50 protein-coding genes (1 of these 50 only partly in view) are annotated in these 56,565 nt (G+C 75.9%); 20 read left to right on the plus strand and 30 right to left on the minus strand.

Going from position 1 to position 56,565, the window contains the following annotated elements:
• The first annotated feature begins 137 nt into the window (after nucleotides 1–137).
• Nucleotides 138–983 carry a nucleotidyltransferase family protein gene (locus ACI79E_RS18500; protein ID WP_456934028.1) on the plus strand — a complete coding sequence of 282 codons (846 nt, stop codon included), beginning with the start codon at nucleotides 138–140 and terminating at the stop codon, nucleotides 981–983.
• 6 nt (nucleotides 984–989) lie between these two features.
• Here the strand turns inward: ACI79E_RS18500 and nhaA are convergent, their stop codons facing one another.
• The 4 genes from nhaA to ACI79E_RS18520 form a co-directional block, all read right to left on the minus strand.
• The gene (gene nhaA, locus ACI79E_RS18505; RefSeq protein WP_456934029.1) at nucleotides 990–3,647 is read right to left on the minus strand and encodes a Na+/H+ antiporter NhaA; all 2,658 of its coding nucleotides are present in this window, start codon (nucleotides 3,645–3,647) and stop codon (nucleotides 990–992) included.
• Between the two features lie 126 nt (nucleotides 3,648–3,773).
• Complete coding sequence (locus ACI79E_RS18510) at nucleotides 3,774–4,502, minus strand: glutamine amidotransferase (protein WP_456934030.1); 729 nt, start codon at nucleotides 4,500–4,502, stop codon at nucleotides 3,774–3,776.
• Nucleotides 4,503–4,542: 40 nt separating this feature from the next.
• Nucleotides 4,543–5,511 carry an ABC transporter substrate-binding protein gene (locus ACI79E_RS18515; protein WP_456934031.1) on the minus strand — a complete coding sequence of 323 codons (969 nt, stop codon included), beginning with the start codon at nucleotides 5,509–5,511 and terminating at the stop codon, nucleotides 4,543–4,545.
• 50 nt (nucleotides 5,512–5,561) lie between these two features.
• Nucleotides 5,562–6,293 (minus strand): class II aldolase/adducin family protein, encoded by a 732-nt coding sequence (locus ACI79E_RS18520; protein ID WP_456934032.1) that lies wholly within the window; start codon nucleotides 6,291–6,293, stop codon nucleotides 5,562–5,564.
• Nucleotides 6,294–6,419: 126 nt separating this feature from the next.
• Between ACI79E_RS18520 and ACI79E_RS18525 the strand changes: the two genes are divergently transcribed.
• Both ACI79E_RS18525 and ACI79E_RS18530 read left to right on the plus strand, forming a co-directional pair.
• The gene (locus ACI79E_RS18525) at nucleotides 6,420–7,184 is read left to right on the plus strand and encodes an IclR family transcriptional regulator (protein ID WP_456934033.1); all 765 of its coding nucleotides are present in this window, start codon (nucleotides 6,420–6,422) and stop codon (nucleotides 7,182–7,184) included.
• Nucleotides 7,185–7,270: 86 nt separating this feature from the next.
• Nucleotides 7,271–8,902 (plus strand): glycoside hydrolase family 13 protein, encoded by a 1,632-nt coding sequence (locus ACI79E_RS18530; RefSeq protein ID WP_456934034.1) that lies wholly within the window; start codon nucleotides 7,271–7,273, stop codon nucleotides 8,900–8,902.
• Nucleotides 8,903–8,990: 88 nt separating this feature from the next.
• On the opposite strand, the gene ACI79E_RS18535 is transcribed toward ACI79E_RS18530, so the two are convergent.
• Nucleotides 8,991–10,208 (minus strand): MFS transporter, encoded by a 1,218-nt coding sequence (locus ACI79E_RS18535; protein WP_456934035.1) that lies wholly within the window; start codon nucleotides 10,206–10,208, stop codon nucleotides 8,991–8,993.
• A gap of 142 nt (nucleotides 10,209–10,350) precedes the next feature.
• Between ACI79E_RS18535 and ACI79E_RS18540 the strand changes: the two genes are divergently transcribed.
• Complete coding sequence (locus ACI79E_RS18540; protein WP_456934036.1) at nucleotides 10,351–11,148, plus strand: SDR family NAD(P)-dependent oxidoreductase; 798 nt, start codon at nucleotides 10,351–10,353, stop codon at nucleotides 11,146–11,148.
• Between the two features lie 6 nt (nucleotides 11,149–11,154).
• Here ACI79E_RS18540 and ACI79E_RS18545 read toward each other — a convergent pair whose 3' ends face one another.
• The 9 genes from ACI79E_RS18545 to ACI79E_RS18585 form a co-directional block, all read right to left on the minus strand.
• Nucleotides 11,155–14,529 carry a pyruvate carboxylase gene (locus ACI79E_RS18545; RefSeq protein WP_456934037.1) on the minus strand — a complete coding sequence of 1,125 codons (3,375 nt, stop codon included), beginning with the start codon at nucleotides 14,527–14,529 and terminating at the stop codon, nucleotides 11,155–11,157.
• Nucleotides 14,530–14,679: 150 nt separating this feature from the next.
• Entirely contained in the window at nucleotides 14,680–15,441 is a 762-nt protein-coding gene (locus ACI79E_RS18550; protein WP_456934038.1) for an SDR family NAD(P)-dependent oxidoreductase, read from the minus strand.
• Between the two features lie 32 nt (nucleotides 15,442–15,473).
• On the minus strand, nucleotides 15,474–16,517 hold the full coding sequence (locus ACI79E_RS18555) for a transketolase family protein (protein WP_456934039.1): 1,044 nt from the start codon (nucleotides 16,515–16,517) through the stop codon (nucleotides 15,474–15,476).
• Nucleotides 16,514–17,389 (minus strand): transketolase, encoded by an 876-nt coding sequence (locus ACI79E_RS18560; protein ID WP_456934040.1) that lies wholly within the window; start codon nucleotides 17,387–17,389, stop codon nucleotides 16,514–16,516. Before ACI79E_RS18560 ends, ACI79E_RS18555 begins: the two co-directional genes overlap by 4 nt.
• Nucleotides 17,390–17,414: 25 nt before the next feature.
• A complete protein-coding gene (locus ACI79E_RS18565) occupies nucleotides 17,415–18,845 on the minus strand; it encodes an MFS transporter (protein WP_456934041.1) in 1,431 nt (476 codons plus the stop codon).
• A gap of 221 nt (nucleotides 18,846–19,066) precedes the next feature.
• Nucleotides 19,067–19,729, minus strand: a complete 663-nt coding sequence (locus tag ACI79E_RS18570; protein WP_456934042.1) for a GntR family transcriptional regulator — start codon at nucleotides 19,727–19,729, stop codon at nucleotides 19,067–19,069.
• Between the two features lie 138 nt (nucleotides 19,730–19,867).
• Nucleotides 19,868–20,893 carry an NAD(P)-dependent alcohol dehydrogenase gene (locus ACI79E_RS18575; RefSeq protein ID WP_456934043.1) on the minus strand — a complete coding sequence of 342 codons (1,026 nt, stop codon included), beginning with the start codon at nucleotides 20,891–20,893 and terminating at the stop codon, nucleotides 19,868–19,870.
• On the minus strand, nucleotides 20,890–21,657 hold the full coding sequence (locus tag ACI79E_RS18580; RefSeq protein WP_456934044.1) for a metal-sulfur cluster assembly factor: 768 nt from the start codon (nucleotides 21,655–21,657) through the stop codon (nucleotides 20,890–20,892). Before ACI79E_RS18580 ends, ACI79E_RS18575 begins: the two co-directional genes overlap by 4 nt.
• Nucleotides 21,654–22,712, minus strand: coding sequence for an amidohydrolase family protein (locus ACI79E_RS18585; protein ID WP_456934045.1), 1,059 nt, complete (start codon nucleotides 22,710–22,712; stop codon nucleotides 21,654–21,656). Before ACI79E_RS18585 ends, ACI79E_RS18580 begins: the two co-directional genes overlap by 4 nt.
• Before the next feature lie 176 nt (nucleotides 22,713–22,888).
• On the opposite strand from ACI79E_RS18585, the gene ACI79E_RS18590 reads away from it, so the two are divergent.
• Together ACI79E_RS18590 and ACI79E_RS18595 are read left to right on the plus strand one after the other, a co-directional pair.
• Complete coding sequence (locus ACI79E_RS18590; RefSeq protein ID WP_456934046.1) at nucleotides 22,889–24,352, plus strand: AAA-type ATPase lid domain-containing protein; 1,464 nt, start codon at nucleotides 22,889–22,891, stop codon at nucleotides 24,350–24,352.
• A gap of 109 nt (nucleotides 24,353–24,461) precedes the next feature.
• Entirely contained in the window at nucleotides 24,462–24,878 is a 417-nt protein-coding gene (locus ACI79E_RS18595) for a heme-binding protein (protein WP_456934047.1), read from the plus strand.
• Nucleotides 24,879–24,948: 70 nt separating this feature from the next.
• On the opposite strand, the gene ACI79E_RS18600 is transcribed toward ACI79E_RS18595, so the two are convergent.
• On the minus strand, nucleotides 24,949–26,001 hold the full coding sequence (locus tag ACI79E_RS18600) for an NAD(P)-dependent alcohol dehydrogenase (protein WP_456934048.1): 1,053 nt from the start codon (nucleotides 25,999–26,001) through the stop codon (nucleotides 24,949–24,951).
• Between the two features lie 65 nt (nucleotides 26,002–26,066).
• On the opposite strand from ACI79E_RS18600, the gene ACI79E_RS18605 reads away from it, so the two are divergent.
• Nucleotides 26,067–26,744 (plus strand): TetR/AcrR family transcriptional regulator C-terminal domain-containing protein, encoded by a 678-nt coding sequence (locus ACI79E_RS18605; RefSeq protein ID WP_456934049.1) that lies wholly within the window; start codon nucleotides 26,067–26,069, stop codon nucleotides 26,742–26,744.
• A gap of 10 nt (nucleotides 26,745–26,754) precedes the next feature.
• Here ACI79E_RS18605 and ACI79E_RS18610 read toward each other — a convergent pair whose 3' ends face one another.
• The 4 genes from ACI79E_RS18610 to ACI79E_RS18625 form a co-directional block, all read right to left on the minus strand.
• A complete protein-coding gene (locus tag ACI79E_RS18610; protein WP_456934050.1) occupies nucleotides 26,755–27,111 on the minus strand; it encodes a thioredoxin family protein in 357 nt (118 codons plus the stop codon).
• Nucleotides 27,112–27,160: 49 nt separating this feature from the next.
• Complete coding sequence (locus tag ACI79E_RS18615) at nucleotides 27,161–28,087, minus strand: oxygenase MpaB family protein (RefSeq protein WP_456934051.1); 927 nt, start codon at nucleotides 28,085–28,087, stop codon at nucleotides 27,161–27,163.
• A 44-nt stretch (nucleotides 28,088–28,131) separates the two neighbouring features.
• Nucleotides 28,132–29,106, minus strand: coding sequence for an intradiol ring-cleavage dioxygenase (locus ACI79E_RS18620; RefSeq protein ID WP_456934052.1), 975 nt, complete (start codon nucleotides 29,104–29,106; stop codon nucleotides 28,132–28,134).
• A 128-nt stretch (nucleotides 29,107–29,234) separates the two neighbouring features.
• Nucleotides 29,235–30,404, minus strand: a complete 1,170-nt coding sequence (locus ACI79E_RS18625; protein ID WP_456934053.1) for an LLM class flavin-dependent oxidoreductase — start codon at nucleotides 30,402–30,404, stop codon at nucleotides 29,235–29,237.
• Between the two features lie 228 nt (nucleotides 30,405–30,632).
• Between ACI79E_RS18625 and ACI79E_RS18630 the strand changes: the two genes are divergently transcribed.
• Nucleotides 30,633–31,832, plus strand: coding sequence for a serine hydrolase domain-containing protein (locus ACI79E_RS18630; RefSeq protein ID WP_456934054.1), 1,200 nt, complete (start codon nucleotides 30,633–30,635; stop codon nucleotides 31,830–31,832).
• Between the two features lie 86 nt (nucleotides 31,833–31,918).
• Entirely contained in the window at nucleotides 31,919–32,557 is a 639-nt protein-coding gene (locus tag ACI79E_RS18635; RefSeq protein ID WP_456934055.1) for a TetR/AcrR family transcriptional regulator, read from the plus strand.
• A gap of 7 nt (nucleotides 32,558–32,564) precedes the next feature.
• Here ACI79E_RS18635 and ACI79E_RS18640 read toward each other — a convergent pair whose 3' ends face one another.
• The 5 genes from ACI79E_RS18640 to ACI79E_RS18660 form a co-directional block, all read right to left on the minus strand.
• Nucleotides 32,565–34,052, minus strand: a complete 1,488-nt coding sequence (locus ACI79E_RS18640; protein ID WP_456934056.1) for a mannitol dehydrogenase family protein — start codon at nucleotides 34,050–34,052, stop codon at nucleotides 32,565–32,567.
• An 81-nt stretch (nucleotides 34,053–34,133) separates the two neighbouring features.
• Nucleotides 34,134–34,829 carry a VWA domain-containing protein gene (locus ACI79E_RS18645; RefSeq protein ID WP_456934057.1) on the minus strand — a complete coding sequence of 232 codons (696 nt, stop codon included), beginning with the start codon at nucleotides 34,827–34,829 and terminating at the stop codon, nucleotides 34,134–34,136.
• Nucleotides 34,830–35,126: 297 nt separating this feature from the next.
• A complete protein-coding gene (locus tag ACI79E_RS18650) occupies nucleotides 35,127–36,164 on the minus strand; it encodes an AAA family ATPase (RefSeq protein WP_456934058.1) in 1,038 nt (345 codons plus the stop codon).
• A complete protein-coding gene (locus tag ACI79E_RS18655; protein WP_456934059.1) occupies nucleotides 36,161–36,994 on the minus strand; it encodes a mycofactocin-coupled SDR family oxidoreductase in 834 nt (277 codons plus the stop codon). Before ACI79E_RS18655 ends, ACI79E_RS18650 begins: the two co-directional genes overlap by 4 nt.
• A gap of 139 nt (nucleotides 36,995–37,133) precedes the next feature.
• Nucleotides 37,134–38,609, minus strand: a complete 1,476-nt coding sequence (locus tag ACI79E_RS18660) for a mycofactocin-coupled SDR family oxidoreductase (protein ID WP_456934060.1) — start codon at nucleotides 38,607–38,609, stop codon at nucleotides 37,134–37,136.
• A gap of 105 nt (nucleotides 38,610–38,714) precedes the next feature.
• On the opposite strand from ACI79E_RS18660, the gene mftD reads away from it, so the two are divergent.
• From mftD to ACI79E_RS18680, 4 genes are all read left to right on the plus strand, one after another.
• A complete protein-coding gene (gene mftD, locus ACI79E_RS18665) occupies nucleotides 38,715–39,944 on the plus strand; it encodes a pre-mycofactocin synthase MftD (protein WP_456934061.1) in 1,230 nt (409 codons plus the stop codon).
• A 179-nt stretch (nucleotides 39,945–40,123) separates the two neighbouring features.
• Nucleotides 40,124–40,315: a hypothetical protein gene (locus ACI79E_RS18670; RefSeq protein ID WP_456934062.1), complete on the plus strand. Its 192-nt coding sequence runs from the start codon at nucleotides 40,124–40,126 to the stop codon at nucleotides 40,313–40,315.
• A 29-nt stretch (nucleotides 40,316–40,344) separates the two neighbouring features.
• Nucleotides 40,345–40,560 carry a hypothetical protein gene (locus ACI79E_RS18675; protein ID WP_456934063.1) on the plus strand — a complete coding sequence of 72 codons (216 nt, stop codon included), beginning with the start codon at nucleotides 40,345–40,347 and terminating at the stop codon, nucleotides 40,558–40,560.
• 64 nt (nucleotides 40,561–40,624) lie between these two features.
• Complete coding sequence (locus ACI79E_RS18680; RefSeq protein WP_456934064.1) at nucleotides 40,625–41,197, plus strand: RNA polymerase sigma factor; 573 nt, start codon at nucleotides 40,625–40,627, stop codon at nucleotides 41,195–41,197.
• An 18-nt stretch (nucleotides 41,198–41,215) separates the two neighbouring features.
• Here ACI79E_RS18680 and ACI79E_RS18685 read toward each other — a convergent pair whose 3' ends face one another.
• Nucleotides 41,216–43,882, minus strand: a complete 2,667-nt coding sequence (locus ACI79E_RS18685; protein ID WP_456934065.1) for a CHAT domain-containing protein — start codon at nucleotides 43,880–43,882, stop codon at nucleotides 41,216–41,218.
• Between the two features lie 118 nt (nucleotides 43,883–44,000).
• Here ACI79E_RS18685 and ACI79E_RS18690 point away from each other — a divergent pair, with 118 nt between their 5' ends.
• Nucleotides 44,001–45,350 carry a S8 family peptidase gene (locus tag ACI79E_RS18690; RefSeq protein ID WP_456934066.1) on the plus strand — a complete coding sequence of 450 codons (1,350 nt, stop codon included), beginning with the start codon at nucleotides 44,001–44,003 and terminating at the stop codon, nucleotides 45,348–45,350.
• On the opposite strand, the gene ACI79E_RS18695 is transcribed toward ACI79E_RS18690, so the two are convergent.
• Nucleotides 45,342–45,794: a hypothetical protein gene (locus tag ACI79E_RS18695; RefSeq protein WP_456934067.1), complete on the minus strand. Its 453-nt coding sequence runs from the start codon at nucleotides 45,792–45,794 to the stop codon at nucleotides 45,342–45,344. The genes ACI79E_RS18690 and ACI79E_RS18695 overlap by 9 nt on opposite strands.
• Before the next feature lie 232 nt (nucleotides 45,795–46,026).
• Between ACI79E_RS18695 and ACI79E_RS18700 the strand changes: the two genes are divergently transcribed.
• From ACI79E_RS18700 to ACI79E_RS18725, 6 genes are all read left to right on the plus strand, one after another.
• On the plus strand, nucleotides 46,027–47,061 hold the full coding sequence (locus ACI79E_RS18700; RefSeq protein ID WP_456934068.1) for an alpha/beta fold hydrolase: 1,035 nt from the start codon (nucleotides 46,027–46,029) through the stop codon (nucleotides 47,059–47,061).
• Between the two features lie 179 nt (nucleotides 47,062–47,240).
• Complete coding sequence (locus ACI79E_RS18705; protein ID WP_456934069.1) at nucleotides 47,241–48,866, plus strand: ABC transporter substrate-binding protein; 1,626 nt, start codon at nucleotides 47,241–47,243, stop codon at nucleotides 48,864–48,866.
• Entirely contained in the window at nucleotides 48,863–49,927 is a 1,065-nt protein-coding gene (locus ACI79E_RS18710) for an ABC transporter permease (RefSeq protein WP_456934070.1), read from the plus strand. The genes ACI79E_RS18705 and ACI79E_RS18710 overlap by 4 nt, the downstream gene beginning before the upstream one ends.
• Nucleotides 49,920–50,744 carry an ABC transporter permease gene (locus tag ACI79E_RS18715; RefSeq protein ID WP_456934071.1) on the plus strand — a complete coding sequence of 275 codons (825 nt, stop codon included), beginning with the start codon at nucleotides 49,920–49,922 and terminating at the stop codon, nucleotides 50,742–50,744. The genes ACI79E_RS18710 and ACI79E_RS18715 overlap by 8 nt, the downstream gene beginning before the upstream one ends.
• Nucleotides 50,741–51,736, plus strand: a complete 996-nt coding sequence (locus tag ACI79E_RS18720; RefSeq protein WP_456934072.1) for an ABC transporter ATP-binding protein — start codon at nucleotides 50,741–50,743, stop codon at nucleotides 51,734–51,736. Before ACI79E_RS18715 ends, ACI79E_RS18720 begins: the two co-directional genes overlap by 4 nt.
• Entirely contained in the window at nucleotides 51,730–52,416 is a 687-nt protein-coding gene (locus ACI79E_RS18725; protein ID WP_456934073.1) for an ABC transporter ATP-binding protein, read from the plus strand. The genes ACI79E_RS18720 and ACI79E_RS18725 overlap by 7 nt, the downstream gene beginning before the upstream one ends.
• Before the next feature lie 106 nt (nucleotides 52,417–52,522).
• Here the strand turns inward: ACI79E_RS18725 and ACI79E_RS18730 are convergent, their stop codons facing one another.
• The 4 genes in view from ACI79E_RS18730 to ACI79E_RS18745 are tightly spaced (at most 53 nt apart) and all read right to left on the minus strand, a layout consistent with a single transcriptional unit that may run on beyond the window.
• A complete protein-coding gene (locus tag ACI79E_RS18730; protein WP_456934074.1) occupies nucleotides 52,523–53,545 on the minus strand; it encodes a helix-turn-helix domain-containing protein in 1,023 nt (340 codons plus the stop codon).
• Nucleotides 53,545–54,561: a phosphotransferase family protein gene (locus tag ACI79E_RS18735; protein ID WP_456934075.1), complete on the minus strand. Its 1,017-nt coding sequence runs from the start codon at nucleotides 54,559–54,561 to the stop codon at nucleotides 53,545–53,547. Before ACI79E_RS18735 ends, ACI79E_RS18730 begins: the two co-directional genes overlap by 1 nt.
• Complete coding sequence (locus ACI79E_RS18740) at nucleotides 54,558–55,781, minus strand: acyl-CoA dehydrogenase family protein (protein WP_456934076.1); 1,224 nt, start codon at nucleotides 55,779–55,781, stop codon at nucleotides 54,558–54,560. Before ACI79E_RS18740 ends, ACI79E_RS18735 begins: the two co-directional genes overlap by 4 nt.
• 53 nt (nucleotides 55,782–55,834) lie before the next feature.
• A protein-coding gene (locus tag ACI79E_RS18745) for a thiolase family protein (RefSeq protein ID WP_456934077.1) crosses the window boundary here: on the minus strand, nucleotides 55,835–56,565 show its 3' portion. Its footprint extends 454 nt past the window's final position; 731 of the gene's 1,185 nt are visible here — the last part of the coding sequence; its start codon lies off the right edge, out of view; its stop codon occupies nucleotides 55,835–55,837.

A 56,565-nucleotide genomic window follows, 5' to 3' on the forward strand; every position in this document is an offset into this window, starting at 1 on the left:
GCCCGCGCGCCCCCCCCCCCCCCCCCCCCCCCCCCCCCCCCCCCCCCCCCCCCCCCCCCCCCCCCCCCCCCCCCCCCCCCCCCCCCCCCCCCCCCCCCCCCCCCCCCCCCCCCCCCGGACGTCCTAGCCTCGGCGGCGTGGGCGACCCCGTCGCGGGACTCCCCGGCGACGGCCCGGCGCGGCTGCGGACGCTGGCCGGGCGGCTGACCGCGGTGCCCGGCGTCCTGGCGGTCACCCTCGGCGGCAGCCGGGCCCGCGGCACCCACACCCCGGCCTCCGACGTCGACCTCGGCCTGTACTACCGGCCACCCCTGGACACCACCGCGCTCGGCGCCCTGGCCCGCGAGGTCTGCGGCCCGCAGGCCTGCGTGACCGAGCCCGGCGAGTGGGGCCCGTGGGTGGACGGCGGGGCGTGGCTGCGGCTGGACGACCTGGCGATGGACTGGCTCTACCGCGACGTGGACCGGGTGGTCGAGGCCTGGCGGATCGCCCGGGCGGGCCGGTCGGCCTTCCACGCCCAGGTCGGCCACCCCCTGGGCTTCCTCGACGCCGCCTACGCCGGTGAGCTGGCCCTCGGCGTGCTGCTGGCCGACCCCACCGGCGAGGTGGGTGCGCTGCGGACCGAGACGGCGGTCTACCCGCCGGAGCTGGGGACGGCGATGGTCCGCCGGCTGGTCGAGGCCCGCTTCTGCCTGCAGGTCGCGGGCAAGGCGACCGACCGCGGCGACACCGCGTTCGTCGCCGGCTGCCTGTTCCGCACGGTCGGGCTGTGCGCACACGCCCTGCACGGCGCCGCCGGGCGCTGGCTGGTCAACGAGAAGGGCGCCGTCGCGGCGGCCGCCCTGCTGCCCGGCGCACCGGCGGACTTCGCCGTCCGGGCGCACGGCGTCCTGGGGACGCTCGGGACCCGGCCGGACGAGCTGGCGACGGCGGTCGCGACCGCGGCCGCCCTGCTCACCGACGTCGAGCGCGCCTGCGCCTGAGCCGGCTCACCCGCCGGCGCCGACGGCCGCGGCGACCTCGGCATCGGTCGGGTTGCGCAGCACCTCCCCGCGCCGCCACACCACCACCGGCAGGTCGGCCTCGGACACCCCGAGCTCGCGCAGCAGCGCCGCGCCGTCGGCGCTGCTGTCGAGGTCGACGAAGACCGCGGCCAGGCGGTGGGTGCGGGCGAAGTCCTGCAGCCGGCGGCTGTCCGGTGCACCGGCCCGCCCGACGATGCGCAGGTCGGCGGCGAGCTCCAGCAGCATCGACCGGCGCAGCAGGAACGACCGCAGCACCGTCTCCTTGAGGTCGTGGTCGGCGCCGAACACCTCCCGCATCCGGTCGTCGGGCACGCACAGGACCTCGCCCGGCCGCAGCACGAGCGCGGTCAGGGACACCGGGTGGTCGCTGAACAGGTCCAGCTCGCCGAGGAACCGGCGCGGGCCGTGGACGGCGAGCACCCGCTGCCCCGGGCGGCCGAGGTCCTCCACCACCGCGACCGCGCCGGAGAGCACCACGGCGAAGTCGTAGCCCGGGTCGCCCTCGCGGAAGACGGCGTCACCGGCCTCGTACCGGCGCCGGACGCCGAACCGTTCGAGCAGCGCCACGTGCTCGTCGGTCAGCAGGGGGTCCGCGCCGTCCCGGTCGGGGGTCTCGGGCAGGTCGGCCGGCACGGGCTCGGCGAGCGCGTCGGCGGGCGGCCGCGGCTCGGCCCGGCGCGGGCCCACGGCCGGCAGGACGACGCCGGCGTGGGCGCTCCCGGCCTGGTCGTCCCCGGACGGGTCGTCGAGGGCGGTCCCCGTCCCGGCCGTGGCGAGCAGCTCGGCGGCGAGGGTGTCGGCGTCGTACGGGCCGCTGTGCCGGCGTCCGTTGACGAAGAAGGTGGGCGTGCCCTCGACGCCGCTGACCTCCGCGGACTCCACGTCCTCCTCGACGCGACGGGCGTGCCGGCCCGCGCCGAGGTCGCGGGCGAAGCGCTGCACGTCCAGGCCGACCGCCGCGGCGTGGTCGAGCAGGTCGCCGGGGGTCAGCCGGTCCTGCGCGGCGAACATCTCGTCGTGCATCTCCCAGAACCGGCCCTGGGCGGCGGCGGCCTCCGCCGCCTCGGCGGCCAGTCGCGCGTGCGGGTGCACGTCGACCAGCGGCACGTGCCGGAACACGTAGCGCAGCTGGTCCCCGAACCGCTCCCGCAGCTCCTCCACCGCGCCGGTGGCCCGGCCGCAGAAAGGGCACTCGAAGTCCCCGTACTCGACGAGGGTCAGCGGTGCGTCCACCCGGCCGCGGACGTGGTCGCGCCGGGGGTCGACCGGCAGGTCGAGCAGCACCGGCCGCCCGCCGGTGCCGGGGGGACGGCGCCGGTCGGCGAGCCGGAACAGCCCCCAGCCCAGCAGCGCGGCCAGCAGCGAGGCGGTGAGGACGCCGACCCGCGCCTGGTCGGCCAGCCGCTCGTCGTCCAGCGCCAGGTCGACGATGAACAGCGAGATGGTGAAGCCGATGCCCGACAGCGCCGCTCCCCCGGCCAGCTGCCAGCCGGTGAGCCCGGGCGCCAGCTCACCGAAGCCACCCCGCACCGCCAGCAGGGTGCCGAGCAGGATGCCGAGCAGCTTGCCGGCGACGAGCCCGCCCACCACGCCGAGGGTGACCGGCGAGGTGAGCGCCGCGCGCAGCGTCTCCCCGCTGAGCACCACCCCGGCGTTGGCGAGGGCGAACACCGGGACGATGACGAAGCTGGTCCACGGCTGCCACAGCTGCTGCAGCCGCTCGCTGGCCGACACCGACCGGTCGATGCTCAGCCGGGCGGCGCGGGCGAACTCGGGGTTGGGCGACTGCCGGTAGGCCCGCGTCAGCCGGGCGGCGTCCTCGACCTCGGCGACCCGCGCCGGGTAGGCCGGGGTGAACAGCGCGATCACCACACCGGCGAGGGTGGGGTGCACGCCCGAGGCGTACATCGCGATCCAGACCGCGACGCCGAGCACCAGGTACGCCGGCCCGCGCCAGACGTTGAGGTACCGCAGGCCCGCCATCAGGGCGAGGCCGAGCACCGCCAGGGCGAGCGGGCCGATCGCGAGGTCGTCGGTGTAGAAGAGCGCGATGACGCTGAGCGCGCCGACGTCGTCGGCGATGGCGAGGGTCAGCAGGAACAGCCGCAGCTGCGCGGGGCAGGCGGGGCCGACCAGCGCGAGCACCCCGAGCAGGAACGCCGTGTCGGTGGAGATGACCACGCCCCACGCCGACACGGCCGGGCCGCCGAGGTTGAACAGCACGTAGACCAGGGCGGGCACCGCCAGGCCGGTGACGGCGGCCAGCGCCGGGACCGCCGCCCGGCGCCGGTCGGTGAGCTCGCCCATGACCAGCTCGCGCTTGATCTCCAGCCCGACGACGAAGAAGAAGAACACCATCAGGCCGTCGTTGACCCAGTGCTGCAGGTCCAGGGCGAGCTCGGCGCCGCCCACCCGGACGGCGAACTCGGTGTGCCAGAAGGCGTCGTAGGTCTCCCCCATCGGGGAGTTGGCCCACAGCAGCGCGACCACGGTGGCCAGCAGCAGCAGACCGGCGCTGCCGGCCTCGGTGCGCAGCCGGCGGCGCAGCGGCGCGACCCGGGCCAGCAGGCCGCGACCGCCGCCCGGGGAGGACTGCGTGCCGGTCGCCGTCCCGGCGCTCATCGGGCTCCCGTCGCCGGGGTCATCCAGGTCTCCCGCCGGTGCTCCAGGGCCCGGACGGTGGGCGACCGGGCGTGCGCTGGCAGTCTGCCTCCCGCGGGCCGCCGGCAGAAAGCCGACCCCTCGGACTCAGACGTACCGGGCGACGAAGTTGGCCAGCATGCGGCCGGGCTCCGACACCACCGCGGTGCGCAGCCGCGCGATGAGCGCCTCGAGCTCCGCGGGCGGGAAGTACCCGGCGTGCTGGTAGACCCGCGCCCGCGTGACCACCCCGGGGACGTCGAGCTCGGGGTGGAACTGGGTGGCGTACACGTTGCGCCCGACGCGGAACATCTGCACCGGGCAGGCGGCGGAGGTGGCCAGCAGCACGGCCGAGGGCGGCAGGACCCGGCAGGCCTCCTTGTGCCCGACCAGCGCGTCGAACACCTCCGGTACCCCGGCGAGCACGGGGTCCTCCCGGCCGGCCGCGGTGAGCTCGATCGCGACGCAGGACACCGGCTCGCCGAAGGTGCGGTCGACCACCCCACCCTGGTGCACCCCCAGCGTGCCGATCCCGTAGCAGGCGCCGAAGAAGGGCAGGTCGCGGGCGACGACCTCGTCCAGCACCGACCGCAGCTCGGCCTCCACCCGGTGCTGGGTCGGCGACTTCTCCTCGTCCGGGTCGCTGGAGTTGAACGGCCCCCCGCCGAGGAGGACGCCGGAGAAGTCGTCGAGGTCCAGGGGTGGCAGCGGGCCGGCCTCCATGCGGATCCGGCGCAGCTGCCCCTCCCCGAGCCCGGTCAGCCGCAGGAACGCCGCGTACTCGTCGTCCGCGGCCTCGTCCTCGGCCCGCGAGGCCAGCAGCAGGAACGGGCGCACGGGCGCCGATGCTAGGCCGCGGGGGTCAGGGCCGCGGGGGTCAGGGCAGCAGCTGGTCGAGGTCCGGCTCCTGCGAGAGGGTGCCGTACTCGGCGGCCTTGGCCCCGAGCAGCGCCATGGCCTCCTCGCTGAACTCGGTGCGGAAGGTCGGGATGACGATGCGCTCGAGCACCGCCGGGTCGATCTCGGTGTAGGTGCCGGTGATCCGCCGGACCTCGTCGGGGTTGTCCTGGGAGAACTCCAGGGACCGGTTCATGGCCCGCTGGAACGCCTCGACCACCTCCGGCTGCTCCTGCAGCAGCTGCTGGGAGGCGAAGACGCAGGAGATGTCGAGCTCCGGGTGGAAGTCGGAGAAGTTGTACGACAGCACCCGCCCGCCGGCGTCGACGGCCTCGGTGAGGAACGGGTCGAGGATCCACGCGGCGTCGACCTGGCCGCTCTGCAGCGCGGCCGGGGCGTCGGGGAACGGGATCTCGACGAACCGGACCGCGGCGGGGTCGCCGCCGGCCTCCTCGACGACCGACCGGATGGTGGTGTCGCCGATGTTGTTCAGCGTGTTGACCGACACCGTGCGGCCGGCGAGGTCGGCCATCGACTGCAGCGGCGAGTCCCCCGGCACGACGACGGCTCCGAAGTCCGGGTTACCGGCGGTGGAGTTGGCGTTGGTGATGCACTGCAGGGGCAGCCCCTGGTCGACGGCGATCATGGTCGACAGGACGTTGCCGCGGCCGAACTCGAAGTCCCCGGAGACCACGCTCGGGACGACGGCGGCACCGCCGACCGCGGACTCGATGGTGAGGTCGAGCCCCTCCTCCTCGAAGAAGCCCTGGTCGACCCCGAGGTACAGGGGCGCGGAGTCCACGATGGGCTGGGTGCCGATGGTGACGGGGGTCAGGCCGCCGCCCTCCCCCGGCGACGCGCTCCCGGAGTCGTCGGATCCTCCGCACGCGGTGAGGGCGAGCAGCGTCGCGGCAGCGACGGCGGTGGCACGGGACCTGGGTCCGGTCACGGTCGAACTCCTCTGGATGGCAGGGGTGGGGTGGAGGCGCGGTGCGGCGGTCACGCCGACCGCTGCGCGCGGTCCCGCCAGAACCCCCAGGCGCGGGCGATCTGCGGGGTGTTGGTGGCCACGGTCGCGGCCGCCTCCTCGTCGGTGAGGAAGACGCACTCGCCCAGCCGCAGCGCCTCGCTCTGCACGCGGGCGTTGACCTCCGCGTAGACGGCGCGGTACACGACCTCCGGCAGCGAGGCGCCCACCGCCGTGGACCCGTGGCCGCGCATGAGGACCACCGAGGCGTCCCCGAGGGACGCGGCCAGCGCGGCCCCGGTCGCGGCGTCCCGCACGAGGAGGTCCGACGCCGCGCCGAGGGTGTCCCGGGACTCGAAGACGGGGACCCGTGGGGCGAGGAAGCCGGCCATGTGCAGGATGGGCCGCAGCGGCGTCCGGGAGACGCCGAACGGGATGACGGCCGGCGAGTGGCTGTGCACGACCGCCTGCACGTCCGGGCGGGCCCGGTAGATCTCGGCGTGGATGTACAGCTCGAGGTAGGACGGCCGGGGGTCCTCGGTGTGCCCGTCCAGGGTGATCAGCTGGACGTCGTCGGGCCGGACCAGGCCCGGCGCGAGGTTGCGCGACAGCAGGAAGGCGCCGGGGTCCTCGGCGGACCGGACGCTGACGTGCCCGAAGCCGTCCAGGATCCCCTGGTCGACGAGGACGTGGTTGGCCTCGGCCAGCTCGCTGCGCTGCGCTGCTGGGTCCGGTCGGTCGACTCCCGCGGCTCGCTCCGGCACGCCGGCCCTCCTCCGTTCGTCGCGGGCGACGGTCACCCGCCCTGGGATCGTGACCCCCCTCACGCGGAGGGCGGTGCGGCATTCTGGAGCGCAGAATCGTTCGCGTCGAGCGCAGGAGGGCCCGCGGTGAAGAACGAGCCCGTGTACCGCATCGAGTCCGTCGACCACGCCCTCCGGCTCGCCGTCCTGCTGCAGCACGAGGGGCCGCTGCGGGTGTCCGAGGCCGCCGAGCGGCTGGGGGTGGCCCGGTCCACGGCGCACCGGGTCCTGTCGATGCTGGTGTACCGGGACTTCGCCTGGCAGGACGAGGACCGCCGCTACCACGCCGGCGACGTCCTGCGCGCGATGCCCGCGGCCGAGCCGGCGAGCGTGCTGCGGCGGCTGGCGCTGCCGCACATGCGCAGCCTGGTCGACCAGTGCGCGGAGACGGTGAACCTCGTGGTCCGGACCGGCGACCGCATCCGCTTCGTGGCCACCGTGGAGTGCGACCAGCTGCTGCGGGTCGGCGACCGGGAGGGCCGGCTGCTGCCCGCGCACCTGGCCTCGGGCGGTCTCGTGCTGCTGGCCGCGCTGTCCCCGCAGGCGCTGGCCGAGGTCTACGCGGGGCCCGACGCGGGAGGAGTCGACCTGCCGGCGCTCGGCCGGACCCTGGCCCGCGTGCGCCGCCAGGGCTTCGCGGTCAACAACCAGGCCACCGAGCGGGGGGTCACCGCCATCGGTCACCCGGTCCACCGGGCGGACGGCGAGGCCGTGGCGGCCCTGACGCTGTCGATGCCCACGGTCCGGTTCAGCCGGGTCCGGCTGCCGGAGTGGGTCGCGGCGCTGAGCGCGACGGCACTCGTCCTCGAGCGCGACCTGGCCGCGACACCCGGCGGCGGCCCTCCCGGGTGAGCGCGGGCGGAACCTGCCAACCCCAGCGAGGGAGTTCGTGACCCACACCACACCAGCCGGGACGGCGGACTGCCGATGAGAGCCACATGGCACGTCGGCTCTCCCTCGCGGGGCTCTCGACCGAACCCCGGGTCGCCCCCGCGCCCGCTCCGTCGCCCTGGTGGCGCAGCGCCGTGGTCTACCAGGTGTACCTGCGCTCGTTCGCCGACAGCAACGGCGACGGGATCGGCGACCTGGCCGGCCTCCGCTCGCGCCTGCCCTACCTGGCCTGGCTCGGCGTGGACGCGCTGTGGATCAACCCCCACTACCCCTCGGGCGGGGCCGACGGCGGCTACGACGTCGTGGACTACCGCGCCGTCGACCCCGACTACGGCGACGTCGCCGACCTCGAGGCCCTGGTGGACGACGCCCGCCGCGTGGGCCTGCGGGTCGTGCTGGACGTCGTCCCCAACCACACCTCCGACCAGCACCGCTGGTTCCAGGCCGCGCTGGCCGACCCCGACTGCCCCGAGGCGGGCCGCTACCACTTCGCACCGCCGTCGGAGGAGCCGCCGAACAACTGGCAGTCCCTGTTCGGCGGCCCGGCCTGGTCGCGCACGCCGGACGGCCGCTGGTACCTGCACCTGTTCGCCCCCGAGCAGCCCGACCTGAACTGGCGCGACCCCGAGGTCGCCGCCGACTTCGAGCGGACGCTGCGGTTCTGGCTCGACCGCGGGGTCAGCGGCTTCCGCGTCGACGTGGCCTACGGGCTCCACAAGGACGCCGCCCTGCGCGACAACCCCGGCTTCTACGCACCGACCCTGTTCGGGCACGGGCCGGAGCAGGCGATGACGTGGAACCAGCCCGAGGTGCACGACGTGTGGCGCCGCTGGCGGTCGATCTGCGACGAGTACCCCGACACCATGCTGGTCGGCGAGGTCTGCCTGGCCGACCTCGACCAGGTCGCGCTGTACTCGCGACCCGACGAGCTGCACCAGTCGCTGTCGTTCCGGCTGCTGAAGTCGACGTGGGACACGGCCGCCTTCGCCGAGGCCATCTCCAGTGCCTTCGACGCGTTCGGCACCGTGGGCGCGCCGGTGTCGTGGGTGCTGGGCAACCACGACAAGGAGCGTCAGGTCACCCGCTTCGGCGGCGGCGCGCTGGGCCGCGCCCGCGCCCGGGCGGCGGCGGTCCTCATGCTCGCGCTGCCCGGCTCGGCCTACCTCTACGCCGGCGAGGAGCTGGGCCTGCCGCAGGCCGTCGTGGCCGACGAGGCCAAGCGGGACCCGATCTTCCTGCGCAGCGGCGGCGCCCGCGCCGGTCGCGACGGCTGCCGCGTCCCGATGCCGTGGAACGCCAGCCCCGGGGTGGGCTTCTCCCCTGACGGCGCCGCGGAGCCGTGGCTGCCGATCCCGGCCGACTGGGGCCGGTACGCGGTGTCCCGGCAGGCCGGGCGCAGCACGTCGACGCTGCAGCTCTACCGCCGGGCGCTGGCGCTGCGCAAGGCGCACCCCGCGTTCGCCACGGGCACCGCGACGGTGACCACGCACGGCGACGTCCTGACCGTGCGCTGCACGGGCGCGGACGAGACCGTGCGCTGCGTGGTCAACATGGGCACCGAGACCGCGCTGGTCGGCTGCTCCGGCTCGGTGCTGCTGAGCTCCTCCCCGAGGGTGCACGCCGCGGTCGGGACCGTGGCGCTGCCGCCGGACAGCGCCGTCTGGCTGCTCGAGCACTGACCGTGGGCCTCGGCCGGCCGGCCCCGGGGCCCACGTCCGGGGCCGGCCGGGGGCGACGAGCGCCCCAGCCGGCCGGGCGGCCCCCGGCTCAGCCGGGCTGCAGGGCCGTGCTGCGCCCGAGCACCAGGGCCAGGACGAGCGCGGCCAGCGTGAGGCCCCCGGTGAGCAGCACCACGGCCGGCCAGCCGCCGCCGTCCCAGGCCAGCCCGGCGAGGGTGCCGCCGACGGAGGAGCCGACGTAGTACCAGAACGAGTACAGCGAGGCGGCCTGCCCGACGGCCCGCCCACCGGAGGCCGCCCGCAGCGCCACCCACCCGCTGGCCACGCCGTGGGCGGCGAAGAAGCCGACGGTGAGCACGCACAGCCCGGTGACGAACAGGGCCAGCGGCGCGGCGAGGGTCAGCGCCACCCCGCCGGCCATCACCGCCACCGCGACCGGCACCACGGGCCGCCGGCCGAACCGCCCGGCCAGCTCCCCGCCGACCGCGGAGCTGACCGAGCCGAGCAGGTAGGCCAGGAACACCAGCCCGGCCACCGCCGGCGCCAGCCCGTACGGCGGGGACTCCAGCCGGAAGGTGGCGGCGTTGTAGACCGCGACGAAGGCCCCCATCAGCAGCGCCGCGCAGCCGTACAGCCCGAGCAGCACGGGGTCGGTGACTCCGGCGACCAGCTGCCGCAGCACCGGCACCTCCCGCGGCACCCGCACGAACCGGCGCGAGGGCGGCAGCAGCAGCCGCACCGCCACCGCGCAGGCCACGCCCAGCAGGGCGATCCCGCCGGCCGCGGTCCGCCACCCGCCGAGGTCGACGAGCACTCCGCCGAGCAGCCGGCCGGTCAGCCCGCCGATCGCGTTGCCGCTGACGAACAGGCCGATCGCCCGGGCCCCCACCGACGCGTGCAGCTCCTCGCGCAGGTAGGCCGCGGCCACGGCGGGCAGGCCGGCCAGCGCGAAGCCCTGCACGCCCCGCAGGACGAGGAGCACCGGCCAGGTCGGGGCCGCGGCGACCAGGACCGCCAGGAGCGCCGACGCGGCGAGGCTGCCGTGCAGGATGGCCGTCCGCCCCCGCCGGTCGGACACCGGGCCGAGGACCAGCAGCCCGGCGGCGAGCCCGCCCGTGGCGACCGACACCGCGAGGGTCGAGCCGGCCGGGGAGACCGCGAAGACCCGGGTGAGCTCGGGCAGCAGGACCTGTGGCAGGTAGAGCATCGCGAACACCGCCACCCCGGCCAGGAAGATCGCGAGCGTGGCCCGGCGGAACCCCGCCTCGCCGCCGCGGTGCCCCTCGTCGGCCGGGAGCGCGTCCATGCCCCGACTCTGCGCCTGTGACCGGCCGCACCGTCCGCCCGGTCCCTGTGGGCACGGCCCGCCCCCTTGCGGGACCCGCGGCTGACGCGGCGCGGCGGCGGTCCGCTCGCCGCCGGACGGCCGGCCCGGTAGGCAGGAGGGCATGGACCTCGAGCTCACCGGCAAGCGGGCGATAGTGACCGGCGCCAGCCGCGGCATCGGCCTGGAGATCGCCGACGGCCTGGCCGCGGAGGGGGCGCACGTGGCCCTGGTCGCCCGCGACGCCGCCGCCCTCGACGCCGCCGCCGACCGCGTCCGGCGGCACGGCACGACCGTCCTGCCCTGCCCCGCCGACACCCGGGACGACGCCGCGGTGCGCGCCGCGGTCGAGCGGGTGGTCGCCGGGCTCGGCGGGGTCGACGTCCTCGTCAACGCCGCCGCCCGGCCGGCGTCCTCCGGGCCCGTGCCACCGCTGGCCGAGCTGGGCGACGACGCGCTGCGCGAGGAGCTGGAGACCAAGGTGCTGGGCTACCTCCGGTTCGCCCGCGCGGTGGCGCCGCACATGGCCGCGGCCGGCTGGGGCCGGATCATCAACATCAGCGGCCTCAACGCCCGCCGCACCGGCTCCCTGGTCGGCTCGGTGCGCAACGTGGCCGTGGCGGCGATGACCGCCAACCTCGCCGACGAGCTCGGTCCGGCCGGGATCACGGTCACCGTCGTCCACCCCGGCATCACGGTGACCGAGCGCACCGCCCAGGTCCTGGCCGACCGCGCGGCCGAGCAGGGCAGCACCCCCGAGGAGGTGGCCCGGGCGATGGCCGCCGGCACCAGCATCGGCCGGCTGGTCACCGCCCGGGAGGTCGCCGACGTCGTCACCTTCCTCGCCTCACCGCGCAGCGCGGCGATCAGCGGGGACGCCGTCACCGTCGGCGGCGGGAACCGGGGGGCCATCCACTACTGACCGGCCTCAGCCGAGGACGACGAGCAGGTCACCGCCCTCCACCTGCTGGACCTGCCCGATGGCGAGCCGGGAGACGGTGCCGGCCTGCGGTGCGGTGATGGCGGCCTCCATCTTCATCGCCTCGATGGTGGCGATCGGCTGGCCGGCCTCGACGCCGTCCCCCTCCGCCACCTGCAAGGTGACCACGCCGGCGAACGGGGCGGCCACCTGCTTCGGGTCGCTGCGGTCGGCCTTCTCCGCGGCCTTGACCGCGGCCTCGACCGAGCGGTCCCGGACCGACACCGGGCGCAGCTGCCCGTTGAGCGTGCACATGACCGTCCGCATGCCGCGCTCGTCGGGGTCGGAGACGGCCTCCACGCCCATCAGCAGCGTCACGCCGGGCTCGAGGTCGACGGCGTGCTCGTCGCCCGGGCGCAGCCCGTAGAGGAACTCCTTGGTCGGCAGCACCGACACGTCGCCGTAGCACTCCGAGTGGGCCAGGAACTCCCTGGTCGGGCCGGGGAACAGCAGCCGGTTCAGGGTCTGGCGGGGCTGCTCGGCCAGCCCGGCGACGTCCTCGGGGCCGAGCTCGGCGGGCGGCTCGGCGGGACGGCGGCCCTCCAGCGCGCGGGTGCGGAAGGGCTCGGGCCAGCCGCCGGGCGGGTCACCCAGCTCGCCGCGCAGGAACCCGATCACCGAGTCGGGCAGGTCGTACTTGCCCGGCTCGGCGGCGAAGTCGTCGACCGCGACGCCGGAGCCGACCAGCTGCAGCGCGAGGTCGCCGACCACCTTGGAGCTGGGCGTGACCTTGACCAGCCGGCCCAGCAGCCGGTCGGCGGCGGCGTAGGCGTCCTCGACCTCCTCGAACCGCTGCCCCAGCCCGAGCGCGATCGCCTGCTGGCGCAGGTTGGACAGCTGCCCGCCGGGGATCTCGTGGGTGTAGACCCGCCCGGTGGGTGAGGGCAGCCCGGACTCGAACGGCGCGTAGATGCGGCGCACCGCCTCCCAGTAGGGCTCCAGGTCGTTGACGCACCGCAGGTCCAGGCCCGTGGCGCGCTCGGTGGCGTCGGTGCCGGCCACGATCGCCGACAGCGGCGGCTGCGACGTGGTGCCGGCCATCGAGGCGACCGCGCCGTCCACGGCGTCCACCCCGGCCTGCCACGCCGCCATCAGGGTGGCCAGCTGACCGCCGGCGGTGTCGTGGGTGTGCAGGTGCACGGGGAGGTCGAAGCGCTCCCGCAGCGCGGTCACCAGCGTCGCGGCGGCCGGCGGGCGGAGCAGGCCGGCCATGTCCTTGATCGCCAGCACGTGCGCGCCGGCGTCGACGATCTGCTCGGCCAGCCGCAGGAAGTAGTCCAGCGTGTAGAGGTCCTCAGCCGGGTCGGAGAGGTCGCCGGTGTAGCACAGCGCCACCTCCGCGACCGCCGTCCCGGTCTCGCGGACCGCGTCGATGGCCGGGCGCATCTGGGCGACGTCGTTGAGCGCGTCGAAGATGCGGAAGACGTCGATGCCGGTGCGCGCCGCCTCGGCGACGAACGTCGTGGTCACCTGCTCCGGGTAGGGCGTGTAGCCGACGGTGTTGCGGCCGCGCAGCAGCATCTGCAGGCAGATGTTGGGCACCGCCTCGCGCAGGGCGGCCAGCCGCTCCCACGGGTCCTCGTGCAGGAACCGCAGCGCCACGTCGTAGGTGGCCCCGCCCCACGCCTCCAGGCTGAACAGCTGCGGGGTGGTGCGGGCGACGTGCCCGGCGACGCCGAGCAGGTCCTTGGTGCGCACCCGGGTGGCCAGCAGCGACTGGTGCGCATCGCGGAAGGTGGTGTCGGTGACCGCCAGCGCGGTCTGCTCCCGCAACTGCCGGGCGAAGCCCTCGGGACCGGCGCCGAGCAGCCGCTGCCGCGAGCCGTCCGGCGGCGCCTGGCGGAGGTCGACGCGCGGCAGCTTCTCCAGCGGGTCGACCAGGTGCGGGCGCTCCCCGTGCGGCTGGTTGACCGTCACGTCGGCCAGGTAGGTGAGCAGCCGGGTGCCGCGGTCGGCCGAGGAGCGCGCGGTGAGCAGGTGCGGCCGCTGCTCGATGAACGACGTGGTCACCCGCCCGGCGCGGAAGTCCGGGTCGTCGAGCACCGCCTGCAGGAACGGGATGTTGGTGGCCACCCCGCGGATGCGGAACTCGGCCACCGCCCGCCGGGCACGCGCCACCGCGACGTCGAAGTCCCGGCCGCGGCAGGTCAGCTTCACCAGCAGCGAGTCGAAGTGCGCCTCGACCTCCGCGCCCAGCGACGCCCCGCCGTCGAGCCGGATGCCCGCCCCGCCCGGCGAGCGGTAGGCGGTGATCCGGCCGGTGTCCGGGCGGAACCCGTTGGCCGGGTCCTCGGTGGTGATCCGGCACTGCAGCGCCGCGCCCCGGAGCACGATCGTGTCCTGGGACAACCCGAGGTCGGCGAGGGTCTCCCCCGAGGCGATCCGCAGCTGGGCCTGCACCAGGTCCACGTCGGTCACCTCCTCGGTGACCGTGTGCTCCACCTGGATCCGCGGGTTCATCTCGATGAACACGTGCCGGCCCTGCGCGTCGAGCAGGAACTCCACGGTGCCGGCGTTGACGTAGCCGATCGCGCGGGCGAAGGCGACCGCGTCGGCGCAGATCCGCTCCCGCAGCGCGGGGTCCAGGTTCGGCGCCGGGGCCAGCTCGACCACCTTCTGGTGCCGGCGCTGCACCGAGCAGTCCCGCTCGAACAGGTGCACCACGTTCCCGGCGCCGTCGGCGAGCACCTGCACCTCGATGTGCCGCGGGTCGACGACCGCCTGCTCGACGAAGACGGTGGCGTCGCCGAAGGCGGCCTCGGCCTCGCGCATCGCCGCCTGCACCGCCCCGGCCAGCTCCGCGGGGTCCTCCACCCGGCGCATGCCGCGCCCGCCGCCACCGGCGACGGCCTTGACGAACACCGGGAACGGCATCTCCCGCGCGGCGGCCAGCACCGCGTCGACGTCGTCACTGGGCTCGGTCGAGGCCAGCACCGGCAGCCCGGCCTCCCGGGCGGCGGCGATCGCCCGGGCCTTGTTGCCGGTCAGCTCCAGCACCTCGGCCGACGGCCCGACGAAGGTGATGCCCTCCCGGGCACACGCCGCCGACAGCTCCGGGTTCTCCGACAGGAAGCCGTAGCCGGGGTAGACCGCGTCCGCGCCGGCCCGCCGGGCGGCCCCGACGATCTCCTCCACCGACAGGTAGGCGCGGACCGGGTGGCCCTCCTCGCCGATCTGGTAACTCTCGTCGGCCTTCAGCCGGTGCACCGAGTTGCGGTCCTCCCACGGGAACACCGCGACCGTCCCCGCGCCCAGCTCGTAGGCGGCGCGGAACGCCCGGACGGCGATCTCCCCGCGGTTGGCCACGAGCACCTTCGTGAACATCTGGCTCCCATCGGCTGTCGTCGGCCTGGTCTGCTGCGGCGGTCCGGCGACCGCGCGATCCACCGGGTACTGGACCACGACCGGCCGACGGTGTCACCCGTACCCGGTCCGGGGGCCGGGACGGCGCACCGTCGGCCGGTCGTCGGTACGTCAGTGGATGTGCGAGCCCCCGTTGACGTCGTAGGTGGCGCCCGTGACGTAACCGGTCTCCTCGCGGCACAGGTAGGTGATGAGGTCGGCCACGTCGGCGACCCGGCCGTTGCGCCCCACCGGGATGCCGGCGAGCAGCTGCTGCTTGCGCTCACCCTCCAGCGCCCCGCCGGTGATGTCGGTGTCGATGAGCCCGGGGGCGACCGCGTTGACCGTCACGCCGTGCGGGCCGAGCTCGCGGGCCAGCGCGCGGGTGAACCCGAGCTCGGCGGCCTTGGCCGCGGAGTACGCGACGCCCCCGAAGACGCCGCCGCCGCGCTCGGCCGAGACCGAGGACAGGAACACGATGCGGCCGAAGCCGCGCTCGGCCATCCCGGGCGCCAGGCGCCGGGTGACGTTGAAGGCGCCCCGCACGTTGACGGCGAAGACGCGGTCCCACTCCTCGCCGGTGACCTCGAGGAACGGGACCGGCGAGGTGATGCCGGCGTTGTTCACCAGGGCGCCGACCGGGGGCAGGGCGCCGTCCAGGACGGCCAGCGCGGCGTCCACCGACGCCTCGTCGGTGATGTCGCAGCCGATCCCGACGGCCTGCACGCCGGAGCGCTCCTCCACCTCGGAGGCGGCGTCCTTGGCGCTGGCCTCGTCCAGGTCGAGGACGGCGACGTGCCAGCCGGCGGCGGCGAGGGCGTGGGCGGTGGCGCGGCCGATGCCGCGCTTGGAGCCGGCGCCGGTGACGACGGCGGTCTTGTCGGTGACGGGCATGGGGTCCTCCAGGGTCTGCGGGTGGGTGGGGGTCAGGCGGTGGCCGGGGCGGGGTCGGCGGCCCAGGGGGCGGAGGCGCTGCCCCCCAGCTCGGCCTTGACCCGCGCGACGACGGCGTCGGTGGACAGGCCGTAGCGGTCGTGCAGGGTGGGCAGGGCGCCGGCGGCCAGGAACTCGTCGGGCAGGGCGATGGGCACGATGCGGGTGCCTGCGCCGGCGAACGCCAGCGTCGAGGCCACCGACTCGGCCAGCCCACCGACGACGGTGTGGTTCTCCAGGGTGACCACGAGCCGGTCCGTGCGGGCCGCGCGCAGGATCGCCCCGGTGTCCAGCGGCTTGATGGTCGGCACGTGCAGGACGGCGACGTCCACGTGGTCGGTCTCCAGCCGGGCGGCCGCCTGCAGCGCCCGCATCGTCATCAGCCCGGTCGAGATCAGGACGACGTCCCGCCCGGTGCGCAGCTCGGCGGCCCTGCCCAGCTCGAAGCGGTAGTCGTACTCGTCGAGCACCGTGGGCACCGCGCCGCGGAGCAGCCGCAGGTAGGTGGGGCCCGGTGCGGCCGCCAGGGCCGGCACGGCCTGCTCGATGTCCACCGAGTCGCAGGGGTCGACGATGGTCAGGTTCGGGCAGCCGCGGAGGATCGCGAGGTCCTCGGTGGCCTGGTGGCTCGGGCCGTAGCCGGTGGTCAGGCCGGGCAGGGCGCCGACGACGTTGACGTTGAGGCCGGGCTCGGCGATGTCCAGGCAGAGGAAGTCGTAGGCCCGCCGGGTCGCGAACACCGAGTAGGTGGACGCGAACGGCACCAGGCCGACCTCCGCCAGCCCGGCCGCCGCCCCGAGCATCGCCTGCTCGGCCATGCCCATCTGGAAGAAGCGGTCCGGGTGGGCGTCGCGGAAGACGTGCATGTCGGTGTACTTGGCCAGGTCGGCCGAGAGCCCGACGATCTCGGGACGCTCCTCGGCCAGGCGGTTCAGCGCGTGCCCGAACGGGGCGCTGGTGGTGCGCTGACCGGGGTCGGCGAACGACGCGATCATCGCCGAGGTGGTGAGCCTTCTGCGGGGGGTCGTGCTGGTCATCGGGCCGGTCCTTCCTGCAGCTGGTCGCGGGCGATCTGCCACTCGTGCTCCTCCACCCGCATGAAGTGGGCCTTCTCCCGGCCCTCGAGCAGCGGCACCCCGCAGCCGATGCGGGTGTCGCAGATGAGCACCGAGGGCTGTCCGCGGTGCGCCCGGATCTCGTCGAGGGCGTCGACCAGGGCGGCGACGTCGTTGCCGTCCACCCGCAGGGCGTGCCAGCCGAAGGCCCGCCACTTGTCGGTGACCGGCTCGGTGCGCAGGACGCCGACCGTGGGGCCGTCGGCCTGCAGGGCGTTGACGTCGACGATCGCGGTCACGTTGTCCAGGCCGTGGTGGGCGCAGGCCATGGCGGCCTCCCAGGTGGAGCCCTCGTCCAGCTCCCCGTCGGAGAGCAGGTTGAACACCCGGGCGGGGTTGCCGAGGTGCCGCAGCCCCAGGGCCATCCCGGTGGCCACGGTCAGCCCGTGGCCGAGGGAGCCGCCGGAGATCTCCATGCCGGGGGTGTAGGAGGCCATCCCCGACATCGGCAGCCGGGAGTCGTCGGAGCCGTAGGTCTCCAGCTCCTCGAGCGGGATGGTCCCGGCCTCGGCCAGCGCCGCGTAGAGCGCGATGGCGTAGTGACCGATGGACAGCAGGAAGCGGTCGCGGTCGGGCCAGTGGGGGTCCTCGGGCCGGTACCGCAGCTGGTCGGTGTAGACCGCGGCGAGGACGTCGGCGACGCCGAGTGCCTGCCCGATGTAGCCCTGGCCCTGCACCTCCCCCATGTCGAGGGCGTTGCGCCGGATGCGGGTCGCGGCCTGGCGGATCCGGTCGATCCGCTCGGCCCGGTCGGCCGTGGTGCCGGCCGTCCGTGCGGTGGTCAGCGAGGTCATGACGGGGTCCTCCTCGTGGTCGTGGTCAGTCGGTGGCCGAGTCGGCCGTCGGCCGGGCGGCGTCCACCCGGGTGCGGGGCGCGGGGACCCCGTCCGGCGCCGGTGTTCGGAGGCTGCGCTCCAGGGCGGCCACCTCGTCGCGCTCGGTGCGCCCCCAGGTCTCGCGGGTCAGCAGGGCGGCGACCAGGCCGAGCAGGCCGTAGCCACTGAAGAGCAGCGCCGGGCCGAGCCAGCCGAAGCCGGCATACAGCGCGGTGGTGATCAGCGGGGTGAACCCCGAGACCACGGCGGACATCTGGTAGGCCAGCGACGCGCCGGTGGTGCGGGTCTTGGCCGCGAACAGCTCCGAGAACCAGGCGCCCTGCACCCCGGCGAGCGAGTTCTGCAGGACCGCGTAGCTGATGACGAACGCGATGACGATGGCCACCGCGGCGCCGGTGTTCACCACGAGGAACAGCGGGATGCCCCACAGCAGGTGCAGGGCGGTGCCCAGCAGGTAGACCGGGCGGCGCCCGACGCGGTCGGTGAGCGCGCCCCAGTACGTGGTCGCGGCGATGCCGATCCCGGCGGCGATCATCGTCGCGGTGAGGGTGACCGACCGGTCGGCCAGCCCCTCGGCGGCGACGTAGGACAGCATGAACGTGACCGACACCGCGTAGCCGGCGGTCTCGGTGATCCGGAGGCAGAAGGCGCGCAGGATGTTGCGCCAGTCGTCGCGGAGCACCTCGAGCAGCGGGTTCTTCGAGAGCTCGCCCTCCTCCTTGAGCTCCTCGAACTCGGGCGACTCCTCGACCTTGAGCCGGATCACGATGCCCACGACGATCAGGACGGCGCTGAGCAGGAACGGCACCCGCCACGCCCACGAGCCACCCAGCGGGACGCTGGCGAGGAAGGCCAGGTTGGCCAGCAGCAGCCCGACCGGGAAGCCGGCCTGGGTGATGCCGGTGTACAGGCCCTTCTTCCGCCATGGCGCGTGCTCGAAGCACATGAGGATCGCGCCGCCCCACTCCGCGCCGAACGCGAGGCCCTGGACGACCCGGACGACCACCAGCAGGATCCCGGCCCAGATGCCGACCTGCTGGTAGGTGGGCAGGACCCCGATGAGCACCGTCGCGATGCCCATGAGCAGCAGGGAGCCGACGAGCACCGGCTTGCGGCCGATCCGGTCACCGAGGTAGCCGCCGATGATCCCGCCGAGCGGGCGGACCGCGAACCCGATGCCCAGCGTGGCGAAGGACAGCAGCGTGCCCGACAGCGGGTCGTCGGCCGGGAAGAAGGCGGTGTTGAAGTACAGCGCCGCCGCGATGCCGAACCCGATGAAGTCGTAGGTCTCGATCGTCGCCCCGACGGAGCAGCCGATGGCGACCTTCTTCTTGGTGGGCGTGCCCTCGATCGGGTGCCACGTGGCGACCTCTTCGAGGTGTGGATCGCGGACGGGAGGGTGCCGCTCGGTCATGGTGGTCTCCGGGTGAGCGATGGGCCGTGGTCCCCGTTCTCGGTTGACTGTTAACAGTCAACTCCCGACCGAGTGTGGGTGGCGTGGGTCACCGTGTCAAGGCTCACGGCGGAACCCGGAGGTGTGCTGGACAGATGCGCGCAGCGGAGCGGCCCCGGGCGCGGTCTGCGCGCCCGGGGCGCTCACCGCGCTCGGGTGGGCGGGGGTGCCCCCGCGGGGGGTCAGGCCGGGTCGGCGGCGCGGGCGAAGTGGTCCGCGGCCGAGGCCATGTGCTCCTCGACGACGTGCAGTGCCCCGGTGACGTCGCCCTGCTCGATGGCGTCGACGATGGGGGCGTGCCGGTCGCGTGCGGTCATCGGCGCCTGCCACGCGGCGCCGTTGAGGATGGCCACCCGCATGCGGCCCTCGAGCCGCTGCCACGCCTCGACGAGCATCGAGTTCCCGGACAGCCGGCACAGCAGCAGGTGGAAGGCGAGATCCGCCTCGATCCGTGCCGGCGAGTCCTCGTCCTCGGCGGCGATCCGCTCGAGCGCCTCGCGCAGGGCGCCCACGGCGGCCTCCCGCCGCGGCGAGGCGATGACCTGCCGGACGGCCAGGCCCTCCAGGGCCGCGCGGACCTGGAACAGCTCCTGCACCTCGGCGGAGGTCAGGCTGTTGACCCGCAGCATCCCCCGGTTGCCGGCGGTGACCAGCCCCTCCTGCTGGAGGTGCCGCAGGGCCTCGCGCACCGTGCCCCGGCTGACCCCGAGCGAGGACGCGAGCTCGACCTCGCCGAGGTGGTCACCGGGCCGGTACCGGCCGGAGAGGACCGCGGACCGGAGCACCTCCAGGGCCCGCTCCCGCAGCGTGCTGCGGTCCAGGCTGGCCAGGGGCTCGCTGGTCATGGGGACCTCCTCGTCGCCCCTGATCGTAGCCCGGGTGTCGGCACCGGCCTGCCGAGTGTCGACACCGCGTGGCGTGCAACCGGGCACGCGTCGACCGGCCGGCGCGCGGGCGGCGCGCCGGCCGGTCGGCGGCGGGGCTCAGGGGACGAGGATGGCCCGCCCCCGGACCTTCCCGGCGTCGAGGTCGCGCAGCGCGTCCACGGCCCGGTCCAGCGGGTACTGCTGGGTGTGCAGGGTGACCTTCCCGGCCTGCGCGAGCACCATCAGCTCGGCCAGGTCGCTGTAGGTGCCGACGATGTTGCCGACGACGTTCTTCTCGCCGGCGACGAGGTCCAGGGTCGGGATGCGGAGCTCGCCGCCGTACCCGATGACGTAGTAGGAGCCGGCCGGGCCGGTCATGTGCCAGCCGTCCATCTCCGCGCCCTGCTCCGCGACGAAGTCGAGGACGACGTCCGCGCCCCCGCCGGTGAGGTCCTGGACCGCCTGCACCTGGTTGCCGTCGGCGACCACGGTCTCGTCCGCGCCGATCTGCCGGGCGAGCTCCAGGGCGTCGGGGTTGCGGTCGACGACGACGATCCGGGTGCCCGAGAGGGCGGCCAGGCACTGGATGCCGATGTGGCCGAGACCGCCGGCGCCCTGCACGACCGCCGTCGTGCCCGGGTGCAGCAGGGGCAGGGCCTTGCGCACGGCGTGGTAGGCGGTGATGCCGGCGTCCGCCAGGGCCGCGACGTCGGCGGGGTTGGTCGACGGGTCGAGCTTCACGCAGGCGCGGGCGGTGGTGCGCAGGTACTCGGCCATGCCGCCGTCGTCGTTCGACAGCCCGGGGAAGAAGGCGTTTCCGCACTGCATGTCGCGGCCGGCGCGGCAGGCGGTGCACAGGCCGCAGCTGGGCTGGGGGTGCAGGATCACGGTGTCCCCGACGGCGACGTTGGTGACCCCCTCCCCGACCGCGTGCACCCACCCGGCGTTCTCGTGCCCGATCACGTAGGGCAGCTCCGGGTTCTGCAGCTCGGCCCACTGGCCCTCGAGGATGTGCAGGTCGGTCCGGCAGACCCCGGCCCCGCCGATCTCGACGATGACGTCGAGGGGACCCTGGACCCGCGGTTCGGGGATGTCGTCGATCGTGGGGTCGGCGTGGTACTCGTGCACGCGGACGGCCTTCATCGGGTGGGCTCCTTCGCGGTGCTGAGGGGGATCAGGGGGCGGTCCTCGGGGCGGGGCACCTGGTCGGCGTCCGCGCCCGGGTAGCGGGTGGCCAGCAGCCCGCGGCAGAAGTGCGCGTTGCCGTCGACGGAGATCCGCACCGAGCGGGCCCGGCGCAGGACCACGGGCGCCCGCCCGGGGTCCGGGCGGGTGCCGTCGGGCTCGACCAGCACCGGGGCCCCCGGGTCGACCGGCAGCCCCAGGGCGGCCCGGCGCCGGAGCAGCGCCTCGGTGGTCGGCTCGCCGGCGGGCAGGTCGGCGAGGGTGAGGCCGGCGACGTCGGCCTCGGTCAGCGACACGTCGGCCCGCAGGAGCGCGGTGAGCGCGCGCTCCATCGCCGCGGTGTGCGCCTTGCGGGCGAACGTGGCCCGCAGCTGGTCCAGGGACTCCTCCGCCTCGTGCGCGAAGGCGGCCCGGTAGTCGGCCCCGGCGGCCAGGCCGCGGTTGATCAGCTCGGAGTCGGAGTGGTCGTCGAGGGCCACCACGACCCGCGTCACCCCGGGGACGGCGGCCACCGCCTCCCGGGCGTCCGAGGCCATCAGCCAGGCGAAGTTGGGCGCGCAGAACGACGTCGGGAGGCGCAGGTGCACCTCGACCGCCCCTGCGTCGACCGCCACCGAGCGGACGAAGCCGAGGTCGGTGATCGGCTCGTCCAGCTCGGGGTCGACGACGGCGCCGAGCGCGGCACGCACGTCCGCCTCGAGGTCGGGCAGGACGGTGGTCACCGGCTGCTCCCCCCGGCCATCGCCAGGTCGGCGGCGCCGGGCTCGCGCGGGCCGGTCTCGGTCTCGGCGGCCTCGGGCAGCCGGCACTCCTCCGGCACCGGGAGGTCGTAGAGCCGCGCGGCGTTGAGGCCGAGGACCTTCTTCTTGGTCTGGGTGCTGAGCGGCGCGTACTCGGTCATGTCCTCGGGGATCTGGAAGTCCACGAACCGCTCGACCAGCCACTTCGGCGTCCAGAGGGCGTAGTCGCTGGAGAACAGGATGCGGTCCTCGCCGATCCAGTAGACGAGCTCGCCGATGATCTGGGCGAAGTAGCGCGGCCGGGTGTGGATGAACGGCATCGCGACGGCCAGGCCGGCGTGCACGTTGGGCTCCTGCGTGGCGATCCAGCAGAAGTCCTCCAGCCGCGGCAGGCCGCAGTGCTCGACGACGAACTGCAGGTCGGGGAAGTCGGTGGCGGCGTGGTCGACGTCGGCCACGTCGAAGGCGTCGCGGTCCAGCGGCCGGATCGTCGGGCCCTTGTGCACGTGGATGTTGGTGATGCCCAGTTCCTGGCAGACCTCGAAGTAGCGGTAGGCCATCGGGTCGTCGAGCTTCCAGCCGCGGGACTCCCCGTGCCAGTCGGCGGTGTAGAGCTTCACGCCCTTGAGGCCGAAGCGCTCGGCGTCGGCGCGCAGCTGGTCCAGGCCGTTCTCGCCGTCGCGGGAGTCCCAGTAGTGGTTGTAGGTCAGCTTGTCCGGGTGCTGCGCGGCGAGGGCCGAGGCCTCGTCGGTCTGGCCGAAGCCCCGGTGGTAGAACTCGGCCAGCCGGGCGGGCTGGAAGATCGCGTGGTCGACGATGCCGTCGACGAACACGTCGCGCATCAGCCGCTCGCCGCCCTGGTACAGGTACTCCTCGTAGCCCCAGACCTCCGACTCGGGGCTGAGGTTGCGGTGGTAGTCGTAGAAGCAGTCGATGAACTGCTTGCCGTGGACGTTGCGCTGGTTCTCCGGGCGCCCGTCCCACAGGGCGATGTGGGCGTCCACCACGTAGTACGTCTCGCCGTCCTTGGTGTACATCTGCGGTTCCTCCTGTGGCGCCGGTCACACTGGTGGTCGCGACGCTAGGCAGGGGCGGACGGCGGCAGAAGCGGGTCGGTGTCTCACTTTGGAACGCCCCTGGACGGTGTCCGGCGGGGCTACATTCGTGTGACGCGGGCCACAGCCACCGGGCCCGTCCGCCCAGGAGGTGTCCCGTGGACGTGCACCGGGCCGCCCCCGACCCCCTCGCCGACCCGGCGCTGGCCGCCCGGCCGGCGCCGTCCCGGCTGCGGGCCTCGTGGCGCCGCAGCCAGGACTACGGCGTCACCCCGGACGAGGTCGTCCCCGTCTTCACCGGCTCCCTGGACACCGGGTCGCTGCTGTACGAGTGCGCCCACCGGGTGCTCACCGACCTGCAGGCGACCATCCCGAACGAGCCGGTCAGCCTCATGGTCGCCGACGCCGACGGCCTGGTGCTCGCCCGGCTGTGCAGTGACGCCGGCATCCTCCGGTCGCTGGACCGGGTCCACCTCGCGCCGGGGTTCTCCTACGCCGAGCGCAACGCCGGCACCAACGGGCTGGGGCTGTCCCTCGCCGACCGCGCCCCCTCGCTGGTCCGGGCCGCCGACCACTGGTGCGCCGAGCTGCGCGGGTTCACCTGCGCCGCGGTGCCCGTCCTGGACCCGGTCAGCGGGGAGCTCGCGGGCAGCATCAACCTGACCACCTGGTCGGACTCCTCGTCCGAGCTGCTGCTCGGCCTGGCCCAGGCGGCGGCGAGCGCCACGAGCGCGCTGATGATGGTCCGCGCCGGCGGGCGGACGGTGCGCCCGGCCCCGCGCGGTGAGGTCGTCCACGTCGTCGGTGGCCACCTCGCTCCCGGTGCCGGTGACCCGTGCGTCTCACCGGGGTGGCGCGGCGCGGTGGCCGACGCCGCCGCGGCGGCCGACCGCGTCACCGCCGTCGTGGGCGAGCCCGGTGTCGGCAAGGCCGCGCTGGCCGCCCTGGCGCGCCGCCGGGTCGCCCCGCGCCAGCGGGTCCTGCACGCCCGGGCGCCCGAGGCCGGGGACGTCGCAGCCTGGCTGGAGCTGTGGACGCCGGAGCTGCGCGACCCGGACACCCTCGTCATCGTCTCCGGCCTGCCGCACCTGCCGGCCTGGGCGGCCGAGGAGCTGGCGCAGACGCTGGGCGCGGTCCGCCGCACCGGCCGGCCGCAGCCGTTCGTGCTCACCGCGCCGGACTTCACCGCGGTGCCGGGTCGGCTGGCCACGCTGGTCGACACCGTGGTCGAGGTGCCCGCGCTGCGGCACCGCACCGACGACGTGCTGCCGCTCGCCTCCTGGTTCGCCGAGCAGGAGCGGCACCGGGCGGTCGGCTTCACCGCCCGCGCGGCCCGCGCGCTGACCGCCTGCGCGTGGCCGGGCAACGTGCGCCAGCTGCGGCGCGTGGTCCGGGACGCCGCCGCCCGCGCCGACCTCGTCGACGTCCACCACCTGCCGCCGGAGGTGCTCGACGGCGGCGGCCGCCCGCTCACCCGGCTGGAGCGACTCGAGCGCGACGAGATCGTCCGCTGCCTGACCGAACCCGGGACGACGATCACCCGCGCCGCCGAGGAGCTGGGCATCGGCCGGGCCACGCTCTACCGGAAGATGGCCCAGTACCGGATCACCGTGCCGCGCTGACCCGTCCTCCCCCACGCGGGACCCGGCTGGGCCGGCCCCGCTCGCCGTTGGCACCGTGTGCCCGGGGGCGCGGGCCACCGCGACCCGACGACGACCGGGAGGAACGGGCATGGGTCTGGGCATCGGGCACGAGCAGGCACGCGCGGCGGTGGACGCCGCCCTCGCCCACGCGGCGGGGCTGGGCGTGCGGGTGAGCGTCGCGGTGGTCGACGGGGCCGGGATGGAGGTCGTCGTCTCCCGCGCGGACGGCGCCCCCGGGTTCACCGCGGGGATCGCCCGCACCAAGGCGGCCACGGCCACGGCGTTCCGCCGCCCCTCCGGCGAGCTGCGGGAGGTCGAGGAACGCCGCCCCGAGGTGCTCGTGGTGGCGGGGGCGCAGCTCGGGTTCCGCCCCACCACCCTCGGCGGGGGCCTGCCGGTGCTGCGGGACGGCGAGGTGGTCGGGGGCGTCGGGGTCAGCGGCGCCACCCCGGAGGAGGACACCGTCTGCGCCGAGGCCGCCCTCGCCGCCCTGTCCCGGGGCTGAGTCCCGCCCGGCCCGCCGCGCCGGGCCGGGCGCCCACCGCGGCCGGGTCCGGTGCCCGGCCGCCGTGGCGTCAGGGGACGGTGACGACGACCTTGCCCACCCCGTCGCCGTCGAGCAGCCGGCGGATCGCGGCCGCGGTGGCGGTCAGCGGGTAGGAGCGGTCGAGGACCGGGGTGACCCGGCCGGCGTCCAGGAGCCCGGCCAGGACCCGCAGGTCGGCGGCGTCCTCCGAGGCGAGGAAGGTGCCCAGCTGCTGGGCGACGAACGGTGACAGCGCCTGGGCGCGCAGCTGGCGGTCGGTGCCGCCGAGCCAGCGGCCGCCGTTCTCCCCGCCGACGACGACCAGCCGGCCCCGCGGGGTCAGGACCCGGCGCAGGTCGGTCAGCCGGCGGTTGCCGCCGGTGTCGAGGACGACGTCGTAACGCTGTCCACCGTCGGTGACGTCCTCCCGCGCGTGGTCGAGGACCGCGTCGGCACCCAGCGACCGGACCGCCGCGACCTTGTCGGTGCGGCAGGTCGCGGTGACCTCGGCGCCGGCGTCCTTCGCGATCTGGACGGCGAAGGTGCCGACCCCGCCCGAGGCGCCGATCACCAGCACCCGTTCCCCGGCCTGCACGCGGCCGTGGTCGCGGACCGCCTGCAGCGCGGTCAGCCCCGAGACGGGCACCGCGGCGGCCGCCGCCCACGACAGGCCGGACGGCTTCGGCGCGAGCTTGCGCGGCCGCGCGCGGGCGTACTCGGCGAAGGTGCCCTCGCCGACGCCGAACACCTCGTCGCCGGGTGCCAGGCCGTCCACACCCGCCCCGACCGCGACCACCGTCCCGGCGAGGTTGCGGCCCGGGTTGGGCCCCTTGGGGCGACGCAGGCCGAACCCGGCCAGCCGGACCGGGTACGGCAGCCCGGCCATGACGTGCCAGGTACCGCGGTCGACGCTGGCCGCCGACACCCGCACCAGCACCTCGCCGTCCCCGATCGACGGACGGGCGACCCGGCCCACCCGCAGCACCTGCTCGGGGTCGGGCCCGTAGCGCTCCTGCAGCACCGCCGTCATGGCCGCTCCCCCGGCGGCCGTCCCCGCCCGCGCCACCAGCTGCTCGCCGTCCATCGCATCCTCCGTCGTCATCGGACTTACGGTGTAAGACTGGACTTACGGCGTAAGCTGCGTCAAGTCATGACCGGAGTGCACCGATGACCCCGCCGCCCGCCGGCTCCCGCGGCTCCCGCGCCCCGCTGAGCCGGGAGCGGGTGCTGGCCGCGGCCGTCGCCCTCGCCGACTCCGGCGGGGTGGAGGGGCTGAGCATGCGACGGCTCGGCGAGGCCCTGGGGGTGGAGGCGATGTCGCTCTACCACCACGTCGCCAACAAGGACGACCTGCTCGACGGCATGATCGACGTCGTCTTCGCCGAGATCGAGCTGCCGACCGGGGACGACTGGCGGGCGGCGATGCGCCGCCGCGCGGTCTCGGCCCGCGCGGCCCTGTCCCGTCACCGCTGGGCGATCGGCCTGATGGAGTCGCGCACCGCTCCCGGCCCGGCGACGCTGCGCCAGCACGACGCCGTCCTCGGGTGCCTGCGGGCCGCTGGCTTCTCCGTGGCACTGGCCGGGCACGCGTTCTCGGCGATCGACAGCTACGTCTACGGCTTCGCGCTCCAGGAGCGGGGGCTGCCGTTCGACACCCCCGAGGAGACCGCGGAACTGGCCCAGCTGATGCTGGCCCAGTTCCCGGTCGACACCTACCCGCACCTGTACGAGTTCACGACCGAGCACGTGATGCGGCCCGGCTACGACTACGCGACCGAGTTCGGCTTCGGCCTGGACCTGCTGCTCGACGGGCTGGAGCGGGCGCGGGCGGCGCGACCGCGCTGACCCCTCACGGTCACCGGTGCGGGAACTGCTCCCGCACCGCGACCATGTCCAGCTCCCGGACCGTGGCGATCAGCAGCTCCACCGAGTCGGCCGGCAGCGCGCCGGGCTCGGCGAACACCGGGACGCCGTCGCGGAACACCATCAGCGTCGGCACCGCCCGCACCCCGACGGCAGCCGCCAGGCCGCGCTCGGCCTCCGCGTCGACGGTGGCGAAGACGAGGTCCGGATGGCGCTCCGCAGCGGCCTCGAACACCGGCGCGAAGCCGCGGCTGGGGCCGTACCAGGACGCCCGGAAGTCGACCAGGACGATGCCGGCGGCCTCCACCGTCGCGGCGAAGTCGCCGGCCGACAGACTGACCGTGGTCATGCTGCACCCCTGCCCGACGGGGACCCGGCACCCCGCACTCGATCGTCCCTCACCGGTCCTGGCGGGTCCACGCCGGCGCGGGCCCCAGGCCCAGCCGCCAGCGCGCCGCCTCCTCCGACGGGCTGCGCGGCCCCAGCACCACCTGCAGGGCCCGCAGCTGCGCGCGGGTCACCGGCAGCCGGACGACGCCCCGGCCGCGACCGGGCACCCCGGCCGACGCGGCGACCACCGGCGACACCAGCAGCCCGGCGGCGCCGGCCAGGCCCCGGTAGAACACCTGCTCGGCCGCGCCCAGGCCCGGCGGCGCGGTGAGGAACGCCCGCAGCTCCCCCGGCACGGGTTCGAGCACCGGCCGGTAGGAGGCCAGCGCCTCGGCGAGCTCCGCCGTGCTCGCCGGCAGGTCGTCCGCGCCGAGGGCGCGGGCGCTGCGGGCCCACTCGGCCACGTAGGCGTCCGCCCACCGGCGCCCGAAGCGCGCCGGCGCCGGGCGGCCGACGGCCTGCTGCGCGGCGAGGAAGGCGTCGGTGAACGCGAGGTGCACCCAGCGCAGCAGCTCCGGGTCACCGGCGGAGTAGGACCGGCCGGCGGCGTCGGTGCCGCGGACGACGGTGTGCATGCGGCGCACCCGGGCCGCCTCCCGCTCGGCCAGCTCCGCCGACCCGAACGTCGTCACCACCAGCCAGCGCGCCGTCCCGGCCAGCCGCGCCCAGGGGTCGGCCAGGTAGGCGGAGTGCCGCTGCACGCCGGCCAGCGCGAGCGGGTGGGTGGCCTGGCCGAGCAGCGCGGCGACCCCGCCGACGAGGGTGGACAGGTCGCCGTGCACCCACCACACGACGCCGTCGGGCTCGAACCAGCCCGGTCCACCGCCCACGGTGCCGATGTCGCGGACCCAGCCCGGCACCCCGTCGGGGTCGCCCGACACGCGGGCGCGGAACCGGGACCGCACGGCCTCGGGCATGGCGGTCACGGCGGGCACGTCCCCACGGTCCCAGCCCGGGCGCGGAACGGCACGCCGCGCGCTCAGCCGCCTTGACCGGCCGGCCCGCCCCCGGAGCCGGACGGCGGCCGGCCACCGGGACCCCCGCCCGGGACGCCGGAGGGGGCGCCGTCGCCCGCGAGGCCGCCGCCGGAGGGCGTCGTGGTGGTGTCGACGCCGACGGCGAGGCGGACCGTGAACCCGCCCGAGGCGTCCCCGGTCACCGTGGCCAACTGCTGGGCACCGCCGTCGTCGCCGAAGACGTTGTCGCTGTCCAGGCCCACGCGCGCCAGGTTCCCCACCGACGCCTCGTACCCCGGCTGCGCGTAGACCTGCTCGCACACGTCCTGCGGCAGGGCGACCTGGGACGTCGCGATCGCGTTGCCCGCGTCGGTGGTGCTGCCCTGGTCGGGGTAGACCTCGAAGTGGACGTGCGGCCACCGCCCGTCGTAGCAGCCCGGGACGACGCTGGTGAAGCGCACCGTCCCGGAGGCGTCGGCGACCTGCACGCCGCGGAGGTAGTTCTGGTCGGTGATGCCCTCGGAGTACATGGAGTACCCGCCCTCGCGGGTGCAGTGCCAGACGTAGACCGCGACGCCCTCGAACGGGACCCCGCCGTTCGCCAGGTCGGAGACGGTCAGCTCCAGGGTCATCGGCACGCCCTCGGCGGTGCCGCTGGCCGTCCCGGAGCTGGAGCGGATGTCGCTGCGGACGATGCCGCTCTGCTCCAGCACGTCGGGGCCGTTGGAACCGTCGCCCGGGTAGGGGCCGGCGGTCTCGTCGGGGATCTCCCCCGCCGACCCGCCGGCCGACGACGGGGACGCCGCCGCGCCGTCGGATCCGGCGCCGCACGCGGCCAGCCCGGCGGTGGCGGCCCCGACGCCGAGGAGGCCCAGCAGCCGGCGGCGGGTGAGCAGGGTGCCGACGTCGAAGCCGAGCCCCTGGTCGACGACCTCCTCGCCGGGTCGGGGCAGCAGACGGCCCTGGTACCGCGTCGTCCGGTGCTGGTGGTGCGTCATCCGTCCTCCGTCGTCCCGTCGGTCTCCGGAGGAGGGTGGTCCGCCTTCCCGGGCGCCGACTGGGGGACGCCTGCGACCCGGCTGTGGGTGCGGCGGGGGCCGGTGCGGTGCGCCGGCCCCCGCGCGCGTCAGACCGCGGCGGCCGCCACCTCGTAGGCGATCGGCTCCATCGTCGGGAACTCGTGCACGGCCGGCAGCACCTCACGGGCGAAGAGGGCGGTGCTCCGCTCGGCGACGTCCTGCGGCATGTTGCCGAAGCGCATGACGAGCATGAACTCCTCGGGGTGGAACTCCTCGGCGATGGCCCGCAGCTTGGTGATGCACTGCTCGGGCGTGCCCCAGACGTGGTTGTCGAGGTAGGTCTGGGCCATGCCGGCGGTGGCCACCTCCTTGGACGGCACCGCGTCGGCCATCTGCGCGTAGTGCTCGTAGCCCTTCGTCGTGGCGAAGTGGTTGCTGAACAGCTCGTAGTTGCGCACCGCGCTGTCGGCGTACTGCGGCACGAACTGGCGCGCGCCCGCCTCCGCCTCGGCCTCGGTCTCGGCGCAGTAGACGTTCATGTGGATCCGCGGCCGCACCGGGGGGAGCCCGCACTCTGCGCGGGCGCGGCTGAACTCAGTGAGGTCGGCGTGGTAGTCCGCCCACGGCTTCTGCGGGATGATCAGCGGCTTCAGGCCGAAGCGGGCCCCGATCGGCGCCGAGGCCGGTGACCCCCAGGAGAAGTGCATCGCGTCCAGCAGCTGCTGCGGGTCGCGCGGGCGGGGCCGCATCGACACGTCCTCGAACCGGTAGTGCTCACCGACGAAGCTGAACCGCTCCTCGGTCAGCGCCTTCTGGATGACCTGGATGCTCTCGGCGAAGCGCTCCTTGGACTCGTTCATGTCGAAGCCGAGCTGGCGGAACTCGCGCCGGCCGGCGCCGCGGCCGACCCCGATGAACGGTGTCCGCCCGCGCAGGACGTACTGGAGCATCGTCATGTCCTCGGCGACCCGTAGCGGGTGGTGCCAGGGCAGCACGACGATCATGGTGCCGACGTCGATCCGGCTGGTGGCGCCGGCGAAGTAGCTCAGCAGCTGGATCGGGTTGGTGATCATCGTGTACGGGCTGACGTGGTGCTCGACGGTCCACAGCGAGTCGAAGCCGAGGTCCTCGATCTCCAGCGCCGACTCGATCTCCTCGTCGTAGCGGCGGGCGTCCTCCGCGGGGTCCAGCGGGGGCACCGGTTCCCCGGCCTCGACCGCCTCGAAGCGGTCCCAGTCCTGGTAGCCCTGGATGAAGAGCGTGATCCCACAGCGCATGTCCGTGCCTCCTGGCGATCGGGACAGAGGAGCGACCACTGCCCGGCCCGGCAGTGAGGTGGGTCACACTGACAGCGCCGGCCGGCTGCCGTCAACTGACTGGACTGCGGTCCAGCGACTCGTTGACCGGGCACCTCCGGCCGCCCTACCGTGACGCGCCTCACACCGGTGGGAACGGGCCGGCCGGGGCTCCCGGCGGGCGTCGACAGCGCGGACCGAGGAGAGGTCATGGCCGCAGAGGTGTCGGTGGACGGGCACGTCGCCCCCGGGTTCGAGGGTGTGCGGCAGGCCTTCGAGGACAACTTCCGGGTGCGCGGGGACGTCGGCGCCTCGGTGGCGGTCTACGTCGACGGCACGCCCGTCGTGGACCTGTGGGGTGGGGTCGCCGACCCGGCCACCGGCCGTGCCTGGGGCCCGGACACCACGACGTTGGTCTACTCGGTGACGAAGGGCGCGACGGCCGTCCTGGTCCACGCCCTCGCCGAGGCCGGCCTGCTCGACCTCGACGCCCCGGTCGCCACCTACTGGCCGGAGTTCGCCGAGGGCGGCAAGGCCGACGTCCCGGTGCGGATGCTGCTGACCCACCAGGCGGGGCTGCCGGTGCCCACCGCGCCGCTGACCCGCGAGGAGCTCTTCGACGGCCGCCCGGTCGCCGCCGCGCTCGCCGCCCAGGAACCGCTGTGGGAGCCGGGCACCGCGCACGGCTACCACGCCCTGACCTACGGGTGGCTGCTCGGTGAGCTCGTCGCCCGCGTCACCGGCCGCTCCCTCGGCGCGGAGTTCGCCGAGCGGGTCGCCGCCCCGCTGGAGCTGGACCTCTGGATCGGCGTCCCCGAGGGCACGGACGTCGACCACGCGCCCCTGCTCGACGGCGTCCCCGACCCCGCCGCGCTCGACGCCATCGAGGACCCCGCGGTCAAGGCGGCGGTCCTGCAGGTCGTGGGCGCGATGACGGACCCCGCCTCGCTGTTCGCCCGCGTGCTGTCCACCAACGGCGCGCTGCCCACCCCGCACGCCGAGACCTGGAACGACCCGCGGGCGCTGCGCATGCAGCAGCCGGCCGCGAACGGCGTGACCAACGCGCGCTCGCTGGCCCGCATGTACGCCGCGACGGTCGGCCCGGTGGACGGCGTCCGGCTGCTGTCCGAGGCCACCGTCGAGGCCGCCCGCGCCGAGCAGGTCTTCGGCGCCGACCGGGTGCTGATGAGCCCGAGCCGGTTCGGCACCGGCTTCATGCTCGACCACGCCGGGCTGCCGCTGCTGGGCCCGGCCTCCTTCGGCCACCAGGGTGCCGGCGGGGCGCTCGGCTTCGCCGACGTCGAGCACCGGGTGGGCTTCGGCTACGCCCAGAACCAGCTGGGCGCCTCGCTGGTGGGCGAGCCGCGGACCGCCGCGCTCATCGACGCCCTCCGGGCCGCCCTGGGGTGACCCCCGGCGCGGGGCCGCGGGGGCCGGCAGCCTCCGGGGCCCGGACGGCGGCGCGGACGGCGTCGTTCCGTCCCTACACTCACCCGGTGTCCGAGGAGGCCCCCGCAGCACCGGTCCGGGCGCGCCCGAGCATCCGCGAGGCACAGAAGGCCTCGACGTTCGAGGTGCTCCTGCAGGCTGCCGCGGAGCTGTTCGTCGAGCGGGGTTACGCCGCCACCACGATCGAGCAGATCGCCTCGCGGGCCGGCGCCAGCCGCGCGACCTTCTACCTGCACTTCGACGGCAAGTGGCAGGCGGCCGCCGCGCTGGCCGAGCGCCGGCTGATGCCCGAGACGATCGAGTACTACCAGCGCCTCGACGCCCTCGGCGTCCCCACCCGCGAGCAGCTGCGGGCGTGGCTCGACGACGCCCTGGGCTTCTACGAGCGGCACCGCGACGACGTCGTGGTCAACCGCCAGGCCGTCGGGCTGGAGCCGGAGCTGGCCGCGCTCACGCCGCAGTTCCTGGGCCGGTGCGCGGACGCGATGTCCGGCTACCTGGCGCGGTGGGGCGAGGACCGCCGCGAGGAGGCGCGGCTGCGGCTGAGCCTGCTGATCATCCAGCTGACCGACTTCGTCACCGACTGGGTGATCGGGTACTGGCAGACCGACCGGCAGGTGGTCCTCGACGTCCTCCTGGACCTGTGGACCGCCGGCCTGGGCCTGCACCGGGAGCCGGGCGCCTGACCGGCGGTCAGGTGGTGGCCAGCTCGGCCACCAGCGCGTCGAGGGTCGCCCGGGCTCCCCGCTCGTGCAGCGAGGTCAGCGCCGCGAGGTAGGGCCTGGTGAACCGCTCGTCGTCCACCAGGTCGCCGAACAGCTCGCGGTCGGCGACGAAGGCCAGCGGGTCCTCCCGCTGGCGGCGGGCGGAGGCAGCGAGGGTGTCCCGCCGGCGGTCGGCGATCTCGATCGGCTGCCCGTCCTCGTCCACGCCCTCGCAGTACCGCGCCCAGCCGGCGACGATCGCGGCCGACCGGCGCACCTCCCCGCCGGTGGCGAGGTTCTCCCGCACCACCGGGAGCAGCCACTTGGGCAGCCGTTCGGAGCCGTCGAAGGCCAGCCGCGCGAGCGTGTCGCGGATGTGCGGGTTGGAGAAGCGGTCGACCAGGCTCCGGCGGTAGTCGTCGAGGTCGATCCCGGGCACCGGCAGGAGGGTCGGCGTCGCCTCGGCCTCCATGTAGCCGAGCAGGAACCGCCGGAACAGCGGGTCCTGCGCCGCGTCGTGGACCAGCCGGTGGCCGGCGAGGCGGCCGAGGTAGGCCAGGCCCTGGTGGCCGGCGTTGAGCAGCCGCAGCTTCATCCGCTCGTAGGGGTCGACGTCCTCGACGACCTGGACCCCGGCGTCCTCCAGGGGCGGGCGGCCGAGGCCGAACCGGTCCTCGACGACCCACTGGGTGAACGGCTCGCAGACCACCGGCCAGCCGTCCTCGACGCCGAAGCGCCGGGCGACCTCGGCCCGGTCCTCGTCGGTGGTGACCGGGGTGATCCGGTCGACCATCGAGTCGGGGAACGGCACCTCGCGGTCGACCCACGCGCCGAGCTCCGGGTCCCGCAGGGCGGCGAAGGCGGCGAAGGCGTGGCGGGCGACGTCGCCGTTGTGCTGGATGTTGTCGCAGGACACCACGGTGAACGGGGGCAGCCCGCGGTCCCGCCGGCGCACCAGCGCCTCGACCACCAGGCCGAAGACCGTCGACGGCGCGGCACCCGGCTGCAGGTCGTGGACGACGCCGGGGTCGGCCGCGTCGAACTCCCCCGTCCCCGGGTCGGTGTTGTAGCCGCCCTCGGTGACGGTCAGGGAGACGATCCGCGTGCTCTCGGCGGCCATCTTCTCGACCACCGCGTCGGGGTCGTCCGGGGCCAGCAGGTACTCGACGACCGAGCCCACGACCCGGGCCTCGAGGCTGCCGTCGGTGTGCTTGACCACGAGCGTGTACAGCCCGTCCTGGGCTGCCATCACCTCGGCCATCCGGCGGTCCGAGGGCAGCACGCCGACGCCGCAGATCGCCCACTCCTCCGCCTCGCCGCCCTCCAGGAGGCGGTCGAGGTACACGGCCTGGTGCGACCGGTGGAACGCCCCGACACCCAGGTGCACGATCCCGGTCCGCAGCCGGGACCGGTCGTAGGCCGGCACCGACACCCTGCCCGCGAGTGAGGGCAGGGACGAGGCGTTGAGCGGCGCCATGGCGGTCTCCTCCGGGGTCAGGTGCCCATCCTCACCTCCGCCGGCGGGCCGTGCGGGGACCGGCCACCGCCCCGCCCGCCGTCAGTCCGCGAACACCGCGGCCAGGGACCGCGCCACGTCGCGGGCGTCGCGGACCAGCCGCGCCCGCCCCCGCCCGGCCCGGGCCAGGTCGCGGCCCAGGTCGACGTCCTTCTCCCCGGAGACGTCCAGCAGCACGTCCAGCCGCGGCAGGCGGGCGGCGGTGGGCCGCGGGTCGGGGCCCGCGTTGTGCACGCAGTCGCTGAGCAGCAGCACGCGGGAGTCGCGGGCGGGCCGGCCGGCCAGCTGCCGCGCCGCGGTCTCCAGCGCGAAGGTGACGTTGGTCAGCCCCTGCGCCGGCACCCGCAGCAGCAGGTCGAGCACGGCGAGGGGGTCCACCTGCTCGCCGAGACGGACCAGCACCGCGGCGTCGGACCAGAAGGCGACCACGGCCAGCTGGTCGCGGGCCAGCTCCCCGGCGAGCGCGCCCACCGCGGCGGCGGCAGTGCGCACCCGCTCCCCCCTCATGGAGCCGGAGACGTCGACGACGAGCACCACCGAGCGGCGGCGGCGGACCCGCTCGCGGACGACGAGGTCCCGCTCCTCCGGGAACGGGTTGCCGGCCAGCAGCTCCAGCGTCCGCTCGAGGTCGAGCTCGTCGGACCCGCCGCTCCACGGCAGGCTGGCCAGCTCGCCCACGCCGCGCCGGACCCGGGAGTCCCGTGGCGGGCGCGGCACCGACAGCCGGCGGGCGATCATCCGCGCCCGCCGCCGGGCCTCGTCGTCCGCGGCGCTCGCGGTCGTGAGGTCGGCCAGCGGGATGAGCTCGGCGGGCTCGTCGGTCGTCCCCGGGGTGGACCCGCCGGGACGGCCGGCTGCCGCGCCGCGACGGCGGTCCCCCGAGGAGAGCGCGAGCCCGCCCCCGCCGGGAGCCGGCCGGTACAGCGACGGCTCCTCGGTCAGCTGCTTGGGCCGGCGGCGCAGGGGCCTCGTCCCGCGGGGCGGACCCGCGCCGCGGTCCCGCCGGGTGACGGGCGAGTCGGCCTCGACCGCTCTTCAACCGGGGTCGGCCGCCGAGGGCGCCAGCAGGAAGTGGTCCTCCCAGATCTCGCGGAGCACCGCCTCGGGCGAGGTCTCCACCGTCTCGTCCAGGGTGACCCGGCCGGACAGGGCGAGCAGCAGCGCGTCGAGGACGACGGCGGTGTAGGCCTCGGGCAGGCCGCGCGGTGGCTGCACCGAGGGCTCGTCGGGCAGCGGGACGTCGCGCAGGGCGGCCAGCTGCGCGCCGACCAGCGCGAGGTCGATCGCGCCCCGCACGCTGCTGCCCTGGCGGACGTCGTCGCGCACCCGCGTGGCACGGGTGAGCGCCACGGCGTCGGCGACCAGGCGCGGTGACTCGATGCCGGTGCGGCGCCCGACGATGCCCCGCTCGGCCTCGGCGTCCTGGTAGCCGATCGCCAGCCGCACCAGCCGGTCGTGCACCGAGGTCGACAGCCGGGTCGTGCCGACGTTGTCGTAGGGGTTCATCGAGGCGACCAGCCGGAAGGTGGGCAGCGCCTCCACGGTGCCCACCCGGGGCACGGCGATCCGCCGCTCGGCCATCGCGGTGAGCAGGGTGTTGAGGGTGTCCTCCGGTGCGCGGTTGAACTCCTCGACGTAGAGGAACCCGCCGGTGCGCATGGCCTCCACGAGGGGGCCGGGCACGAAGTTGTCCGGCGTGTAGTCCTCGCGCAGCACCCGCGCGGGGTCGTGGTGGCCGACCAGCCGGGTGGGGGTGAGGTCGGCGTTGCCCTCGACGAAGACCAGCGGCACGCCCCACTCGGCGGTGATCGACCGCAGCAGCGTCGACTTCGAGGTCCCGGGCGGCCCCTCCAGCAGCACGTCGCGACCGGCGGCGACGGCGGCCAGGAGGAGGTCCAGCTCGCGCTCCCGGCCGACCAGGTGGCGGGCCACCCGGCGGCGGATCTCGCGGACCGAGGCGCCGTCGTCGTGGGTGACCCGGCGGCCGGTGACGACCTCGTCGTCGTCCGCGGCCCCCCAGGGCGCCTCGACGCCGGGGTCGGCGGCCCGGGCGCCCTCCCCGCGGCCCCTCACTTCACCGTGTAGCCGGCGTCGACCGGGAGGGTCACACCGGTGATGTAGCGGGCCTCGTCGGAGACGAGGAACAGGATCGCGTTGGAGATGTCCCGCGCCTCCACGTAGGGCACCGGGAGCGGGTGGAGGCTCTCGAAGATCTCGGTGAACTTCTCCCGCGTCGGGGAGGGGTCCTCCGGCGTGAACAGGCCCCAGACCTTCTCGTTCTGGATCATCACCGTGTCCACGCCGGTCGGGTGGACGGTGTTGACCCGGATGGACTGCTTCCCGAACTCGTTGGCCAGCGTGCGCATGATGCCGATGACCCCGTGCTTGGCCGCCGTGTAGTGGATGGTGTTCGGCGTGCCCTTGAGGCCGGCCGTCGAGCTGGTGATGACGATGGCCCCGCCGCCGCTGTCGACCAGGTGCGGCAGCGCCACCTTGCAGGTGTTCCACACGCCGGTCAGGTTGATGTCGATCATCTCCTGCCACGCCCGGTCGCTGAGCTCCAGGGACGGCTGGAGCTCGAAGACCCCGGCGTTGGCGAGCACGATGTCCAGCCGCCCGAGCTGGGAGACCCCGTCGTCCACGGCGCTGCGCAGCGCCGCGGTGTCGCGGACGTCGGCCGTGGTCGCCACGATCCGGCGGTCGAGGGCCTCCACCTGGCGGACGGTCTCCGCCAGGTCCTCCTCGGTCGCCGGCGGGTACATCTCGATCGTCTCGACCGGGCCGCAGAGGTCGACGGCGATGATGTCGGCCCCCTCCTCGGCCAGCCGGACGGCGTGACTGCGGCCCTGACTCCGGGCGGCGCCGGTGATGAACGCGACCTTGCCCTCGACTCGACCGGGCACGGGACTCCTCTCGACTGGGGGTGCGACGTGGCTCACACCCAGCTCGGACGGTAGGGGCCCGCGGTGTCACCTGCCAACCGGCCGGACCCGGGTGCGGCGGCCGCCCGGGGCGGGTGCCCCGGGGCGGCCGCGCGGCGGGTCAGAAGTACTGCGCGCCCGCGTCGATCGACAGGTGCTCGGCGGTGATGAACCGGGCCTCGTCGGAGACCAGGAACGCGACGGCGTTGGCGATCTCGTCGGCCTCGACCCAGCCCTGCTCGAGGAAGGCGGTGCCCATCGCCGCCAGCTTCGGGTTGCTGGCGTTGGTGCGCTCGATCGCGCCGACCATCTCCCCGCTGCCCATCGGCGTGGCCACGCCACCGGGGTGCACGGAGTTGACCCGGATGTCGTGCTTGCCGAGCTCCGCGGCGAAGGCCCGGGTCATGCCCGTGACGGCGTGCTTGCTGGCCGTGTAGTGGATCATGAAGGGCTGCATCTTCTTGCCCGCGTAGGAGCTGGTCAGGACGATCGCCCCGCCCCTGCCGCCGGCGACGAGGTGCGGAGCGCCGGCCATGACGGTGTTCCACACGCCGGTGACGTTGATGTCGATGGTGTCCTTGAAGACCGCCGGGGTGGTCTCGTCCCAGGTGGCCGGGATGCAGATGCCCGCGTTGGCGACGACGACGTCGAGCCGGCCGAGCTCGGCCACCCCGGCGTCGACGAACGCCTTCATGTCCTCGAAGTCCCGCACGTCGCCCTGGTGCGTGAGGACGCGCCGGTCCAGCGCCTCCACGAGCCTCGCGGTCTCGGCGAGGTCGTCGGGGGTGGCCGACTCGTAGGGGACGCCGGGCAGCGGCCCGGCCAGGTCCAGGGCCAGGATGTCGGCCCCCTCGGCGGCCAGGCGGAGCGCGTGCGCCCGGCCCTGGCCGCGGGCGGCCCCGGTGATGAAGGCGACCTTGCCCTGCTGACGCTGCGGAAGGGTGCTCATCCAGGTGCTCCTCGATCGGTGGGTGGGGGTCCGGCCGGCCGGCCGGCCGGCGGGGCGCGGCGTCCGGGGCTCAGGGGAGGGCGGGCCTCCCGACGGGGCGCGCAGGCCCTCGAGCAGCAGCGCGACGAGACGCGCGGAGGCCGGGGCGGCGTGGTCGCCGGCCCGCTGGACCACGCCCGCGTTGGCCAGCAGCACCAGCGCGACGTCCTCGACGGCGAAGTCGGCGCGCAGCACCCCGGCGGCGCGGGCCCGCTCCAGCAGCTGCGTCAGGTGCGCGACGGCGAGGTCGCGGCCGTCGTCGACGTACTCGGTCGAGGTGACCAGGTCCGCCAGCGCCCGGTGCCCGGCCTGCAGCGCGCAGATCTCCGCCAGGTAGCCGCCCACGGCCGCCCACGGGTCGGCGACGGCCAGCGCGCGTTCGACCGCCGAGGCGTACCGGCGCATCTCGTCGGCGAAGACGGCCTGGACCAGGTCCCGGCGGGTGGGGAACCGGCGGTAGAGCGTGGCGTTGCCGACGCCGGCGGCCGAGGCGATCTCGTCGAGGGGCGCGTCGAGCCCGCGGCGGCCCATCACCTCGCGGGCCGCCACGACGATCGCGTCGCGGTTGCGCTGCGCGTCGGCCCGCAGCGGGCGAGGGTGGTCGGGCACGACCCGGACGGTACACCCGTAGTGGGGAGTTGTCCCCGTTTCGGGCGGAGGCCGGGACCCGGTGCCGACCTGCGGGGACGGCACACGACGACAGGAGGGTGCGAGATGGCGAACGCCTGGTTCGAGTCGGTGGCGGAGGCCCAGCGGCGGGCCAAGCGCCGGCTGCCCAAGGGCGTCTACGGCGCCCTGGTGGCCGGTTCCGACCGGGGGGTGACCGTCGACGACAACACCGCGGCCTTCGCCGAGCTCGGGTTCGCCCCGCACGTGGCGGGCCTGAGCAACGACCGCCGGCTCGCGACGTCGATCATGGGCCAGCCGGTGTCGATGCCGGTCGTGATCAGCCCGACCGGAGTGCAGGCCGTGCACCCCGACGGCGAGGTCGCCGTCGCGCGCGCCGCGGCCGCCCGCGGCGTGGCGATGGGACTGTCCTCCTTCGCCAGCAAGCCGATCGAGGAGGTCGTCGCGGCCAACCCGCAGACGTTCTTCCAGATGTACTGGGTCGGCGACCGCGACGCGATGGCCGCCCGCATGGAGCGCGCCCGCCGGGCCGGGGCGGTGGGTCTGATCGCCACGCTGGACTGGTCGTTCGCCTACGGCCGCGACTGGGGCAGCCCGTTCATCCCGGAGAAGATCGACTTCGAGGCGGCCCGCCGGTACGCGCCGCAGGTGATCACCAAGCCGCGGTGGCTGCTGGACTTCGCCCGCACCGGGAGGATCCCCGACCTCACCGTGCCCAACATGGTCCCCGAGCCCGGCGCCCCGGCGCCGACCTTCTTCGGCGCGTACGGGCAGTGGAACGCCTCCCCGATGCCCTCGTGGGACGACGTCGCCTGGCTGCGCGAGCAGTGGGGCGGCCACTTCATGCTCAAGGGCGTCATGCGGGTCGACGACGCCAAGCGCGCGGTGGACGCCGGGGTCACCGCGATCTCCGTCTCCAACCACGGCGGCAACAACCTCGACGGCACCCCGGCCGCGATCCGGGCCCTGCCGGCGGTCGCCGAGGCGGTCGGCGACCAGGTCGAGGTCCTCATGGACGGCGGCATCCGCCGCGGCACCGACGTCGCCAAGGCCCTCGCCCTGGGCGCCCGGGCGGTGATGATCGGCCGGGCCTACCTGTGGGGACTGGCCGCCAACGGCCAGGCAGGGGTGGAGAACGTCCTGGACCTGCTGCGCGACGGGCTGGGCTCGGCGCTGATCGGGCTCGGCCACACCTCGGTCGAGGAGCTGGAGCCCGGCGACCTGGTCATCCCGCCCTTCTTCGAGCGGCACCTGGGCGCCCCGGGTGCCGACGCCCCGGCCGGCGCCCGCGCCTCGGGCAAGGGCGACCGGGCCTGAGCGCCGGCCCTCCCGCCGGCGGCGTCCCCGCCGGCGGGAGGGCGGCGGTATCACGGTCGAGGGCCGCGGCTCTGTCGAGCAGGTCCACGAGTCACCGACGAGCTCCCGGGAACGCCCACCGGACCACCGTCGACCTCGCGGGCCGACCGGTCCCCCGCCGCACGCCCCGAGGACGTCCCATGGCCCCGACCGCTCCGTGCACCCGGCACCTCCACGCGTGGATCGCCGGCTGCACCGACTGCACCGCCTGGCACCTCCCCCGCCAGATCGCCCGCCGCGACAGCACGCCGACGCCGCGGACCGTGCGACTGCGCGCCGTGCCCTCCCCCTCCCTCCGGTGCGCGGTCGTGCCGCCCGGCCGGGTCGCCTGACCGGCTCCCGGCCCAGATCCGTGCCGACCGTGTCGACCACCGACGTCCTCGACCAGCTCACCCTCGACCTCGCCCGGGCCCGCGACGAGCTCGCCGCGGCCCGGGCCCAGCAGGCACGCAAGGACACGCCGGGCCACCGGGCGGCCGTCGCCGGCTGCCGTCGGCGGATCGACGGCCTGCTGGATTTCTACTCGTCACTCGGCGCGGACCACGCCTCGCGCAGCGGTGCGCGGGCGTGCCACTGACCGCCGTCGTCCCCGCCGCTACGCTCTCGGGCAGCGTCAGCCCCGGTCGAGAGGGGGTGGACCGTTGGACCCCGACGGGGACGAGAACCCGGTACCCCAGCTGGTGGCGGCCGCGGTCGCCGGCGACTCCGCCGCCTGGAACGCGCTGGTCGAGCGGTACAGCCCTCTGGTGCTGTCGGTCGTCCGCCGGTACCGGATGGGCAGCGACGCCGACGACGTCGTGCAGACCGTGTGGCTGCGGCTGGTCGAGAACCTCGGCAGCGTGCGGGAGCCGGCGGCGCTGCCGGGCTGGATCCTCACGACGGCGCGCAACGAGTGCCTGCACGTCCTCCGGCGGAACAGGCAGGTGACCCCCGCCGACCTCGGCGAGGAGGGCTGGCCGGAGGGCAGCGGCGAGCCGGCGGTGGACACCGACCTGCTCGCGCTGGAGCGGCACCAGACCCTGCTCGCGGCCCTGGCCGAGCTCCCCGATCGGCAGCGCTCGCTCCTGCTGCTGCTCATCGAGGACCCCCCGCTGCCCTACGAGGAGATCAGCCGGCGCCTCGGCCTGCCGGTGGGCAGCATCGGCCCCACCCGGGCCCGCGCCCTCGCCCGGGTGCGTGCCTCCCAGGCCGTCCAGGCCCTGCTCGACGCCTGACCCGCGCCGGCAGCCGCCTCAGCCCGCGCCGAGGCAGACGAACGCCGCGGCGGCGGCCCGGCCGGCGGTGTCCGCCGGGTCGAGCCCCGCCTGCGCGGCGGCCAGCGCCTCCGCCGGCGACCGGCCGGCCCGCAGGCCCTGGTGGTGGGCGCGCATCAGCGGCACCGTCGCCGCGTCGGGCACCGGCACCACCGGGGCGACCAGCGTGGCCGTGCCGCCGCCCAGCAGCGCGGCTCCGAACCCGAGGACCTCCCCACCGGCGACGACGTGCGGCCGGCCGGTGTCGCAGGCGGCGAGGACGACGGAGGACGGCGGGCGGGCCAGGCGCTCCAGCTCGTACACGGTCAGCGGCCCGTCGGCCAGGGCCAGCGCGGAGAACAGCGCGTTGTCGGAGCGGACACAGCCGTGCGCGGCCAGGTGCAGCATCCGCGCGCCGTCGGTGCCGGCGGTCAGCCGCGCCGCCGTCGCCTCCGGTCCGGCGAGCACCGTCGCGCCCGGGTAGAGCGCACCGATGGTCGCGGCCTCGAGCGTCGCGCCCGGCAGGCCCGGCCCGGCCACGACGACGACCGCGGCGCCCTCCGGCGGCCGCGGACGGGTGACGGCCTGGTGCCAGATGGTGGCCGACGGGCTGACCGTGACCGGCCGCCCCCAGCAGGAGGGCAGCACCGACCACGGCAGCGACTGCAGGGGCCCGGTGGGGACGACGACGAGGGGCCGCTCCCCCACCTGCGCGCGCAGCGGGCCCAGCAGCAGCTCGTCGCAGACGGCGGCCGCCCGCTCCAGCACCGCCGCCGCCGCGGCCCCGCGACCGGCCGGCCCGGCCCGGGGTGCGGCCAGCCGGTGCAGCGCGAACGGCACGTGGGTCAGCGCCTGCCGGACCGCGTCGGACCGCCCGAGGGGGTGCAGGCGCACCCGGCGCCCGACGACGGTGACCGCGGAGAGGTCGCCCTCCAGCTCCACGTACTCCACCAGCGCCGCGTCGCCCAGCGGCCCGGTCAGCTCCGCCACCGGCGTCCCGAGTCGGGACGGCGCGCCCTCCCCCGCCCCGAGCGTCCGGCACCGGTCGCGGATCCGGCGCTCCAGCACCACCTGGTGGGCGACCAGCGCCTCGTCCGGCCGGCCCTCGGCCCGGGCCTGCTCGATCTCGGCCATCGTGGAGCGCAGGTCGGCCAGGTCGCGGGCGAGCCCGGGGTGTTCCGGCGGCCGGGCCGGGCGCAGCCGCAGCGCGCTGGCCCGCCCGCGCTCGGCCCACCACAGCACCCGCCGCGGGTCGCCGTCCTCCAGGGCCATCCGCAGGCCGGTCCGGGCGATCGTGCCGCGCTGCAGGCTGACGTGCGCGCGCAGCTCGGTCGCGCCGAGGGTCGCCTGGTGGTCCTCGACGATCCGCAGCCCGGCCCGCAGCGCCGACAGGGCCGCGGCGCGGCGTCCGTCGGCGTCGCGGAGCAGCGCCTCGGCCAGCCAGGCCCGGGCCCGCGCGTCCGCGGGGCCGGCGTGCCGGGCGCGGCTGGCCGTGCGCAGGTGCCGCCGGGCGACGGCGCGTCGCCCCTGGTCCAGGGCCACCCGGCCGGCCAGGACCCGCGCCTCCAGGGCCGGGACCCGCCAGCCTGCGGCCTCGAGGTCGGCGGCCAGCTGGGCCGCCCGCTCCGGGCCGACGCGGCCCGGGTCGGCCGCCACCTGCGCCTGGAGCCGGGCGAACCGGGCGAGCGTGAGGGAGCCGGCCCGCCCGAGGCGGCGGAAGCCGCGGACCGCGGCGTCCGCGGCGTCCGCCGCCGTCGCCGTCGCGCCCTGCACCAGGGCCACGGTGGACAGCAGCAGCTGCGCCTCCGGCAGGTGGACGCCGCGGCCGTCCTGCTCGTAGGCGGCGACGGCGGCCTCGGCGGTGGCGCGGGCCTCGTCGAGCAGGCGCACGGACAGCAGCACCCCGGCCCGGTCCACCAGCAGGGACGGCTCGACGACGCCGTGCCGCGCGTAGTGCTCCTCCGCGGCGTCGAGGTGCCGCAGGCACGCGGGGACGTCGCCGCGGGTGGCCTTGACGCAGCCGAGGTTCTGCTCCGCGTAGGCCACGAGCAGGTCCAGCTGGTGGTCCTGGCACAGCCGCCGGGCGTCGAGCAGGTCGGCCTCCGCGGCGCCGAAGGCACGGCGCCCCAGGTGGATCAGGCTCCGGTTGTTCAGCGCGCGGGCCGCCCACTGCGCCTCGCCGGCCTGCCGGAGGACCGGCAGCGTCCGGCGCAGCTCGTCCAGCGCCGCGTCGTACCGGCCGAGCTCCTGCAGGATGGCCGCCCGCTGGACCCGGGCGCGGGCGGCCGGGACGCCGTCGAGGTCGCGCACGGCCGCGTCGATCTCCCGGGACGCCCGCCCCGTCTGGCCCCGGAGCGTGAGCGCCGAGGCCAGGCTCATCCGTGCCTCACCGACACGGGTGCGGGACCCCGCCCGCCGTCCGGCCGCGACGGCGGCGCGCAGGTGGGTCACCGCCACGTCGATCTCGCTGAGGTTCATCGCGGCCACACCGAGGGCGCGCTCGGCGGTGCTCAGCGCCGACCACGCCCCGCACTCGCGCGCCGGCCCCACGACCGAGGACCCCAGCGCCCGCGCCTCACCGGGCCGCAGGCTGGCGACCTCCATCGCGCGGACCGCGGTGGCCTCCAGCTCGAGAGCGGGCGGCGGGACCTCACCCACGGGACCCACGCGACGACGGTCCGCTCCCCACCCGGGCGAGTCAACGGTCCAACGGCCCGTGCCGTTCTCGCCGGCGCGACGGACCGCGACACTCGCTGCACGCAGCGCACCCGCGGAGGGGGAACCGGTGGACGGCTACGCACCACAGGGCATCCGCAACGCCTACTACAAGGCCCACGACACCGCCGAGGTCGTCGTCGCCCTGGAGCACGTGGACGTCGTCGTCCGGACCCTGACGACCGAGCTCGGGGTGCCGGTGGCCTCGACCACGCGCAGCCCGGACCTCGGCCTGGCGCTCGTGCGATTGGAGGGCACCGACGAGGCCGCGGCCGCCCGGGTGGAGGAGCGGCTCGCGGAGGAGGCGGCCAGGACCGGGAGGGCGGCGCAGGCCGAGCCGGCGAGGACCCCGCTGGACCGGGTCCTGCGCGGGCTGCGCACCCACTTCGCCCACCGGTACGCCGGGTGGACGCCGACCATCGGCAAGAACCGGCTGGTCGGGCACGTGGAGGGTGGCGGGCACATCTCCCACGGCGGCGGCTCGGACCCGGTGCGCTCCTCGTGGACGCCGGACCTGCGCGTGGCCCGCCCGGGGCTCGGTGTCCGCGTCGGGGTCCTGGACACCTCCGTCGCCGAGCACGACTGGCTGGCCGGCCGCTGGATCGGCTCCCCGGCGGACGTGCTCCCCACGCGGACCGGCGGCAGGCCCTACCCGGCGATCGCCGGCCACGGCACGTTCGTCACCGGCCTGGTGCTGCGCATGGCGCCCGGCTGCACGGTCGAGGCCCGGCGGGTGCTCTCCGACGTGGACGGGCAGGCCGAGTCGTGGGCTGTGGCGCAGGCGATCGTCGAGCTGGGCCGCGCCGGCATCGACGTCCTCAACCTGTCGATGGTCTGCTACACCGAGGACGGGCAGCCGCCCCTCGTCCTCGCCGCCGCGATCGACCGGCTCGACCCGGGGATCGTGGTGGTGGCGGCCGCCGGCAACCACGGGGACGCGCGCGAGCGGGACGACAGCCTCTCCGACGACGACACCCGCAAGCCGGCCTGGCCGGCGGCCCTCGACGACGTCATCGCCGTCGGCGCCGGGGACGGCCGCAGGGGCGGGGCGGAGGCCGGGTTCACGCCGACGCGGGCACCCTGGATCGACGTGCTGTCCGACGGCGTGGACGTCGACTCGACGTACCTCACCGGGCCCGTGCGGGTCGACCTCACCCTGCGGACCGACGCCGTCACGCCGTTCTCCGGGTTCGCCCGGTGGAGCGGCAGCTCCTTCGCGGCGGCACTGGTCAGCGGGGCGATCGCGGCGCGGACGGTGCCGGGGCGCACGACCGCGCGCGCGGCCTGGGACGCCCTCCTGGCCGAGCTCCCCGACGGTCGGGTGGACGCGCTGGAGAGCGGGTCGCCGCGGGTCCCGCGGTTCCTGCCGCTGCTCGACCCCGGACCGCCGCCCGAGGCCGCACAGAGCAGCTCAGAGTGAGAACCACTCGGTCCGCAGGACGCCGGCCGGGGTGCCGCAGCGCAGCTGGACCTCGCCACCGGCCGGCAGCTCGAAGGTGAAGCAGCCCACCTCGTCGACGGCCGTGTGGTCCAGCACGCCGTCCCGGCCGAGCAGGGTGACCTCGCCCTCGGTCGGCGGGACGAGCTGACCGAGCAGCCCCTCCTCGGTGACGCTGAGCTCGACCGCCAGCCGGCCGCCCTCGAAGACCAGGGTGCGCGGCGCCACGTCGGCGCTGCGGACCAGGGCGGGGTCGCCGGCCGTCGAGTCGGAGGTGAGCGCGGCGAGCTCCGCGTCGACGGTCCGCCAGGACCAGGCGGCCTCACCGGCGGCGCGCACCGCGGGCGGGATCGGCCCGACCGACCGGACCGCCTGGGCGATCAGGTCCAGGAGCCGGTCGTCCTCATCCGGGCCGGGGGTCGTCATCGGGGGTCACCTCCCTCCTCGTCCGGGTCTGCCGTGCATCGTCCACCCCCGTCCGCCGGACCACCAGGGAGCGCCGGGCTCCCCGGCCGCACCACCGCGGCCCGTCTCGATACGGACCCGCGGGAGGCCGCCGGGATACACCCGCCCGCCGCGGACCCGCGCGCGCGGCCGGGCCTTGCGGGCCGCGGAGCGCAGCCACGAGGCTGGCGCCCCTCCCAGGGAAGGAGTCGCCGTGCCCGCCCCCACCGACCACGAGCTGTTCGACCTCGGGGACCTGCCCCTCCAGAGCGGCGCCACCCTCCGGGGTGCGCAGCTGGCCTACAAGACCTACGGCACGCTCGACGCGGACCGGTCGAACGTGGTGCTCCACCCCACCTGGTTCAGCGCGTGGCACGACGCCAACGCGTGGTCGTTCGCGCCGGGTACCGCCTGCGACCCGAGTCGGTACTTCGTCGTCGTCCCCAACCAGCTCAACAACGGCCTGTCCAGCTCGCCCAGCAACACGCCGCCGCCCTTCGACGGCCCGCACTTCCCGGCCGTGACCTTCCACGACCAGGTGGAGGCCCAGCACCGCCTGCTCACGCAGAAGTGGGGCATCGAGTCGATCGAGCTGGTGGTGGGCTCCTCCATGGGGGCCGGGCAGACCTACCAGTGGGCGGTCAGCCACCCGGAGATGGTCAAGCGGGCGGCGCCGATCGTCGGCTCCAGCCGCACCAGCGAGCACAACCAGGTGTTCCTCAAGAGCCTGCGGGCGACGCTGACCCTCGACCCGGCGTTCAAGGGCGGGCACTACTCCCCCGACGCGCTGCCCACCGCGGGGCTGCGCGCCTTCGCCCGCATCTACGCCGGCTGGGGCCTGTCCCAGGCGTTCTACTGGCAGCGCGCCTACCGGGAGATGGGCTACTCCTCCCTGGAGGACTTCCTCGTCGGCTTCTGGGAGGGGTTCTGGCTCGACGGCCGCGACCCGAACAACCTGCTGGCGATGCTGTGGACCTGGGAGAACGGCGACGTCGGGAAGACGCCGGGGTTCGACGGCGACACCGAGGCGGCGCTGCGGTCGATCCGGTGCCCGCTGATCGCCATGCCGGCCCGCACCGACCTGTACTTCCCGCCGGAGGACGAGCAGTGGGCCTCGCAGTTCATCGAGCACGGTGAGGTGCGGGTCATCGACACGATCTGGGGGCACTTCGCCGGACTGGGCATGAACACGGCGGACAACGAGGTCATCGACGACACCCTGCGGGAGCTGCTCAGCCGCCCCACCTGACCCCTCGCGGGCGGGGTCGCCCGCGCGCGGTCCCCGCGCCGGAGCGACCCTGCCCGACCCCTGCCGCGCAGGTCAGGGGCGCCTCCCGGCTTCTTGCGACCGAGTTGCAACAACTACGCTGGCGGCTCCACGACGCCCGCCGACCGGGCGGCTCCCCCGACGGCGACTGGAGCCCCGCTGTGCCCCGACCTGCCCGACCGGCCCCGGCGCGCCTGACGGCGGCCGCCGGCGTCCTCCTCCTCGCCGCCTGCACGGCACCGGGCGGGGCCGGACGGGCCGGGGACGCCGCCGACCGCCGGATCGTGCTGGCCGACGCCTACGAGCCCGAACTGCTCAACCCGATGGCCGGGCACGGCGAGACCGGCGGCTCCCGGGTCTACGACGGCCTGGTGCGGCTGTCCGGCGGGCCGGGCCTCCCGGTCCTGGAACCCGCCCTGGCCGTCGCGGTGCCGGAGAGCGACCCCACGGCGACGGTGTGGACGGCGTCCCTGCGGGAGGGGGTGGAGTTCAGCGACGGCACCACCTTCGACGCCGCCGACGTGGTCGCCACCTACGAGGCGGTCCTCGACCCGGCGTCCGCCTCACCGATCGCGGCCAACTACTCGATGATCGACACCGTCGAGGCGGTGGACGACACCACCGTCGTCTTCCGGCTGGCCCACCCCTACGCGCCCTTCGCCACCAAGCTGCTGCTCGGCATCGCCCCGTCGGAGGCGCTCGCCACGCCCGGACCGGCCGAGGCCTCGCCGCTCAACACCGAGCCGGTCGGCACCGGGCCCTACCGGCTCGCCGAGCGCCGCGGCGACCGCTCGGTCTACACCGCCAACCCGAGCTACTGGGACGGCGCCCCCGAGGTCGAGGAGCTCGTCGTCGAGTACGTGCCCGACGACAACACCCGGGCCCAGCGGATGGCCGCCGGTGAGTTCGACGGCACGACCCTGCCGCCGCTGCTGGCCGCGACGTTCGACGACGACGAGGACGTCACCGTCGTCGCGCACCCGAGCGCCGACCACCGTTCGGTCTCGCTGCCGGCCGGGAACCCGGTCGCGGGCGACCCCGCCGTGCGGCTCGCCCTCAACCACGCCGTGGACCGCGAGGCGATGGTGGCGTCGATCCTCGGCGGGCGCGGGCGTCCGGCGTCCACCCCCGTCCCCGAGGTGTTCGGCGAGTACCACGACCCCACCGCCGCGTTCGCCCACGACCCGGCACGGGCCCGGGCGCTGCTGGACGCGGCCGGCTGGGTCGAGGGCCCGGACGGCATCCGGGTGCGCGACGGGCAGCGGGCCCGGTTCACCCTCATGTACTTCCCCGAGGAGACGCTGCGCCGCGACCTCGCCCAGGCCTTCGCCTCCGACGCGCTCGCGGTCGGGGTGGAGGTGGACCTGGAGGCCGTCGACCGGCCACGGTTCCGGCCGCGCATCCCGACCGACGCCGGCCTCCTCGGCGGCGGCGACGTGCCCTTCGACCCCGACACGCAGCTGTACAACGGCCTGCACTCGGTCTTCACCGAGGACGGCGTCGGCGGCCCGTTCGACAACCCGGGCGACTGGGCCGACCCGGTCGCCGACGCCGCGCTCGACGAGGCCCGGCGCAGCACCGACCACGCCGTGCGGGTGGCGAGCTACCGGACGGTGCAGCAGCGGTTCGTCAGCGACCCGCCGGCGGTCGTGCTGGCCTTCCTCGACCACGTCTACGTGGTGCGCGACGGCGGCTGGACCGGGACCGAGCCGGTCCTGGAACCGCACTCGCACGGGGTGAGCTGGGGCCCCTGGTGGAACCTGCGCGAGTGGCGGTGGGCCGGATGACCCCGCCCGGCGCCGCGCCGGGGCTGGTCGCCACCCCACCCTCCACCGGGCCCCTCCCGCACCCGGGGCCGTCGCCGCGCCGCACCCGCGCGCGGGCGGCCGCCCGCATGGCGGCCCGGCGGCTGCTGGTCGTCGTCCCGGTGGTCGCCGCCGTCTCCCTGGGCGTCTTCGCGGCGGCCGCGGCCTCGCCGTTCGACCCCCTGGCCGGCTACCTGGGCGACCGCTACCTCACCACCACCCAGGCGGTGCAGGACCGCATCGCCGAGGAGCTCGGCACCGGGCAGCCCTGGTACGTGCAGTACGGCCGGTGGCTGGCGGAGCTGCTCGCCGGCGACCTCGGCACGTCGCGGTCCTTCGGGCAGCCGGTGGCCGACGTCGTCGCCGAGCGACTGCCGTGGACGCTGCTCCTGGTGGGCGTCGCCCTCGCGGTCGCGGTCGTCCTCGCGCTCGCCCTCGGCACCTGGACGGCGCACCGGCGCGGGGGGCTGGTCGACCGGGTCGTCACCCCCGTGTGCCTGGTGCTGCAGGCCGTGCCCCCCTTCGTCGTGGCGCTCGCTGCCGTGGCGGTCCTCGGTCTGGGTCTGGCCTGGCTGCCGGTCGCGGGGCTGACCGACGCCGGCGCCGAGCTGTCGGCCGGCCAGGTGGCCCGCCACCTCGCCCTCCCCGCGCTGGTCCTCGCCTCCTCGCAGGTGCCGTGGCTGCTGCTCAACGTGCGCCAGTCCCTGCTCGGCGCCCTCACCGAGGACCACGTGCAGGCCGCCCGCTCGCGCGGCCTGCGGGAGCGGACCGTCGTGCTGCGGCACGCCCTGCCCACGGCCCTGCTGCCCTTCGTGACCCTGCTCGGCGCGCGGCTGCCCGAGCTGGTGGTGGGCGCGGTCCTCGTCGAGGAGGTGTTCAGCTGGCCGGGGCTGGCGCAGGCGGTGGTGACCTCGGCGGTCGAGCTGGACTTCCCGCTGCTGGCGTTCCTCACCCTGCTGACGACCCTCGCCGTGCTCCTCGGGTCCCTGCTCGCCGACCTCGCCTACGTGCTCCTGGACCCCCGGGTGGCGGCCGATGGCTGACCGCCGCCGGCTGGCCGGGGGGCTGCTGGTGCTGGCGGTGCTCGTCGGCTACGCCGTCCTCGTGCCGTGGATCGCCGGTGTCGACGAGCGGGTCACCGACTTCGCCGCCGCCCGGCAGGGCCCCGCACCCGGCCACCCGTTCGGCACCGACTCCGCCGGCCGCGACCTGTTCGTCCGGACGGCGGCCGGGCTGCGGGTGTCGCTGCTGGTCGCGGCCGTGTGCGCGGTCGTCTCCACGGTCCTCGGCGCGGTGGTGGGAGCGCTGTCCGGAGCCGTCGGGGGGCGGCTCGACCGCCTGCTCATGCGAGCGGTCGACGCGCTCAACGCCGTGCCGCACCTGCTGCTGGGCATCGTCCTGGTGGCCCTGTTCCGCGGCAGCCTGGCGGCGGTCGTCGCGGCGATCGCCCTCACGCACTGGACGCAGGTGGCGCGCATCGTCCGCGCCGAGGTGCTGTCGCTGCGCGACCGGGAGCACGTCGACGCCGCCGTCCTCGGGGGCGCGTCGCGCTGGTACGTGGTGCGCCGGCACCTGCTCCCCGCCGCGCTGCCGCAGGCGCTGGTGGCCGCGGTCCTGCTGCTGCCGCACGCCGTGTGGCACGAGTCGACGCTGAGCTTCCTCGGGCTGGGCCTCCCGCCCCACCGGGCGAGCCTCGGCACACTGCTGGAGGAGGCCCGCAGCTCCCTGCTGCTCGGCGGCTGGTGGACCCTCGCCTTCCCGGCCCTCGGCCTGGTGCTGGCCACCCTCGCCGTGGCCGCCGTCGGGTCCGCGCTGCGGGACCGGGTGGCCGTCCCCCGCCGGGTGGAGGTGGACCTGTGACCGGCACCGACGACGTCCTCACGGTGACCGGCCTCTCGGTGCGGTTCCGGCTGGGCCGCCGGTCCGGGCGGCGGGGGCCCGGCGCCGAGGTGCACGCCGCCACGGACGTGTCCTTCCGCCTGCGGCGCGGCCGGGTGCTCGCCCTCGTCGGGGAGAGCGGTTCGGGCAAGTCGGTGCTCGCCGGCGCGCTGCTGCGCCTGCTGCCGGACGACGCCGTCGTCACCGGGCACGCGCTGCTGACGCCCCGGGGGGACGGCCGGCGCCCCGTCGACCTGCTCACCGCCGACGAGGCGGTGCTTCGCGGCGCCGTCCGGGGACGGCGGGTGGCGCTGGTCCCCCAGTCCGCGGTCACCGCGCTCACCCCCGTCCGCACCGCCCGGGCGCAGCTGCAGGAGACGGTGCGCGAGCTGACCCCCGGGGTGGACCCCCGCGCGCGGGCCGACGAGCTGGCCGGGCGCGTCGGCCTCCGACCGGTCGACCTGGACCGGTTCCCGCACGAGCTCTCCGGTGGGATGGCGCAGCGCGTGGTCGTGGCGCTGGCCCTGGCCGGCGACCCCGAGGTGGTGCTGGCCGACGAGCCCACCGCCGGACTGGACCGGCCGCTGGTCGACCGCACGCTGGCCCTGCTCCGCGAGGTGGCCGACGGCGGGTGCGCCGTCCTGCTCATCACCCACGACCTGGGCGCGCTGCGCCGCACGGGGGTCGCCGACGACCTCGCGGTCCTGTACGCCGGCCGGGTGCTGGAGTCCGGACCCGCGGGGGAGGTGCTCGACTGCCCGGCGCACGACTACACCCGTGACCTGCTGCGCGCGCTGCCCTCGGGCGGGCTGGTCCCCATCCCCGGCGACCCGCCGCAGCTCACCGACCTGCCCCCGGGGTGCGCCTACCACCGCCGCCGTCCCGACGCCGGCCCCTGCGACGGCGGGCACACGCTGCACCGAGGCGCCGGCCGGACGGTGCGCTGCCGGCCCGTGGAGGTCCCGGGGTGCTGACCGTCACCGGCGTGGACGTCGGCCACCTGCCGGGCGCGCCGGTCCTCACGGGCGTCGACCTGCGGATCGCCCCGGGCGAGGTCGTCGGCCTCGGCGGCCCGAGCGGGAGCGGCAAGTCGACGCTGGCCCGCGTCACCGCGCTGCTGCTCGCGCCCTGGCGCGGCGCCGTCGCGGTGGACGGGGTCCCGGTGACCGGCGTCCGCCACCGCGTGCCCCGGGAGCTGCGCACGGCGGTCGCGATGGTCTTCCAGTCGCCCCGCCGCTCGGTGGACCCGCGGCTGCGGCTGGCCGAGATCGTGGCCGAACCGCTCCGGCACCGCGCGGCCACCGCGGGACGGCGCGGGGCGGGGGCGCGCGCGGACCGGGTCGCCGAGCTGGCCGCGACCGTCGGCCTGACCGCGGACCTGCTGGACCGCCGTCCGCACCAGGTCAGCGACGGGCAGCTGCAGCGGGCGTGCCTGGCCCGTGCACTGGCCCAGGAGCCGCGCTACCTGGTCTGCGACGAGATGACCGCGATGCTCGACGCGTCCACGGCCGCGGGGCTGGTCGGCGTCGTCCGGGCCCAGGTGGACACCGCAGGCCTCGGCGTGCTGACCGTCAGCCACGACGACGACCTGCTCGACGTCTGGGCCGACCGCCGGCTGTCCACCGGTCCCTGGCGGCAGCGTCCCGCCGCGTGAGCGGCCGGCGTCAGTCGTCGTCCCCGTGACAGACGCAGGCGCACTCGCCGGTGCAGAACGTGTGGTTGCCGTGGTCGCAGGGCGTCGTGTGCACTGCCCACTCCTCTCATCGGCCCGCCGGGAGGTCCGGCGGGGGTGGCAGGGGCCGGCGGCGCGGCGCCGCGGCGCGGACGGAGGGCGTCGGGTCCGGGAGCGTCCCGGCCGGGAGCCCGAGGACCACCTCCAGGCGGCGGCACGTCGGCGGTCCGGGGCTCCGGTCGCCGGTCTCCCAGGCGCGGACGGTCTGTCCCGACCGGTCGACGGCGCGGCCGAGGCCGGCCCGGGTGAGGCCGGCGGACAGCCGCGCGGCCCGGAGGCCGCCGGGGACCTCCTCCGGTCGCCAGCGCGGCCCGGGCGGCAGCGGGGGCAGCTCGATGCCGCAGGAGCCCACCACGTCCGCGGTGGGCCGCCGGTACACCACGGCCATGCGCCGGGCCACGGCGACGGGCACCCGCCGGTCGCCGGCCTCGTACCGCGCCAGCGACCCCAGGGCGATCCGCAGGTACGCCGCGGCCTCGCGCTGCGACATGCCGGCCTCCCGGCGCAGGCGGCGCAGCGGTCGCGGATCGGGCGGCGCCGGCCGGCGCGGCGGGTGCGCCGCCAGGGCCGCCACGTCGGTGTCGAGGACGCGGGCCAGTTCGGCCGCGACGCCCGAGGGCACACGGACGCCGGCGGTCTCCCACATCGACAGGGTCGTCGGTGCCACCGCCACCAGGCGCGCCAGCGCCCGCCCGGACAGCCCGGCCCGGCGCCGGACCGACGCCAGCGACGGCAGCGCCACGCCGTCCAGCCGGGCCGGCGGGGAGTCGGCGAACAGGGCGTCGACCCCGGCGGCCGGCAGCCCCAGCAGCGCGCCGAGCAGCGGCCAGTGCCCGCGGACGGGGCGGCGGACCCCCTTCTCCCACGCGGCCACGGTCGGCCGACTCACCAGCAGCGCCCGGGCCAGCTCCGTCGCCGTCAGGCCCGCCGCCGCGCGGGCCTCGGCGAGGGTCCGCGGGCGGTCGCCCACCGTCGGGGCCGGCGCGCGGCTGCCGGCGTCCCGCGGGGCGGCCGGCCGGGTGGGGACCGGAGCCGCCAGCGTGCCGGTCATCAGCGTCCGAGCGCGTCGAGGCCGGCGGTGACCAGGCCGGGCACGGCCTCGGCGGCCCGCCGGGCGTCCCGGCCGGCGTCGGCGCCGGCGTGGGCCCGGTGGGCGATCCCCTCGGCGATGACGGCCAGCTTGAGGTGGGCCAGCCCCAGGTAGAACGGCCAGTCGCCGAGGGCGCGGCCCGAGCGGCGGGTGTAGGCCTCGGCCAGCTCGTCGGGCGCGGGCAGCCGGGGGCTGGTCCAGGCCGCGGGCAGGCCGAGGACGACGTCGAGCGCCGGGTGCCGGTACACGCACATCAGCGCCACGTCGGTCAGCGGGTCGCCGAGCGTCGACAGCTCCCAGTCGACGACGGCGCGGACCGTGCCCGGGTCGTCCCGGTCGAGGATGGCGTTGTCGATGCGGTAGTCCCCGTGCACGACGGCGACCTCCGACGAGGCCGGCACCCGGTCGGCGAGCAGGGCGTGCAGCCGCTCGAGGTCCGGGCACTCCCGGGTGCGGACGGAGTCCCACTGGCGCCGCCACAGCGCGACCTGCCGGGTGAGGAAGCCCTCCGGCCGGCCGAACCCGGACAGCCCCACGGCGTCGACGTCGACCGCGTGCAGCGCGACGAGCACCTCGACCAGACCGTCGGTGGTCCGCCCCAGCACCTCGTCGGAGAGCGCGGCCAGGTCGTCGCGGTCGCGCACCACCACGCCGTCCACCCACTCGACGACGGTGAAGGGGGCGCCCAGCACCGACTCGTCCTCGCAGAGGCTGACCGGTCGGGCGACCGGCACCGCCGTCCCCTGCAGCGCGCTGGTGACCCGGTGCTCCCGGACCATGTCGTGCGCCGAGGCGGTCAGGCCGGCCAGCGGCGGCCGTCGCACCACCCAGCGGGAGACACCGTCGGTCACCGCGTAGGTCAGGTTGGACCGGCCCCCGGCGATCAGCTCGGCCGTGAGCGGGCCCGCCGGTTCCACCCCGCGGGCGACGAGGTGGGCGCAGAGGGCGTCGAGGTCCAGCCCGGGCACGCCGCTCACGACGCCGTCCGGGACCGGGCGGCCCGGACCGCGCGCTTGGCGATGGCGAACCGGTGCACCTCCGACGGCCCGTCGTAGACCCGGAACGGGCGGACCTCGCGGGCGATGCGGGCGATCGGCAGGTCCGCCGACACGCCCAGCCCCCCGCACAGCTGCATCGCCCGGTCGACGACCCGTCCGATCGCCTCGCCGCCGAACGCCTTCGCGATCGACGTCTCTTGCCCCGCCGACGAGCCGGCGTCCAGCGCCGCGCAGGCCACGTCCAGCAGCGCCCGGGTGGCCGCGAGGTCGATCTCGTTGTCGGCGATCAGCTGCTGGGCCAGGCCCAGGTCGGCGATCGCGCTGCCGAAGCCGCGCCGGGCCGCCGCGTGCTCCACCGCCACCTCCTGGGCCCGCACGGCCGCGCCCAGCCACCGCATCACGTGGGTCATCCGGGCCGGCCCCAGCCGCACCTGGGCGTTGGCGAACCCCTGGTCGACCTCGCCCAGCACCGCGTCGTCACCGACGACGAGCCCGTCGAACACCACCTCGCAGTGCCCGCCGACCATCGAGCGGTCCATCGTCGGCACGTGCCGGCCCACCTCGAGACCCGGTGCGCCGGCCGGGGCGAGGAACATCGTGCCGCCGCCCCGCTCCCCCGGGTCCCCGCTGGTGCGGGCCATGACGATGAAGAAGCCGGCCCCGTCGGCGCCGGTGATGAAGGTCTTGCGCCCGTCGATCCGCCACCCGCCCGGCACCCGGGACGCCGTCGTGGCCAGCGCCGACGGATCGGAGCCCGCACCCGGCGCCGGCTCGGTCATCGCGAACGCCGAGCGCACCTCCCCGGCCACCAGCGGGGCCAGGTACTCCTCCCGCTGCGCGGGCGTGGCCACGTGCGCCAGCAGGTGCACGTTGCCCTCGTCCGGTGCGGCCGCGTTGATCGCCAGCCCGCCGAACAGCGAGTACCCGGCCGCCTCGAACACCCGGGCCCGCTGCAGCATCGACAGCCCCAGGCCGCCGACGTCCACCGGCGCGTGCGGCGCCAGCAGCCCCCGCTCCCGCGCCGCGCCCTGCAGTTCCCGGCGCAGCGCGTCCCCGCCCGCGGCGGTCACGTCGCCGTCGAACCGGTCCTCCACCGGGAGGACCACCTCGCGCACCAGCTCCCGGGTCCGGGCCACGAGGTCGGGGACGTCGGGCTCGGCGCTCGCGGATCCGGCGGGCGCGGCCGTCGTACTGGTCACGGGGCGGGTCTCCTCTGGTGGGGTCGGGCGGGGACGGGGACCGCCGGCGCGGGTCAGCCGATCCGGCGGAACAGCGCGGCCAGCGCCTGGCCGCCGCCGATGCACATCGACACCACGCCCAGCTCGAGGTCGCGGCGGAGCATGTCCTGCACCACCCGCAGGGTCAGGATCGCCCCGGTGGCGCCGACCGGGTGGCCCAGGGCGATGGCCCCGCCGTAGGGGTTGGTGCGCTCGGGGTCCAGGCCGGCGTCCCGGATGCAGGCGACCGCCTGCGCGGCGAAGGCCTCGTTGAGCTCCACCGTGCCGATGTCGGCCGGGGTGGTGCCGGTCTGCGCGAACAGCGCCTGCAGGGCCAGCACCGGGGCGTAGCCCATGAGCTCGGGCTCCAGGGCGGCGGTGGTCACCGCCTCCAGCGCGACCAGGCCGGTGGCACCGCGGTCGCGGGCCACCTCCTCGGTGGTCAGCACCAGCGCGGCGGCGCCGTCGTTGATACCGGAGGCGTTGCCGGCGGTGACCGTGCCGCCGGCCTGGAACGCCGGCCGCAGCGCAGCCAGCGCCTCGGCGGTGGTGCCGGGCTTGGGGTGCTCGTCGGCGGCGACCGTCGTGGGCCGGCGCCCCCCGGTGGTCACCGGCACGATCTCCTCGTCGAAGGCGGCCTTGGCCTCGACGGTGGCCGCCCGCCGCTGCGACTCGAGGGCGAACTCGTCCTGCTCGGTGCGGCTGACGCCGTACCGCTCCGCGACCCGCTCGGCGGTGACGCCCATGTGGATCTCCGAGAACGGGT

Source organism: Geodermatophilus sp. SYSU D00079, from assembly GCF_054050635.1.

Excerpts from the sequence above, each read along its gene's own strand:
- nhaA (WP_456934029.1), bottom strand. The coding sequence starts at position 3,647 with ATGAGCGCCGGGACGGCGACCGGCACGCAGTCCTCCCCGGGCGGCGGT.
- ACI79E_RS18530 (WP_456934034.1), top strand. The coding sequence starts at position 7,271 with ATGGCACGTCGGCTCTCCCTCGCGGGGCTCTCGACCGAACCCCGGGTC.
- ACI79E_RS18535 (WP_456934035.1), bottom strand. The coding sequence starts at position 10,208 with ATGGACGCGCTCCCGGCCGACGAGGGGCACCGCGGCGGCGAGGCGGGG.
- ACI79E_RS18540 (WP_456934036.1), top strand. The coding sequence starts at position 10,351 with ATGGACCTCGAGCTCACCGGCAAGCGGGCGATAGTGACCGGCGCCAGC.
- ACI79E_RS18545 (WP_456934037.1), bottom strand. The coding sequence starts at position 14,529 with ATGTTCACGAAGGTGCTCGTGGCCAACCGCGGGGAGATCGCCGTCCGG.
- ACI79E_RS18550 (WP_456934038.1), bottom strand. The coding sequence starts at position 15,441 with ATGCCCGTCACCGACAAGACCGCCGTCGTCACCGGCGCCGGCTCCAAG.
- ACI79E_RS18555 (WP_456934039.1), bottom strand. The coding sequence starts at position 16,517 with ATGACCAGCACGACCCCCCGCAGAAGGCTCACCACCTCGGCGATGATC.
- ACI79E_RS18560 (WP_456934040.1), bottom strand. The coding sequence starts at position 17,389 with ATGACCTCGCTGACCACCGCACGGACGGCCGGCACCACGGCCGACCGG.
- ACI79E_RS18565 (WP_456934041.1), bottom strand. The coding sequence starts at position 18,845 with ATGACCGAGCGGCACCCTCCCGTCCGCGATCCACACCTCGAAGAGGTC.
- ACI79E_RS18570 (WP_456934042.1), bottom strand. The coding sequence starts at position 19,729 with ATGACCAGCGAGCCCCTGGCCAGCCTGGACCGCAGCACGCTGCGGGAG.
- ACI79E_RS18575 (WP_456934043.1), bottom strand. The coding sequence starts at position 20,893 with ATGAAGGCCGTCCGCGTGCACGAGTACCACGCCGACCCCACGATCGAC.
- ACI79E_RS18585 (WP_456934045.1), bottom strand. The coding sequence starts at position 22,712 with ATGTACACCAAGGACGGCGAGACGTACTACGTGGTGGACGCCCACATC.
- ACI79E_RS18595 (WP_456934047.1), top strand. The coding sequence starts at position 24,462 with ATGGGTCTGGGCATCGGGCACGAGCAGGCACGCGCGGCGGTGGACGCC.
- ACI79E_RS18600 (WP_456934048.1), bottom strand. The coding sequence starts at position 26,001 with ATGACGACGGAGGATGCGATGGACGGCGAGCAGCTGGTGGCGCGGGCG.
- ACI79E_RS18605 (WP_456934049.1), top strand. The coding sequence starts at position 26,067 with ATGACCCCGCCGCCCGCCGGCTCCCGCGGCTCCCGCGCCCCGCTGAGC.
- ACI79E_RS18610 (WP_456934050.1), bottom strand. The coding sequence starts at position 27,111 with ATGACCACGGTCAGTCTGTCGGCCGGCGACTTCGCCGCGACGGTGGAG.
- ACI79E_RS18620 (WP_456934052.1), bottom strand. The coding sequence starts at position 29,106 with ATGACGCACCACCAGCACCGGACGACGCGGTACCAGGGCCGTCTGCTG.
- ACI79E_RS18625 (WP_456934053.1), bottom strand. The coding sequence starts at position 30,404 with ATGCGCTGTGGGATCACGCTCTTCATCCAGGGCTACCAGGACTGGGAC.
- ACI79E_RS18630 (WP_456934054.1), top strand. The coding sequence starts at position 30,633 with ATGGCCGCAGAGGTGTCGGTGGACGGGCACGTCGCCCCCGGGTTCGAG.
- ACI79E_RS18640 (WP_456934056.1), bottom strand. The coding sequence starts at position 34,052 with ATGGCGCCGCTCAACGCCTCGTCCCTGCCCTCACTCGCGGGCAGGGTG.
- ACI79E_RS18645 (WP_456934057.1), bottom strand. The coding sequence starts at position 34,829 with ATGATCGCCCGCCGGCTGTCGGTGCCGCGCCCGCCACGGGACTCCCGG.
- mftD (WP_456934061.1), top strand. The coding sequence starts at position 38,715 with ATGGCGAACGCCTGGTTCGAGTCGGTGGCGGAGGCCCAGCGGCGGGCC.
- ACI79E_RS18670 (WP_456934062.1), top strand. The coding sequence starts at position 40,124 with ATGGCCCCGACCGCTCCGTGCACCCGGCACCTCCACGCGTGGATCGCC.
- ACI79E_RS18695 (WP_456934067.1), bottom strand. The coding sequence starts at position 45,794 with ATGACGACCCCCGGCCCGGATGAGGACGACCGGCTCCTGGACCTGATC.
- ACI79E_RS18710 (WP_456934070.1), top strand. The coding sequence starts at position 48,863 with ATGACCCCGCCCGGCGCCGCGCCGGGGCTGGTCGCCACCCCACCCTCC.
- ACI79E_RS18715 (WP_456934071.1), top strand. The coding sequence starts at position 49,920 with ATGGCTGACCGCCGCCGGCTGGCCGGGGGGCTGCTGGTGCTGGCGGTG.
- ACI79E_RS18730 (WP_456934074.1), bottom strand. The coding sequence starts at position 53,545 with ATGACCGGCACGCTGGCGGCTCCGGTCCCCACCCGGCCGGCCGCCCCG.